The following is a 57,671-nucleotide window of genomic DNA, read 5'->3' on the forward strand; positions in this document are numbered from 1 at the left end:
TCTTAGTATTACTAAACTTTTCTTACTCTTTTTTTAAACTTATTTTTTAACTAATCTTCTATATCCCTTTAGTCTCAATGAATAAGCTATAAATTTTTTTTATATTTTTTTGTTAAATATATTGATTTTTTTGCATATAGTAATTATAATTAGTCTTGTTTGTTTAGTAATCTTAAACTTTATGTTTAGTAACAGTGATATTTTTTAAATAGAAATGGTGGTGTGAAGAATGGAAATTGGCGATAAAATTAGAAGTCTTAGAATTGCTAAAGGGCTTACTCAAGAAGAATTAGCCAATAGATGTGAATTATCTAAAGGTTTTATTTCTCAAGTTGAAAATGATTTAACTTCCCCATCTATTGCTACTTTAGTAGATATTTTAGAAATTTTAGGAACTAATTTAACTGAATTCTTTAGTGAAAATGGTGAAGAACGAATTACTTATAAAAGTGATGATATGTTTGAGACTGAAGATGAAGACTTAAAATATAGTTTAAAATGGTTAGTACCAAGTGCTCAAAAAAATGATATGGAGCCTATTATGCTAACTTTAGAACCTGATGGTCGATACATAGAGGAAGAGCCTCATGAAGGAGAAGAATTTGGATTTGTATTAAATGGAAGCGTAATACTTCATTTAGGCGATAAAAGTTATAAGGTAAAAAAAGGTGAAAGCTTTTATTTTAAGCCTAAACTAAATCACTATCTTTCAAATCCAGGAAAGACAGTTGCAAAATTAATCTGGATAAGTACTCCCCCATCATTTTAATATGCTTTAATTTTAAATTCTAGAAAGAGGTGTTTATTATGAATGATAACATTCTAATGCTAAAAGGTATAAGTAAAAAGTATGAAGATAATGAGGTGCTTAAAACACTTAATCTTAATATAAAGAAAAATGAATTTTTAACTCTATTAGGTCCAAGTGGGTGTGGTAAAACAACTACATTAAAAATAATTGCTGGATTTGAAACAGCAGATAATGGAAAAGTTATATTTGATGATAAAGATATGGCAAGCCTTCCCTCTCATAAAAGACCTGTAAATACTGTATTCCAAAAATACGCTTTATTTCCTCATATGAACGTATATGACAATATAGCTTTTGGATTAAAAATAAAGAAAACACCTAAGGAAGAAATTAAGGAAAAAGTAACTGAAATGCTTAAACTAGTTGCACTTAGTGGCTTTGAAAAAAGAAGTATAGAATCACTAAGTGGCGGTCAACAACAAAGAGTTGCTATAGCAAGGGCTCTAGTTAATGAACCTGAAGTTTTACTTCTTGATGAACCTTTAGGTGCATTAGACTTAAAGCTTAGAAAAGAAATGCAAATTGAGCTAAAAAAAATTCAACAAAGATTAGGTATTACTTTTATATTTGTAACTCATGATCAAGAGGAAGCTCTTACTATGTCAGATACTATAGTTGTTATGAATAAAGGAGTTATTCAACAAATGGGAACTCCTCAAGATATATATAATGAACCAGCAAATGCATTTGTTGCCGACTTCATTGGTGAAAGCAATATAGTAGATGGTATAATGCACGAAGACTTTAAAACAGAGTTTTGTGGAAAAATATTTGAAAGCGTTGATAAAGGCTTCAATAAAAATGAAGCAGTTGATATAGTTGTTAGACCAGAAGATATAAAAATGGTTAAAGCGGATGATGGAATGCTTAAAGCAAAAGTTATATCTGTTATATTTAAAGGAGTTCACTATGAAATAGAAATAGAGGTTGAAAATTGTAATAAAAGATGGATTATCCATAATACTAAAGCTGCTGATATAGGCTCAATTATTGGAATAGATATATATCCAGAAGATATTCATGTAATGAAAAAGGTGACAGAAAATGAATAATAAGAAAAGAAGTTTTGCAGCTTATCCATATGTAGTATGGAGTGCTCTATTTATAGTAATTCCTTTATTAATGATTTTATTTTTCAGCTTAACAATCGATTCTGGGTCAGGTTATCAGTTTTCAACTGAAAATTTCCAAAGACTTATGAATCCACAATATATTAGAATATTTGGTCGTTCACTTTCTCTAGCTCTTATATCAACAGCTGTTTGCTTAATTATAGGTTATCCAGTAGCTTATATTGTTGCAAAAATGCCAGAGAGTAAACGTAATTTAATTATTATGCTATTTATATTACCAATGTGGATGAACTTCTTATTAAGAACATATGCTTGGTTACCTATCTTAGGTAAGAATGGTATAATAAATAACTTCTTAGGAATTTTCGGCGTAGAGCCAATTCAATTCCTTTATACAAATGGAGCTATTTTACTTGGTATGATATATAATTTCTTACCATTTATGATACTACCTATATATACAGTATTATCTAAAATAGATCAAAATTTAGTAAATGCAGCATCAGATCTTGGAGCAAATAGAAAACAAACTTTTATAAGAGTTATACTTCCACTTAGCATTCCTGGAGTAATATCAGGTATAACAATGGTATTTATGCCAGCTGTTTCAACATTCGTTATCTCAAGATTATTAGGTGGCGGAAAAGAAATGCTAATTGGTAATGTTATAGAGCAACAATTTACAACTATGAGTGACTGGCACTTTGGATCAGCACTAGCAATTATATTAATGATCTTAATATTAATATCTATGGCTTTAATGTCAAGATTTGATGGTGATCAAAACGAAGGTGGTGGTCGTTTATGGTAAGCAGATTCGAAAAATTTATAAAAAAATTCTATTTAGCTATAATTTTCATATTTTTATATGCACCAATTGTTACTTTGATGGTATTCTCCTTTAATAATTCAAAGTCAATGGGAAAATGGAATGGATTTACTTTTAAATGGTATGGAGAGCTATTTCATAATGAGTCTTTAATGGAAGCATTATATTATACTATCTTAATTGCAGTTATAGCTTCTGTTATAGCAACTATTGTAGGTACAATTACAGCTATTGGTATTCATAATATGAGAGGAAGAAAAAAATCATTATTATTGAATGTAAATAATTTACCTATAATAAATCCAGATATAGTTACTGGTGTTGCTTTAATGAGTTTATTTATATTCTTAAAATTCGATTTTGGATTTAAGACAATGTTACTAGCTCATATATCTTTTGATATTCCCTATGTAATATTATCTGTACTTCCAAAACTTAGACAACTTCCAGATAATACAATAGAAGCTGCTATGGACCTTGGTGCTACTCCTTGGTATGCAATGAGAAAGGTTATAATACCTCAAATAAAACCTGGAATATTTGCAGGGTTTTTAATGGCATTTACTATGTCAATTGATGATTTTGTAATTAGTTTCTTTACTACAGGACCTGGTGTTACAAACCTTTCAATTGAAATATATTCAATGGCAAGACGTGGTATTAAACCTGAAATTAATGCACTTTCTACATTAATGTTTGTAACAGTATTAATATTGTTATTAATAGTTAATAAAAAGAAAAAAGTAGAGGTGAACTAAATGAAAAAATTTAAACTTTTCAGCGCATTAGCCTTAAGTGCAGTGCTTGTTGTAGGACTATTCACTGGATGCGGAAATAAATCAGATAAATCTACTTCAAAGCAACTTAATATATACAATTGGGGCGATTATATAGATCCTGAATTAGTTACTAAATTTGAGGAAGACACAGGTATTAAAGTTAATTATAATACTTATGATACTAATGAAACTATGTATTCAAAAATTAAGGATGGCTCTAGTAACTATGATTTAATAATCCCATCTGATTATATGATAGAAAAAATGATTAAAGAAAATCTTTTAGATAAGATAGATTATAAGGAAATCCCAAACTATAAATATATCGGAAAAGAATTTAAGCATCTTCCTTACGATCCTAATGATGAATATTCAGTTCCATATATGTGGGGTACTATAGGTATAGTTTATAATCCTGATATAGTAAAGAAACCTGTAGATAGCTGGAATATTCTTTGGGATAAAGATTATAAAGGCCAAATTGTTATGTTTGATTCTGTTAGAGATGCTATGGCAATTGCATTAAAAAAACTTGGATACTCTATTAATTCAACAGATAAAAACCAAATAAATGAAGCAGCTGAAGCTTTAATACAAGAAAAACCTCTAGTTCAGGCTTACATGGTTGATGAAGTTAAAGATGCAATGATAAGTGGTGAAGCTGCTATTGCTCCTGTTTGGTCAGGAGATGCTCAATATATAATGAATGAAAATCCTAAAATTAAATATGTAGTTCCTAAAGAAGGTACTAATAAGTGGTTTGACTCTTTAGCTATTCCTAAAGGAGCAAAACATAAAAAGGAAGCTGAAGAATTTATAAACTTCTTATGTGACCCAGAAAATGCACTTCAAAATGTTGAATATATAGGATATCAAACTCCAAACACTAAAGCTTTCGAGATGTTACCTAAAGAAATACAAGAGCAATATCCAAGTGAAAAAGAACTTAAAAATTCTGAAGTATTTAAAGACTTAGATCATAAGACATTATTAGAATATAATGATGCATGGATTAAAGTTCGTTCTTAATCTTAAAAAGACAATCAAGATTAAATCTTGATTGTCTTTTATTTTATTTAAACCAAAGTTCTATCTCTCTATTAGCACTTTCAACTGAATCTGATGCATGTACGCAATTTTCAGTTGAATTTTTTCCATACAAGGCCCTTATTGTTCCCTCATCTGCTTTCTTAGGATTAGTTGCTCCATTTATTTTTCTAATTCTATCTATCGCATTATCTCCTTCTAATATTAATGCACATAATGGTCCTCTAGTAATATAATCTATTAACTCCTCAAAAAAAGGCTTTCCTATATGTTCTTTATAATGCTTAATTGCAAATTCCTTATTTATAGTAGTCATCTTAAGTTCAATGACCTTTAGATTTGCTTCCTCATACATAGAAATTATTTTTCCTATTATATTTTGTTCCACTCCATCTGGTTTTATAAGAACTAAACTCTTCTCCATATTACCTCCATAAATTTCCTTTTTTACTTTATTCTAAATTATATCTTATTTATTTTCAATATTTCTATTAATATTAGTAATATTTTTCCTATTTATATCTAAATAATTCACCCTATGATATAATTATTTATAATACATTATTGAAAGGATGCTGTTTATGTTTAGAGTAAAAGCCTTAATTAGTGGTCATGTTCAAGGTGTGGGATTTAGGTACTTTGTTCAAATTAATGCCTTAAAATATAACTTAACTGGATGGGTTAAAAACCTATCTAATGGAGATGTATCACTAGAAGCTCAGGGAAATAAAATAGATATTGAAAAGTTTTTAGGCATACTAAAGGATGGAAATCGATTCGCTAAAGTAAAAAATATATCTATACATGAAATTGACTTAGATCCTTTAGAAAAAAAGTTTAAAGTAACTTATTAACATAAAGGTAATATAATATAAAAGAGCTAGTCTAAATCATTATTTAAACTAGCTCTTTATTTATTTTATATCTCTAAGAAATTTATTTGTTTCATCAAATACAACTTTTCTTAAAGCAATTATTGCAATTAAGTTTGGTATAGCCATAAGACCATTTACTATATCAGCAGAAATAAATATTGTATCTAATGATATAAAAGCACCAACAGCTACTAAAGCTATATAAAGTATCTTAAATGGAATTATTGCTTTCTCACCAATTAAGTATTCTATACATTTCTCTCCATAGTAATTCCAGCCTAAAATTGTTGTAAATGCAAAGAATATAAGTCCAACATTAACTATATATTTTCCAATTAAAGCAATAGGAAAACCAACCTCAAAAGCTGCTGTTGTTAAGTTTGCACCATCAAGTGATGAAGTATACATTCCTGTAAGAACTATTACTATACCTGTCATTGTGCAAATTATTATTGTATCAAAGAAAGTACCAGTCATAGATATTAATCCTTGTCTTGCAGGTGAATTCGTTTTTGCAGCAGCCGCTGCTATTGGTGCACTTCCAAGTCCAGCTTCATTTGAAAATACCCCTCTACTTATTCCTCTTTGCATAACCATAATAATAGATACACCAGCTGCTCCTCCAAGAGCTGCCTGTGGATTAAATGCACTATCTACTATTATCTTAACAGCTGTAGGAATAGATTGTATATTAAATACTATAACGATAACTACTCCAATTATATAAAGAGCTGCCATAAATGGAACAATAGCTTCTGATACTTTAGATATTCTTTGTATTCCTCCTAAAGTTACCATTGCAACTAATATAGTAACTATAATTGCAGTTATAATTATCGGTACATTAAATCCTGTCTTTAAAGCTTCTGAAATAGATTTTACTTGTGCAAATGTTCCAATTCCAAATAGTGCAACTAGAACTCCAAATAATGCAAATATTTTGGCAAGCCATTTAACTCCCATACCATTTTGTATATAGTACATTGGCCCACCCTTTACTGCTCCATTTTCATCAAATTCTCTGTACTTTATAGCAAGAACACCTTCTGCATATTTAGTTGCCATTCCAAAAAATGCTGCAACCCACATCCAAAATAATGCTCCAGGTCCACCAGCTTTAATTGCTGTTGCAACACCAACTATATTACCAGTCCCTATGGTAGCTGAAAGAGCTGTACATAAGGCACCAAAGCTTGATACATCCCCTTTTGCTCCATTTTCTTTTTTAAATATAAATTTTAAAGCCTTAGGTAATTTTGTTATTTGTAAAAACCTAAGTTTAAATGTTAAATACACTCCAGTTCCTAATAATAAGATTAGAAGTGGTGGACCCCATACAAAAGAGTCAATACTTGTTAAAATTTTTTCCATAAAAAAATCCTCCTAAATTTAAAAATTCCGGAGGAGATTAAATAAAGCTAAGTTACTTAGCTTCAAAAAATCCCCTGTCCTTTTACCTGAGAGTTTCAGCAGAAAAATAAATTTCACCTGCCTTGCTCCTTCGGTGCTCAAAATATATATTTTGAGGCTCTCCAGAGGCTCGTCCAGTAGCGGTCCTAATACCTGAAAGATTTCCCTCTTCGGTGGATTGATATAAAATCAATCTCTCTCCCACTACCTTCATCCGAACATATTGAATTGTGATTATATTATATATATAAAATTGATGTAAATCAAGTTTTTTGTAATATTATATTCTTCTATTTTATTTTTGTTATTTTCTCTTTAATTATTTTATGTTTATTATTATAAAATTTTTAATACTCTCTCAATATAGATTTATTAATATCTTTTATCATTCTTCTGCCTTTTAAACTTACCCTCTTAAATCCACATCTAGTATAATACTTTACTAAATTTTCGTTATTAGCTATAAGAGATACATACGAGTATCCATACGCTCTAGCTCTCTCTTCGGTATCCTTTAATAATAATTGACTATAATTTTTTCCTCTGTAATTTTTATCTATAATAATATTTGATAAATAATACTCATTTTTCTTGCACTCATCATAAAATATATATTCAATCCATCCACATATAAATTTAACCTTATCTTTTATATTTTCTTGCATTTTTATTAAGTATCTATCCCCTTTAAAAGTTGACTTCTTTAGCCTTTCCCCCCTTATAGCCAAGGTTAGTCCTATTACTTCATCTTTATTTTTAATAACTCTAAAATTCTTATAATAAACTCTACTTCCTTCTATCATCATAATTTTTCTTAATCTATTTATTAAACTATCCCTATTCCCCGTTCCCCACTCTATCTCTGGAAAATCTTCTGTTTCAAATAAAAGATTAGAAATCTTATTTATATATTCTTTCCTTCCATTTTCAATAATTAAGCTATCTTTATACAAAATTCTCATCCCTCTCATTAACTTTTACTATTAATTATAAATAACATACAAGAATAAATAAAACATTTTATGAGAAAAATATTTCTATTAATATTTATAACTTGGAGGAAAATCTTATGAATAACCCTTTTATTAATGAAATATTACAAACTACTACCTCCACATCATCAACTATTATAAAAAAGGAACTTCTTATAGATAGGGATAAATCAACACCAATTACAATTATGTACTCCCAATCAACAGTAGATAAAGATATTATTAATAGAGATATATTAAACCCTATTATGCATAACTTTAATGTCTTGTTCCCAAAAGATATTGATAAATATGAGTTTTTAATTAAAGTTGCATTGCCAGTATGTAATGCAGTAATTGAAACCTCCTTTTCAGAAATTTGTAATTCCTTGCGTTCTGGAAAGACCCTTATAATTTTTGATGGATATAGAAAAAGCATTATAGTAGATACAATATCTTTTACATATAGAAGTGTATCATCACCTACTTTAACGCCAACGCTTTCTTCATCTAAAGAAGACCTTAATGAATCTTTAGACACTAATATATCGATTTTCAAACGTAGATTTAAAGATCATAACTTAGTTATAGATAAAAATGTTGTAGGTAGGCGAAGTAAAACCAATGTCAATATTTTATATGTAAAAGATGTAGCTAATCCTAATGTTGTTGATAATGTAATTGAAAAAATAGCTGCTATAGATGTAGATAATATTCAGTCTCTAGGAGCACTTCAGCAATATATTGAGGAATTTAGTTATAATATAATACCACAAGGCTATTTAACTGACTCAGCAGAGAGTGCTGTAGACAAATTAGCAGAAGGTAAGGTTATTGTTCTTATGGAAGGAAGTCCTTATGCCCTTTGTCTTCCTGCCTTATTTGTTGAATTCTTCCATAGTCTTGATGACTATAGCAATAGATCTATAACTGCATCCTTTGCAAGATTGCTTAGATTTCTTGCCACAATTATTGTAATAACTATGCCTTCTTTATATATTATTTTAACTAAATTTAACCCGGACCTACTTGTTGATAAATTTGTTCAGCCAATAGTTAACTCTAGGCAAGGTATACCCCTTTCACCTTTTTTAGAAATTTTTGTTATGGAACTTATAGTAGAGTTATTACGAGAAGGGGGCACAAGCCTCCCAAGTAAAGTTGGTCAGACACTTAGTATAGTAAGTGGTATTATAATTGGAGATGCTGCTCTTCAATCAAAGATAATATCCCCTTCTGCTCTTTTTATAGTAGGAATAAGTGTGGTTTGTACATTCTTAATTCCTAATTATAGGATGGCATTATCTTTAAGGCTTATTAAATTTCCATTTATGATACTTTCGAATACATTTGGTCTTATAGGTTTTGTTACTGGTATTTATATCCTTTTAACAACTATCTTTAATTTAAATGTATATGGTGTAGATTTTGCTTGCTTTTATTCTGATGATATGAAAGATTCCTTTATTAGAAGTAAACTTCAAACTCTTATAAAAAGGCCTATTTTATTTAAAACAATTGATAAAATTCGTTTAAGTAATACTCCTAAGAAAAAGCGCGGTGAGAATTATAATGAAAAAAAATCTTGAAATAACAACTAATCAATTTGTGTGTATGCTACTATCATATACAATAGTTGCAACAGAACTTAAGTATCCAGCTGTAATGAATAGCTATGCTGCTCAAGATGGCTGGATAGCTACTGCATTATCTGGTCTATATCCAATTATCTTTTTTATTTTATATGGATTTGTTTATAAAGAATATCCTTATAAAAATATTTTTCAAATAAATAGAGAATTGCTTGGAAAAATTATAGGTAATATATTTAATATATTATTTATTATATACTTAATCTGCTATGCTATAACTCATTTAGCTGGTTTTACAATACTACTAGTAAACACAGTAATTTCCTATTATACTAACTCTCAAGTTATACTTATTATTATTATTGCATCATCTCTAGCGACCTTTTATTCTTTTAGATCTCAATTAAAACTTGGACAATTAACCATTTATTTACTTGTATTACTTATTCTATCATTAGGTTTTTCATTAAAAGATGGTAAATTGCTAAATATTATGCCTATTCTTTCAATAAGCTCTGAAAATTTAATTAAAGCTGTTTTTCATGGTATATATGCCTATGCTGGTTTTGAAATAATGCTTCTATATTTACCTTACTTAAAGAATAAAAAAGATTATAAGAAAATAGCCATTTCAACTTGTACATTTTTAATACTTATTCTTACTTGGATAGTATTTATAACTATTTTTTATTTTGGACCTGATACACTTAATTTTTTCAATTTTCCATTACTTAATTTAACTGCTTCTATTAAAGTACCTCTTATAAATAATTTTATATTAATATTTGTTACAATATGGTCAATATACTCCTTAAAAAATTCAACTTTAGCAATTACTAACGTTTTAAATTTACTTCCACCAGCAACAAACTCAAAATTCAAGAAACTTTGGTTAATTATTATAATACCATTTTTCTATTTTACAACAAATTTAATGAGTAATATTATTAATATTGTTTTTTTTGTAAATGTAATTTTTATAAAGCTTATGCTTATACTATTATTTAATATCTTTTTATTATTTATTGTTGTATTAAGGAGGAAATCATATGGAAGAAGAAAAAGAAAAAGTAGTACTACTAAAAACCATTAAAAGATATTCTTTTTTAATTTTATTAATTTTATTTTTAATTATAATATCAAACTTGTATAAAAATAAACAGTTTGCTCAGATTGAAGATATAGATTTCGTTGCAGGTGTAGGATATGATATTAATACTGATATGGATAAAAAAATATATTCCATTCCTGTCTTAGTATACGACTATAGTAAAAGTGGTTCATCCGAGGGAAATTTACTAGAAGCTAAAGGGGTAACTCCAGTTGAATCTAGAGTCAATAGACAATTGCACTCTGGCAAGAAGTTTTCATTAGGTACAGAAAAAGCATATATTTTTTCTAAAAAAGTTTCTCTAGATGGGCTAGAAGTTCCTCTAGATGGTTTAATGAAAAACAATCAAGTTTCTAATTCTGCACTAATAATCACAACATCTAATGATCCAAAAGAAGTACTTTCACTGAAGATTCCTGGCTATCCAACATCACCTGACTATATAGCAGGTTTAGTTAAATCATTAGAAGCATATTCATACTTTTCAACTAAACACTCACTCTTTACTGCATATATTGATAATAGTACAGAAGGCTGTAAGTTTATAGCTCCAAATATGGATATAATAAATGATAAACTTTATTTTACATCTATGTCAGTTTTTGATAAAGGTAAACTTGTTGCTTCTATACCTGTAACTTTAATGAAATATGTAAATACCCTTAGAAATGATAAAGGTTCCGGAATTGCAACATTTTCTCTAGATGATAATAACTTTATTACTTTCAATTTAGTTTTTAAAAAGAAAGTTGATTGTACAAAGAATAAAGATGGAAATTTTAATTTTGATATTAATATAGATGTCAAGGGTACAGTAGCTAATAATAATACTTCACTTAGGGCAACTTCTTCACCATCTGAAAAAAAACAATTAGAAAAAAGATTATCCGACTATATGAAATCTAATCTAACAGATTTCATAGATATTATGAAATCTGAGTATAAAATGGATCTTTTAAATCTCGGACACATAGCTGCTGCTAAATATGGTCGTCATAAGATAACAAATTGGGATGAAGAAATATTAAAATCATCTATTAATATTAATGTAAACTTTAAGATAAACAGATTTGGTCTTGGTAAAATATCCTTTAACTAAAATAAGCTTAATACTATTTTATAAATAGTATTAAGCTCTTATATTTAACAATCTACTCTATTTCGTTTCTCACCTCTATTATATGCTCTTATATTCTCTAATAAATCATTAAATAACCTATTTCTAGCCTCAGCACTTGCCCAAGCTATATGAGGAGTTAAAACTAATCTATCTTTATTCTTAACTGATAATAAAGGATTATCTCCTTGTATGGGTTCTACAGAAAATACATCAAGTGCTGCTCCTGATATTTTTTCCTCATCTATTGCCTTTGCTAAATCTTTATCTACTACAATTGGACCTCTTCCCATATTTACTAGAATGGCTTCCTTTTTCATTTTACATAAATTTTCATAATTAATTAATCCCTTTGTATTATCATTTAGTGGTGCATGTATTGATATTATATCTGATTCTTTTAATAGCTCTTCTAAGTCAACTCTTCTATAATCTGAACTGCTATTTCTTCCTGATGTTGAATAGTAAATTACATTTACACCAAATGCTTCACATACTTTAGCAACGCCTCTTCCTATAGCTCCAAGCCCTATAATTCCCCATGTCTTACCCATAAGATCGTTATATGGTCTATCTAAATTTGTAAACATTCCAGATTTTGAATATTCTCCTGATTTAACAAAGTTATCATAAAAACTTATTTTATTATATAAGTGTAATAATGATGCAAAAGTATGTTGAACTACTGTATTAGTTGAATATCCTGCAACATTTGTAACTGCAATATTATTCTTTTTTGCATACTCAATATCAATGTTATTAAATCCTGTTGCCATCTCACATATTAATTCTAAATTTTTAGCTTCTTTTAGATTGTCCTCATTTAGCACAACTTTATTAGTTAAAACGACATTAGCATCTTTTATTCTTTCTGCCACATCAACTTTATCAGTCATATCATAAACTACACATTCGCCAAACTCTTTTAGCATATCATAATCTATATTTCCCAGTGTTTTTCCGTCTAAAACAACTAAATTTTTCATAACATCACTCCATTCAATATCATTATAATTTATTTTATCATAAAATTTTGTATAATTTCTTACTAATTTATAATAATTATGTGTATTAATTCAAATATTTGACAAAAATAATAATAGATACTAATAATGAAAGGAGTCTTTTATATGAATAGCATAGATTTAGTATGTCTAGCTTGTGAACGCTCTTGTAATCTTGCTATAAATATTGACAATTCTAAGATTACATCAATAACAGGTAATAAGTGCAGAAATGGAATTTCTTATGCAAATAAAGAATGTATAATTCCTTCTAGAGTAGTTACAACAATAATAAAAGTTGTTAATGGAAGCACTAGGACAGTGCCTGTAAAAAGTGAAATTAATGTTCCTAAATCATTAATTTTTAGTATTTTAAAAGAGCTTAAAGATTTAACAGTAACTGCTCCAATTAATACTGGTGATATTATTAAAGAGAATATATGTAATACAGGTGTTAATATAATAGCAACTAAAAGCGTAGCAATCTCCCCTTAAGTTTTAAATATAATAATAACTATATACTATTTTATTATATTTTTTATTTTAAGAATATTTTCATATCTGTAAACGTATAATTTAAATAACAATACCTCTCTAAAAGCATTAGAAGATATACTTCTAATAATTTAAGATTTATCATTAAAAGCCCAGTATAAAAGAGCTACACTTTTATACTGGGCTTTTTATAATTTTAATTAAATGTATAGATCATCTTTTAATTTATCTATTTAAAATATCACTTTATAAAGTTAGCAAGTAAGAAAAGTATCCATAAATGAGCCGGATAAAATATGTAAAATAACCACCTTAAATCTCTTCCTTTTTTTCCGTTATATATATATATAACTGGTATTGTAAATACCATCATCCATAATGGATAAGTTAATAATGCTTGAATATTAAATCCCGGGAAAAATAATGCAGAAAAAACAAAAATAGCAAGATACATATCTCTTCTATTATTGAAGCATTTATAAAATATAAATACAAATGCAGGTCCTATTATTAAAGATTCGCTAGCAATTCCTAATGAAACAGCTACTAATACTTTAACAAATGCCGATTTATAATTTTTTGTTCTAAATTGAACCATTCCATTTAACATAACGAATCCTGCTACCATTGAAATGAATATGTTATTTGGTAATATGTATACCTTTGATTGAAAGGCATGACTTAATCCTAAGCTTGTTAATAGCATTAGGAATATGTATATAGATGCTTTTTTATCTGATATAACCTTATCTTTAACCGATAGATATATTAGTATACCTGATAGTATAATTACTCCTATAAAACTTAAGTAAGATACCAATCCAAAATCACCATAAGATAAATTGCTTCCATTTACTCCTTTTAATAATGCAATAGAAATAATTGCATTCCCTAAAAACATAATTTCTGATGCAACTAATAACCTTTTTAGATAATTAGTTTTTGACGACGTTTTAAAGTATCCTTCAACTAAAAGATAAAAGAATACAGGCATTACTACTCTCCCAACATAATGAAACCAAAATGGTGCACCATCAAAAAAGGTTGCAATATGGTCAAGTAGCATAAAGATAATCATTAATACTTTAAGCTTAAATCTATCCATCTTTTTCTCCTTTGTATTTATTTCACATTAATAAATTATACATCTTTAACCTTTACATTAAAAGCCTTTTGTAATACTATATCTAGTAGACAATTATAAAGAGGTGAAAATATGCATATTTTATCATATAAGGTTACATATAAAGAGGTTGATGATATAATAACCAACCTACAAATAAATGATATATTTAATGTTTTCTATGAAAATCCATTAGAGATAACAACTGATGAATTTGGTTATGGATACATTGAAAAAGAAGATGAAGAAATAATACTTAAAGTTGCTTATGATGAAGATATTAATAATTTTAAAAGCTTTAAAGAAAAAGTATCAAATATAATAGGCAAAAAAGAAGATTCTATTGAAGAAATAAATTACGAATATGAAGACTTCTCTATTCCAGCAATACATATTAATGATGAGTGGGTGCTAGCATCCCCTGATGAAGAAATAGAAGGCAAGAAAAAAATAAACTTTATCTCTCAAGGCGCATTTGGTACTGGACTACATGAAACAACACAAGATTTATTATCAGTAATACTTTCAAAAGATTTTACAGGAAAAAGAGTATTAGATATTGGAACTGGTTCTGGTATATTATCATTAGCTACAGCTATAAAAGATGCTTCTGAAGTGGTAGCCTTAGATATTAGAGATGTTAAAGATGAAGTTTTACTTAATGCATCATTAAACGGCATTGAAAATATTAAAGTTTTAGTAGGAGATGCAATATCTGGTGAGATTACTGTAGATGGTTTATTTGATTGGATATATATAAACATAGGTGGCGCAGAAACTGAAATGTTTATGCCCCTTATTGAAAATAATTTAAAGAAAAATGGATACCTATTAGTATCTGGCTTAGTTGAATGGAGTTTTGATTCCGTAAAAACTATGATAGAATCTTATGGATTTAAAATGGTTGAAAAATATCAGTCAAATGAATGGTGTACTGCTATATTTAATTAATATACTAAAAAGAGGATTACTTTAATTTAATAGTCCTCTTTTTTCTATTAAACTATTCTCATATTCTTCTCAATTACAAAGAATTTTTTATCTATATTAGGCTTTTTATCCTGACCTATAATTCATTTAATATCTCATTATATACAAAATCAAAATTCCATAAACCTCCTTAAATTAAAGCAAATTTTATCATACATATTTATCTATAAAGTTTATGTAATTCCTTTTATATTTCATATAATTGTATTAAAAAGCGCCCTCTCTTACTTTTAAATACCTTTATTATTATACTAATTATATTAGAAAATTTTTCATAATTTCTAATCTATATAAGTTTTTTCTTAATAATTTTCTATAAATCCACACTTTTCTTTCCTGAATTCTATCTGTTATGCTATACTATAATAAATATTAAATAGGGAATATCAACATTTTCTTCTAAAAAGGAGGTCTTTATATGAGAAAAATTTTGATATGTTTTTTTACTGTTTTAGCCTTAACATCTAGTATGGTATTACCAGCTTTTGCAGATAATCTAGATGAAAGTAAGGTCAAATATAACCAAATAAGTGGAGAAATTAAAGATTTAGATAATAAAATAGCAGACTTAGATTCACAAGTTAATGCTCTTAATGCAAAGATACAAAATAATAAAGATAAAATTACTTCAGTTGAAAAAGAAATTGATACTACAAAGCTTAAAATAGTTTCAACTGAAAAGCAAATAGAAGAAGGACAAGCTGTCTTATCCGATAGATTAAGAGCAGTTTATAAGAGTGGTAGCTATTCTATATCTTCTTATATAGCTTTCATATTTGAGTCAAACGGTCTTGGAGATTTACTTGAAAGACTTAATGCTATAAATAAAATAGTAACTGCAGATAATGATATGATAACTGAACTAAAAAGTAATGCATCAGCTTTACAAAATGATATGAAAAGTTTAACTTCAAAAAAAGAAGAAATAGTTAAACTTAATGATGAGAATAACAATAACTTAAAAACTGTCATCGCAAAGCAAGATGACTTAAAAGCATCTAAAGCTAAATTTGATGCTGAAAGATCAAAAGTTGAATCAGTTATTATAGAAAATGAAGAAAAGCTTATTGCTTACCCTATTAATGTTATTGATTCTTCTTCATCATCAATTAGCGATTTACAAAATGCAGTATCAACACTAAAAGAACTATTACCTCAACTTTCTACTTCATCTGTTAAAGACAAGGTTAATTCTTATACATCAAAAGGAAATAGTTTAATTGACAAAAAGAAGGCTGAAGAAAAGGCTAATAATAGTTCAAATAACAATAATAACTCAAACAATACTAAACCTAATAATACTGCAGGTAAAAAAACATTAACTATGGAAGCTACTGCTTATGCTGGACATAATACTACTGCTATGGGTATTAAACCTGTTAGAGATCCTAATGGAATAAGTTCTGTTGCTGTAGATCCTAGTGTTATCCCTCTAGGTAGTAAGGTCTATGTAGATGGATATGGATATGCAATTGCTTCAGATACAGGTGGTGCTATTGTGGGAAATAAAATAGATTTATTTATGAATTCCGAAGCAGAATGTCTCCAATTTGGTAGAAGAACAGTAACAGTAAAAATTATAGCTTACCCAGGAGAATGGTAATCTAAAAAGAGTAACTCAAAATATTTTGAGTTACTCTTTAAAATTTCTAATATAAATTTAAAACTTATTATTTATCACAATATATCATTTATAAAGTTCTATCTCTAATTTTAATTATCAGAAATAAATATAATATATAATATTTTTCTTTTATTTCTGATCAAAAAAACTATTAGCTATTTTAACTTTCAGTTTTATTATGAATTAATTATCTTTATTTATTAATTTAACTTATTTTTTGAAATTATATGATAACAAACTGCTAATAATATTCCACCAACTAAATTGCCTAAAGTGACTATTCCTATATTATATATAAACCCACTAATTGTAATTGACATACCTTGCGGTGATAATATCCCAATAGCTAAAAGTGTCATATTAGCAACACTATGTTCAAATCCAGCTGTTATAAATACAAATAAGCACCAAAATATCATAATAAGCTTTCCTGATTCACTCTTAAGTTTAATTGAACACCATATAGCTAAACATACTAGTATATTACATAGAACTCCCCTCATAAATAATTCTGAAGCCCCCATTGTCATCTTCATAATGCTTGTCTTAGCAATAAACTCTCCTACTGGTCCAGTTGCAAGTCCTGCCATAACAAATGCCCATGCACCAATTACTGAGCCAATTAAATTTCCTATAAAAGTTGCTATCCAAACCTTTATTGTTTCTATAAAAGAAACTGAGCCATCTAATGAAGCAACAGTCATTACAAAATTGTTTCCTGTAAATAATTCTGCTCCTGCAAATATTACTAAACTAAGTGCAACACCAAATGAAGCTCCCATAACTATTTTTGCTGCAGGTGACCCTCCATTTGTTAAAATTCCTCCAATTGAAAATATTAACATAATTCCAAGACCTATATACAGGCCAGCTAAAATACTACTTACCATATATCCTAGCTTATTATTTTTTAATAGATTTACCTTGTTTTTTCCTACATTAGCTACAGCTTTCAATTCATCTTTAAACATATATTTTCTCCCCTTAGATTATGTATTTCCCTTGTTAAATATATAACGATTTTTAACCAATTTCCGTGATAATTATCACATTTTAGAAACATATTATCTTTTTATTTTAAAAAATTATATAATTTTATATATATTTTTATGTAATATATTATTTATATAGTTAATCTATTATATATATTTGTTTATGATTTAATATCTTCTTCCAATAATAAAAAAGATACTCACACGATAGTGAGTATCTTTTTTATTAACAGTATTCTTTATTTACTATATAAAGCTTTCCAAGTATTTTTTCCAACTATCCCATCTATAGATATACCTTTATTTTTTTGTAAATTCTTAATTGCATTAGTAGTCTTTTCCCCAAATGTTCCATCTGCTCCATAAGGTGATAGGCTATACCCTCTATTTAATAATCTTTGTTGAATTAATCTAGTTAAATTTCCCTTAGCTCCACTTTTTACAATAACACATGCTCTTAAAGTATCATCTCCAAAATAACCATCTACCTTTAATCCAGCATTAAATTGTTTATTCAACTCCTCTTGTAATTTTTTCACTTCATTTCCGCTAATACTATTTTCCCATAAATCATTTGTATTATTTGATGGAGGATTTGTATTACCTCCTTGGGATCCACTACCTCCTGAACCTGCATTTATAGTTTTGTTTAGTATCCCTTCTGCTATAGCCTTACCTATCTTATCAGCTCCAAGAGCCTTATATAATTCAACATCTCTTGTAGCTTCAACAAAACAAGTTTCAATAATCATTGATTTCATAGAAGTTGCTCTTAACTCATATAAAGCTGTACTATGCTTTACCCCTCTATTTTTAAATCCTAAGCTTGCTATCTTATTTACTACCCTAATAGCAGATTGAAAACTTTCATTGTAAGTCCATACTTCTGTTCCAATAGCACCATTATAATGATCGTATGCCTTATTAAAATGACAACTTACGAATAAGTCCGCCCCCCAGTTATTAGCTTTATTAACTCCATATGCTAAATCACTATTTATTGTGTTATATGAATCACTTGAAGTAACATCAAGAACATCTGCACCACCTAGTTTTAAATATTTTATAACCGCATTCTTTACTTTTCTATCTTCTGTAGTTTCATCAATTATTCCTCTTGCACCAGGAACACTAAAATTATGTCCCCCTCTTACTGCTATTTTCATTTATATCCATCTCCTTTTATTAGCTTTAGTAACTTTTTTATTTATCTGTCTATTATATAAATACTCAACTTATCCTAATTTTGTAATCTAATTTTGTAAACTTATGACTCTTATTTTTAATTTATTCTATAAAAACTTCTATATTAAAATTTTTTATTTTTCTTACATATAAATTTTGAAAATTGCAGTTGTATTGTTAAGTATGCTCTCCTGGTGATTATGTATTTATTGAAAAAATAATTTATAGATTTAAAGAATTAAATCTATAAATTTGACTTCTATCATCTCTTTAAATTAAAATAATTTCTGAACAAATTCTGATATAGGTAATCTTTTTTTATTTTTATTAACATACTTTGTTAAATTATATATAAAAACAAAAAAGGTTGAATAAGCGAAACTTTTGTTTCTATCTTATTCAACCTTAACATTCAATTCATGCGAGACAAGCCATAAGCGGAGTTCTGTATTAAGCAATCATCTATCTAGGTTTACTATTGCTAGCAAACTCAAGCGACACACCACGAAGCGGAACGGGCCGTTCCAAAATGCTTCTTTCTCGGTCTTGCTCCAAGTGGGGTTTACATAGCCATAATGTCTCCATTATGCTGGTGAGCTCTTACCTCGCCTTTCCATCCTTACCTAAGAAAACTTAGGCGGTATATTTCTGTTGCACTATCCTTCGAGTCGCCTCGACTGGCCGTTAGCCAGCACCCTGCCCTATGGAGCTCCGACTTTCCTCTCCTAGCTCTAAGGCTAGCAGCGATTGCACGTCTTACTCGCAAGATTTATGATATCACATAATTTAAAATAATACAAATAAAAATTTTCCATTTAACAAACAAGTACAAATATTATAATTAATAGAGCCATTATAATTATTCCTGTAAAGCCTACCCCTAAAAATAGCAACGTAAAAAACATTGCTATACATACAGCAATTTTTGCAGGAGTAAACCAAGCTATACAATTAAGTCTTCTAATAAATTGCCACCCTGGCAATCCGCCAAAGATTCCACCTCTTCTTCTTCTACCCATAACACCATCCATAAAATATTATTATTACTTAATGTATGTGTTATTTAATATTTTGTTACTTTTAAAAAAATGTGTACGGATCGTTACTTACTTTAGAATCTATAAATTCTATGTCTTTAAAATTTTCTTTTAATGGTTTCATAGTTTCTAAAAATACTAACCACTCTGTATTAAAATGTCCAGCATCAATTATATTTACTCCTAATTCTTTATAATCTGATGCAAAATGATATGTTGTATCCCCTGTTATTATACAATCAGCACCAAGTTTTACTGCTTCACTTATAAAATCTTGACCGCTTCCATTTATTATAGCTAAAGTCTTAACTGTATTTACACCTTCTACAACTCTTAAGTTTTTCACATTAAGATTTTTCTTTATTAACGATATAATTTCTTTAATATCAGTTTCTTTTTCTAATCTAACTATTCTTCCAAGACCTGCATTATTAAAACCATTTATTCTAGATTCTTCAATTATTTCACATGAAGTAAATCCTAACATCTTAACAATAGTATCATTTATTCCATTCTCTACAGAATCTAAGTTAGTATGACTTGAATATAGTGAAATATCATTTTTTATAAGTTCTATTATTTTACTTCCTAATAAATCGCTTTTTACAATTTTATTAGGTTTTCTAAATATAAGCGGATGATGAGTTATTATCATATCACATCCATTATCTTTAGCCTCTTCTATGACTCTTTTTGTGCAATCTAAGGCTAATAACACCTTACTTACTTCTTGTTCTTCATCTCCAACCATAAGACCTACATTATCAAAATCTTCTTTTAACACTTCTGGTGCTATTTTATTCATAGCACACTTAATATCTTTAACCTTTATACCCATAATTCCTCATCTCCAAATTAATTACAGTAATTTTCTAAATTAGTTAATATAGCTATCTTTTCTTCCAATTCTTTTTTTCTATTTAAAGCACTTTCTGTATCATCTTCTATAAAGCTTAATATTTTTTCGTATTTTTCTTTTTTAGCTTCTATGTATTCTCCCATTAAAGGATGTCTATCTCTTAATAATTTTGGACTAATTTCATAGTAAATAGGATCTAACTCTGTTTCTTCTCCAACCTTAGCTTTAACCTTAAATAATTCATAATACTTATCTTCATCTATACATAAATCTTCAGCAATAACCTCATATCCATTAGTATAAAGGTATTCTCTTAATACCTCTGGATTTTGTGCTGGTTGAAGTACCATAAATTCTAATTCTTTTACCTTATCTTTATCAGCTTCAAGTATATCTCTTATTAAATTTCCACCCATGCCTGCTATAATAGCAACTTGAGCTTCTCCAAGTTTTATAGTTTCTAATCCTCCACCTAATCTTGTATCAATATTTTCATCAACGCCTTCAAATATTGAGTTTAATTTAGCCTTATCAAGTGGATCTTTATTTATATCTGATGCAATAGCATTTTTACATATTCCATTTTTAACTGCATATATAGGAATATATCCATGATCTGTTCCCACATCAACTAAAGTATCACATTCTTCAATATGATCTACTATTAAACTTAATCTTTTACTTAATTCCATAACTCGTCTCCTATTTCCTAACAATGATTTTTAATATAATTTCTCTTTTGTTTTACAAAATTTTATTATAACATATAATATCAAAAATAAAATAGCACCATTTAAGGTGCTATTTTAAGATTAATCTAAATAATCTTTAAGCTTTTTACTTCTTGATGGGTGTCTTAATTTTCTTAGAGCTTTTGCTTCTATTTGTCTAATTCTTTCTCTAGTAACATTAAATTCTTTTCCAACTTCTTCAAGAGTTCTAGCTCTTCCATCATCTAATCCAAATCTTAGTCTTAGTACTTTTTCTTCTCTTGGAGTTAATGTATCTAAAACATTTATAAGTTGTTCTTTAAGCATTGTAAATGCTGCTGCTTCAGCTGGTGCTAATGCATCATCATCTGGAATAAAATCACCTAAATGGCTATCCTCTTCTTCTCCAATTGGAGTTTCAAGTGAAACTGGTTCTTGAGCAATTTTTTGAATTTCTCTGACTTTTTCAACTGGTAAATCCATAACCTTTGAAATTTCTTCTGGGAAAGGATCTCTTCCAAGTTCTTGTAATAATTGTCTTTGAACTCTTATTAACTTATTTATAGTTTCAACCATATGAACAGGGATTCTTATAGTTCTTGCTTGGTCTGCAATAGCTCTTGTAATCGCCTGTCTAATCCACCATGTAGCATATGTTGAGAACTTATATCCTTTTCTGTAGTCAAATTTTTCTACAGCCTTTATAAGACCTAAATTACCTTCTTGTATAAGGTCTAGGAAAAGCATACCTCTTCCAACATATCTTTTTGCTATACTTACAACAAGTCTTAGATTGGCTTCTGCTAATTTCTTTTTAGCATATTGACTTCCTTCTTCTATCTTCTTAGCAAGTTCTATTTCTTCCTCTGATGATAATAGTGGAACTTTACCAATTTCTTTTAAGTACATTCTAACTGGATCATCTATTGCAATACCTTCTGGTACACTTAAGTCTAATTCCTCTTCCTCAGCCTCAGCTTCTTGTGGCTCACCTATAACTTCAATACCCATTGACTCTAAAACCTCATAGATTTTCTCTATTTGTTCTGGAGTTAATTCAATATTATCAATCTCATCCATAATTTCTTTATAAGTTAATGAACCGCTTTTCTTTCCTTTATCTATAAGACTTTTAACTACGGTCATCTTTTGATTTCTATCTTTCTTTTCTTCTTTACCTTTTACCTTTGTTTTTCCTGCCATAATTTTGTGACCTCCTTCCGTCATGACCAAATTAAACCCTCTCTCCCCTTTTTAGTGCATCATTTATTTTATTTAGCTCTAACGCAATTTTTATTGATTCCTCTATTAATCCTTCTTTTTCTAACCTTTTTAATTTTACTTTAAGCTCTTCTGCTTTTTTTCTAAGTTTAAAATCTTTTATTTGCTTTATGTAGTCTAATACTAGCCTTTGTGCATCTTGAGCTTTTAAAACTTGGAATTCTTTTATTTTTACCCATTCTTTAGAAGAATCTACGTCATCGCAACCTGCCTCAACATGTAGATTAATATCATTTAATCCATTTTCTTTAGCCTCTTTAATCAAATTAAAGATTTTTGCATGTGCTTTAGAATTTAAGTCATCTGATGAAATATTTAAAGTTATATCCTCATAACAATCATCATCTAGCATTAATTTTATTAATGATTTTTCAGCTTTTATATAACCAGGCTCTACATATAATTTTGTTCCATATTCTTCCTTTTTATTCATTAAATCATCACTTTTCGTATTCCTTGTAATAGCAATTAAGTCATATAATGACTGTTCTTTAATTCCTGTGTCTTCTGATATACCTTTTACGTAAATATCCTTTTCTACAGGATTCAAATTTGCTAATATTTCTGTAACTCTATTACCATACTCTACAAGTGAAGATTTATCTTTAAAGTTTATTCCTTCCTTTGCTTTGCTAAGTCTATAACCTATTAAGCTATCCGCTTTATTAACTAATTTCAGAAAGGCTTCTTTTCCATTACTCCTTACAAACTCATCTGGATCTTTTCCTTGAGGAATTTGAAGTACTCTAACATCAAACCCAGCCTCTTTTAAAATTTCAAGTCCTCTTAAGGTCGCTGTTTGACCTGCAACATCTGCATCATAGGAAATAATAACCTTATCTGCATATCTTTTAAGCAGTCTTGCTTGATTAACTGTGAGTGCTGTACCTAAAGATGCAACAACATTTGTTATTCCATATTGATGAAGTGAAATTAAATCCATATATCCTTCAACAATAATAAAATATCTTTCATCTATTTTGTTTTTAATAGCAAAATTTAATCCATAAAGATTTGTTCCTTTTTGGAACACTAATGTTTCTGGAGAATTTAAATACTTGGGTTTTGAATCATCTAATACCCTACCACCAAATCCTATAACTTCTCCTTTAATATTAAATACGGGAAACATTACTCTGTTTCTAAACCTATCATATATTGTTCCTTTTTGACTTTTTATTACAAGACCTGCTTCAAGCATTAAAGCTTCATTAAATCCTTTTTTCTTAAGGTACATACGAAGGTTTTGCCATCCATCTTTTGCATAACCTAAACCAAATCTCTTTATGGTTACTTCTTTCATTCCTCTATTTGTAAAATACTCTTTTGCATTTTTATCCCTTTGAAGATTTGAGAAAAAGTATCTTGCAGCCTCTACATTTATCTTATATAAAAGTTCTTTCTTCTTAACTACCTTACTTTCTTCTCCATTTCCAAGGTTTAAAGGAATGTTTGCACGCTCAGCTAAAAGCTTGCAACTTTCTATGAAGTTTAAGTTCTTTTGCTTCATTACAAATGTAAGTACATTGCCAGCTTCTCCACAACCAAAACATTTATAAATCTGCTTATCCTGTGAAACGCTAAAAGAAGGCGATTTTTCTCCATGAAATGGACAAAGTCCCATGTAATTACGCCCTGATCTTTTTAACTTTACTGTTTCTGAAATAACATCAACAATATCATTTTCTTGCTTAATTCTTTCAATAGTTTCTTCTGTAATACGCAAGGAGCTTCTCTCCCTCCTCAGCTTTTTTTATGCAACCTATATTGTATTCGACATTTTTTTTAGTATTCCTTCTTTTATTTATATATAATTGTAGAATATTATATTTTTTTCACTCTTTATTATTTATTCTGCTTAAAGAATAAAATTCCTTCTTTTTATTCAATAATTTTATGTTTCCTAATTTTGTATTTTTTATTCCTTAAATTAGTATATTACTAGTTTAGGAACATAAATTTCATTAAATTTATTAAGACAATAATCATCACTCATACCAGCAATATAATCTGCTACCCCTCTATATATCCCCTCTTCTTCCACTATATCTTTATATAGCTTTGGCATTTTTTCTGGCTTTTTTGTATAAAAATCTATTATTGCCTCCAAAATAAATTTTGCTTTATCTCTCTCTACCTTTAAAATTTCTCCTAGATAAATATTTTTGAACATAAAACCTCTAAGTTCTCTCATAGCTTCATCCTTCTCTTTACTAAGACCTACTTTAAATACTCCTTCATCTAAGTTTTTATTTGATTCAATTATAAAATCTGTAACTAACGTCTCTATTCTTTCTGAATGAGTTTTTCCAAGTACCTTTATTACTTCTTTTGGTAAATCTTCTTCGTTTAATAAATTTGCCCTTATAGAGTCATCAATATCATGATTTATATACGCTATTTTATCTGAATACTTTACAACTCTTCCCTCTAACGTAATTGCATCATAATTTTCATTCTTAGAAAGTCCACTATGCTTTAAAATTCCATCAATGACTTCCTCTGTTAAATTTAATCCCTTACCATCCTTTTCAAGCCTTTTAACAACTCTTACACTTTGTTCATTATGCCTAAACCCTTCTTTAAGGAACTTATTTAAAACTTCTTCTCCATTATGTGCAAATGCAACATGCCCCAAATCGTGACCTAATGATATTGCTTCTATTAGATATTCATTAAGTCCTATTCCTATTCCTATTGTTCTTGCAATTTGAGATACTTCTAATGTATGAGTTAATCTATTTCTATAATGATCCCCGTTTGTTCTAATATAAACTTGTGTCTTATCCTTTAATCTTCTAAAGGCCTTTGAATGTACTATTCTATCTCTATCAACCATATAACACGTTCTAACTGAATCATCATCTTCTTTTCTTTCTCGTCCTCTACTTTCGAATGAGAATTGCGATTCTTGTCTTAATGTCAACCTTTCAAACTTCTCAATTTTCTCTCTTATAACCATATATTTTCACCTCATATCAACTATTCTATAATTATCTCTAAAATCCTCTAATTATTACTTCAATTTATTATTTGCAAAAATTTAAAATTTATTATTTAAAATTATATTATTCTATTTCATACTTATTACTAATAGTATAATAATAAGCAATTATTTGAGGGGAGTATTTATGGATAGAAAAAAAGAACACCAAATTATAGATATTTTTTCTGAAGAAAATATAAAAAAAAATATATTAACTCATTACGGCCTAGAGAATGCTAAAGTTAATATTGTAAAATTCAAAGATACAGATAAACAAAGAGCTGTATATAAAGTATGCTATAAAGGAAAATGTTACTGTCTAAAAAAGGTTTACTTTGACGAAGCTAACCTATTATTTGTATATTCATCATTGGAGTGGCTTTGGCAAAATGGAATAAAAACGCCAAAACTTTTAAATACATCATATGGAAATAAATTTGTTAAATTTAATAACATGTATTTTATCCTTACAATATGGATAGATGGAATGAAATGTGACTTTGATAATCTAGACCATGTTATAATCTCTGCAAAGCAATTAGCTGCTATCCATTCATGCTCAAGAAAGTTTACTCCCATTGAAGGAAGTGAAAAAAGAATAGGATTTTCTGACTATTACATATCAACTTTAAAGCATTTCAACCAAATATTGATATCTTATAATACAGCCTACAAATTATTAGATGATTATTCTATTGAGTTTCTAGAAAAATTTGATGATAATTTAGAGCTTGCTAAATGGTCATTATACCTATCTTCTCATATAGATAATAATGAGCTTTCAAGATCTTTATGTCATGGAGATTATGTAAATAAAAATATAATTTTTGATAAAAGTACTCGCATATGGGTTATTGATTTAGACAAATGTAAGCTTGATTATTCTGCTAGAGATTTAGGATATTTTTTAAGAAGGTTGCTACGAAGAGATCATACTAGATTTGATGTAGAACTTACACTTTCTATTCTAAGGGAATATAATGCTATAGCACCTCTTACACCTTCTGATATACGATATATTTTAGCATATGCATGTTTTCCACAAAAATTTTGGAAAATATCAAGAGACTATTATAAAAATATAAAAAAATGTAATAAGCAAGCATTTGTAACTCTCTTAAAAAAATCAAACGAAAAAACTTACTTTCAGCTTAAATTTATCAAAGAAATTTCAGCAAGAGTAGAACTTGAATATGGATTTAAATTATAAACATTATATATAAATAACTTTTATTTATAATAAAAAACAGTCTAGAATATCTAGACTGTTTTTTATATTAGTTATCTTTTATTTTTAACTTGTGCTTGAGCTGCTGCAAGTCTTGCAAGAGGCACTCTAAATGGTGAACATGAAACATAGTTTAATCCTATATTATGACAGAATTCAACTGATGATGGATCTCCACCATGTTCTCCGCATATACCAAGCTTAATATCTTCTCTTGTAGATCTACCTTTTTCTGCAGCCATCTTTACTAATTGACCTACTCCATTTTGGTCTAGCTTAGCAAATGGATCTTGCTCATAGATTCCTCTTTCATAGTAAGATGATAAGAATTTAGCAGCATCATCTCTTGAGAAACCAAAAGTCATTTGAGTTAAATCATTTGTACCAAATGAGAAGAACTCAGCTTCTTTTGCAATTTCATCTGCAGTAAGTGCAGCTCTTGGAATTTCTATCATTGTACCTACTTTATATTCAATCTTAGTTCCTTTTTCAGCCATTACTTTTTCTGCAGTTTCTACAATAACATCTTTAACATATTTTAATTCTTTAATTTCTCCAACAAGAGGAATCATTATTTCCGGAACTACATTATATCCTCTTTCAATGTTAACAGCTATTGCAGCTTCTATTATTGCTCTTGTTTGCATCTCTGCAATTTCTGGATAAGTTACAGCAAGACGGCATCCTCTATGTCCCATCATTGGATTAAATTCATGTTTGCTATCAACTGCTAATTTAATATCTTCAACATCTACATCAAGTTCTTTAGCAAGTGCTATCTTGTCTTCCTCTGTGTGAGGTAAGAACTCATGTAGTGGTGGGTCTAAAAGTCTTATTGTAGCTGGCATTCCTTTAAGTGCTTCATATATACCTATAAAGTCAGCTTTTTGCATTGGAAGAATTTTATTAAGAGCTTTTCTTCTCTCTTCTTCAGTCTTTGCTATTATCATTTCTCTAACAGCTAATATTCTATCTTCTGCAAAGAACATATGCTCGGTTCTACAAAGACCTATACCTTCAGCTCCAAATTCAACTGCCTGTTTAGCATCTCTTGGAGTATCAGCATTAGTTCTAACCTTTAACTTTCTTATTCCATCTACCCATTCCATAAACGTTGCAAAATGTCCAGTTATTTCAGGAGTAACAGTTTTAATCTTTTCTCCATATATATTTCCTGTTGTTCCATCTATTGAAATAAAGTCATTGCTTGTATAAACATTACCATTAACTTCTAACATTCTAGCATCTTCATTTACTTTAAGCTCTCCACATCCAGCAACACAGCAAGTACCCATTCCTCTAGCAACAACTGCTGCATGAGAAGTCATACCTCCTCTTACGGTTAATATACCTTGAGCTGCTATCATACCTTCTATATCTTCTGGTGAAGTTTCAAGTCTTACTAATACAACTTGTTCACCTTCTGCAGCTCTTTCCTTAGCTTCTTCAGCTGTAAATGCAATTTTACCACATGCAGCACCTGGTGAAGCTGGTAGACCTTTTGCAATTGGATTTGCAGACTTTAAATCTTCATCATAGAAAGCTGGATGAAGTAATGTATCTAATTGCTTAGGCTCAACTTTAAGTATAGCTTCTTCCTTATTAAGCATTCCTTCTTCAACTAAATCAACAGCTATCTTAAGTGCAGCTTGAGCTGTTCTCTTCCCATTTCTAGTTTGAAGGAAATATAATTTACCTTCTTCTATTGTAATCTCCATATCTTGCATATCTTTATAGTGATTTTCTAACGTATTAACAATATCAATAAATTCTTGATATATCTTTGGATTTTGCTCTTCTAATTTTTTTATAGGAAGTGGTGTTCTTATTCCTGCAACAACGTCTTCACCTTGTGCATTCATTAAGTATTCACCATATATTTCTTTATCTCCATTTGCAGGATTTCTTGAGAATACTACTCCTGTTCCTGAAGTTTCTCCCTTATTACCAAATACCATTTCTTGAACATTTACAGCTGTTCCCCATTCACCCGGAATATCATTTAATCTTCTATAAACAATAGCTCTTGGATTATTCCATGATCTAAATACAGCAGTAATTGATTCAATTAACTGTTCTTTTGGATCTTGTGGAAATTCCTCTCCCTTTTCTTTTCTATAAATTTCTTTGTATTGACCAACAAGCTCTTTTAAATCATCAGCATCTAAATCTGTATCGACAGTAACGCCTTTTGCTTCTTTCATCTCATCAATTTTATTTTCAAATAATCTCTTTTCTATACCCATAACAACATCTGAGAACATTTGAATAAATCTTCTATAAGAATCATAAGCGAATCTTGGATTATTAGTAAGACTTGCCATAGCTTCAACAGCTACATCATTTAATCCTAGGTTTAAAATTGTATCCATCATACCAGGCATTGAAACTCTAGCTCCTGATCTTACGGATACAAGCAATGGATTTTCTGTACTTCCAAACTCTTTTCCTGTTATTTTTTCAAGTTCTTTCATAGAATCTTCAATTTCTTGAATTATAGAAGGTGTTATAACCTTTCCATCCTCATAATACTTATTACAAGCTTCTGTTGTAACAGTAAATCCTTGCGGAACTGGAACACCTAAAATAGACATTTCTGCTAAGTTAGCTCCTTTACCCCCTAAAAGGTTTTTCATTGATGCATTTCCCTCTTTAAAAAGGTAAACGTACTTTTTCTCCATCTCAATACTCCTCCGTTCAATACTAATGTTATCTATACTAGCGGAAGCCTATAATTTGCTCCGTAGTTAACCCAATAAAATTTATTTATTTGTTTTGTCCAAGTTTAACAAATAATTTTGTAACGTTAGTCTTTGATACTTTACCCACTATTTTGTATTGTTCCCTGTCATCTACCACAATTTTTTCTACTATTGGAATACTATCAATTTCATGTTCTATTATTTTTGTTGCAATGTCATATGCAGGATCATCTACTGTTCCACATACTATATTTGGCATTCTAGTCATTATAACTCCAACTGGAACTTTATGAATATCTGTACCACCTATAGCAATTTTAAGAAAATCTTTTCTTGATACTGCACCTGTTAAAAAGCCTGAATTCTCAACGAATAAAGTACCCACATCATTTAAAAACAAGTATACGATTGCATCATATACCATCGTTGATTCATTAACTATTGATGGCTTTGACATTATGTCTCCAACTTTAATCTCACTTATATACTCATGAACTAAACTACTTTTTGGTTTATTTGAGTATACATAACCAACCTTCGGTCTCGCATCTAATGTTCCTATCATTGTTAAAATTGCTAAATCTGCTCTAAGTGCAGCTCTAGTTACACCTAACTTTTCAGCCAAACATTCACTAGTTATAGGTTGACCTTCTCTAACTAGCCTAATTATTTCTTCTTGTCTATCTGACAATTTCAAAACGAATCCCTCTTTCTAAAAATAAGGAATATTCAAATTTGTTATATTTTCAAATTATATACTAATTATACCATGTAATTTTTGTTTTACTATATAACATTTCATCAAAATTTCACCAAATATTCTGAATATTCCCTATTTGTTCATTTTATCTTTATCATACAGGTGTTTTTCTTCAAATTTCTTCCATTTATTCCTTATCTTCGAAATTCACTGTATATGTATATACAGTTTCATCATCTGTATGACTGTTTTTTCTATTTGCTTTTATATTTTTAAAATCACTTTTTGTATTATTAAATTTACCTTTAACTATATCTGCAATTTCAAATGCCTTACCTTTAACCTCTACAGCAGCTTTTTCAACGTATTTATTTACTACTTCAACAGATCCATCACATCTTGTTATTTCTATAGTTAATTTTGTAGCAACTGCTGCTATTACTCCAAAGGCTAAAATTGGTGGAATTATAATCGCTATAACAGTTGCTGCAATTCCAGCATTAACAGGAACATCAACTAAAATAGTATCATCCTTTTTAACTTTTATTCTACTTACATTACCCTTTTCTATTGTATCTTTTAACCATGATTTAAGTTCATCTATAGTTTCTCCTCTTTTTGATCCATCATTTGATGAATCTGCTTTAGTATAATCATATTTTGAACTTTCTTCTTCAGCAAATGGAACAACTACATTATTTTCTATATATATTAATGCTTCTAGTACATCACCGTTATTAGATTCTAAAGCTTCCTTTGCAACTTCATAACTAACTCCAGTTCTTTCTCTTATTTGATCCACTTTTTCTAAAGTAATCTCTTTCATAAATTATCACTCCTTTAAGTAATTCAACATTTCTAAGCTTTTAGGCTTTTTCGCATAATTTGATGAAATTATAAATGTCGTTACCCTTTCTACTTCCTTTTTTATATCTTTTGATAAATTAAGTCTAAATATTTTATCCGAACTCATATTTGTTAAAAATTTAAGTGCATTATATGCTCCTTTTGATACATGAAGTCCATGAGTTCTATTACATTCTTCACAAATCCCACCAAAATTTGATAAACTTATGTAGTTTGAGACACCAAGTTTCCTTCTACAGCTTACACATTGATCTAAAAGAAGACCATATCCTGTGGCTTTAAGAAGTTTTAATTCAAAGGCCCTTATGAGAAGTTCATAATCTATAGCATCAGTATCTAAAAGATATAGAGTTGTTATAAATTCTTTATATAACCATCTATTACTTTCTCCATCCATAAGACATATATCAATAAGTTCACAAAGATAGGATGAATATGTAAGTTTATCTAAATTCCCCATAAGACCTTGAAATGAATTAATAATTTTTCCTTCTTGTAAATTGGATAAATTTTTTCCTTTAAAAATCATATAGTCTCCATAGCAAAGAGGAAGAGTTATTGCAAACAATTTACTCTTATTTCTTTTTGCGCCTCTTGCTATAGCTGTGATTTTCCCAAGTTTTTCAGTATATAACCAGACTAATTTATCATTTTCCTTATAATCCTGAGCTTTAATTATTACACCCTGCGTTTTTAATAAGGACAATTTAATCAACCCCCAAAACCTTACTTAAGCTTCTTATATCCTAATTCCTTAAGTAATGTTTGGTTATCTCTCCATTCTTTTCTTACTTTTACCCATATTTTTATATTAACCTTACTTCTTAAGAATCTTTCTAATTCATATCTTGAAGTTTCTCCAATCTTCTTTAGACATTGCCCATTTTTTCCTATTATTATTCCTTTATGAGAGTCTTTTTCGCAAATTAAATCTACTTCTATATGATAAGTTCCATTTTCTTTTTGCTTCATTTGTATTACATCTACAGCAATACCATGTGGAACTTCATCTCTTAATGTTCTAAGTGCTTTTTCTCTAACTATCTCTGATACTACAAACCTTTCTTGTACATCAGTAATCATATCTTCTGGATAGTATTTAGGTCCTTCTGGTAATTCTGCAACCATTAATTCTAATAATTTATCTACATTTTTACCCTTTATAGCTGATATTGGTACTATCTCTTTAAAATCAAACTCTTTTGCAAAGTCTGCTAAAGATTTTGCAACTACATCTTGAGTAAATTCATCAATTTTATTTAAAACTAAGAAAACTGGAGCATTTTTACTTTTTAATGACTCTAAAATAAACTTATCTCCTCTTCCTATTTCTTCACCTGGATTAGTTAAGAAAAGAATTAAATCAACATCCTTTGTTGAATCCTTAGCTGAATTAACCATATATTCTCCTAGCTTGTGCTTAGGCTTGTGAATACCTGGTGTATCTACGAATACCATTTGATAGTCATCTGTAGTTAATATTGTTTGAATATTATTTCTTGTTGTTTGTGGTTTATTTGAAACTATTGAAAGTTTCTCTCCCATTATATAGTTCATTAAAGTAGATTTACCTACATTTGGTCTCCCTACTATTGATATAAATCCTGATTTAAACATTCTTCCTCCTGTTACTCTAGATCCTTCTTTGTAAAAGATCCTGGCAATATTTCATCTAAAGTTTTTTCTATATAATCATTTTCATTTTTTATAATGTAAATTTTCATATCTTTGCTTTCTGCAAATTCTGTAATCACCTGTCTACATATACCACATGGATATGTGTAATTATTAACATCACCAATAAGTGCAAGCTCTTTTAATACTTTATTACCCTTTGATACCCCATTAAATATAGCAGTACGTTCTGCACAATTTGTCGCTCCATATGATGCATTCTCAATATTACATCCAGTATATATATTTCCATCTTCAAAAAGTGCTGCTGCTCCTACCTTAAAATTTGAATATGGACAGTATGCTTTTTCTCTTGCTGAAATTGCCTCTTTTATTAATTTTATGTTTGCCATATAACATCCCTCATTTCTAAATTGTATAAACTATATCTTATTATGTGCTATTTATTATATCACTAATACTTAATTAAAAAAAGTTTTATGTCTAAAGGTTTATAATTTAAAAATGGTAAATATAAGTAATGTTATTAAAATACCAAATAGAGCACCTACAATAACCTCAAAAGTTGAATGAACTTCAGAGTCTACTCTACTCTGTGCTGTTATTATCGCCATAATAAAACTAAGTATAATACATATAGGCTCTTCTGTTATTAAGGATATAGCCGTAGCTAATGAAAAAGCTAGCGCACTATGTCCACTTGGCATTCCTCCCTTTAGTGGTGTACCTTCTCCGAATATTGCCTTTACTATTATTGTTACTATACAAACAATAACTAGTACAATAAATATAGTATATGGCTCAGATCCTTTTATTTTATGAAGTAATATAAGAGATAAATTAGATAATTTATCCCAAAATATAATATACCCAACTACGACTGCATTTATAGCCGTTAAAAGCACTGCTCCCGCCGCTACATTTTTAGAAATTTTAGCAAGGGGATGATAATGTTTAATATTCATGTCAACCACTGCCTCTATTGCAGTATTTAAAAGTTCTGCTCCAATTACCATAGTTATAGTTACAGCAAGTATTAAAAATTCACTTTTTGAAACATCAAAACAAAGACATGCTATTAACACTAGCAAAGTTAACACCATATGTATCTTCATGTTTCTTTGAGTCCTAACAGTATAAATTATTCCATCTATAGCATTATTAAAGCTATCAACAATCTTTTTTAATCTCATAAAAAGTCACCCTTATTTTTTATCTTGTAATATCTAATTTCCCAAGTATTTCTTCTTCTCTTCTTCTCATTATTTTTTTGTCTTCATCCTCCATATGGTCATATCCTAGAAGATGTAATACCGAATGTACTACTAAATAACAAGCTTCTCTTTCGAAGGAGTGATTGTACTCTTTACTTTGTTCTAATGTTCTTTCTAATGATAACACTATATCACCCAAAACTAACTCTTCGCCATCCATAAATGTTGCATCAAAGTTATTACCTTTATACATTTCTTTAAAAACTTTTTTATTATCATAATCTAACATTGGAAATGAAAGCACATCTGTTGCTCTATCTATTCCTCTCGTCTCATTGTTTATACCTCTTATTTCTTCATTATCTACAAAAAGCATAGATATTTCACAATCAATATAGACTTCTTCTTCTTTTAAAGCAAACTCTATAACACTTTCAAGTTTTTTAATAAATTCATCTGTTACTTCTATTTTATCCTGTCTGTTATCTACATAAATCATATAAATTCTCCTTATTAATTTAATTATAAATTAAATTATGGGGAGTATCGCTCTCCCCATAAAAATTAACTATTTTTAATCTTCTTCTCTGTTGGATACTCTATTCTTTGATGATAAATACCATATAGAGCCTTAAGAAAACACTTACGTATCTTCTCTAAATCTTTTAGTGTTAAATCACAATTGTCTAACTGTCCTGAGTAAAGCTTATCCTTAATAATATTATTAACCATTTCTTCTATTTTGCCTTTAGTCGGCTCAGAAATAGATCTAACTGCGGCTTCTACACTATCTGATAGCATTATTATTCCAGCCTCTTTACTGCTTGGAATTGGTCCTGGATATCTAAAGTCCTCTTCTTTTACATCTTCAGGATTTTCCGCATTATTTTTCATAGTATAGTAAAAATATTTAACAAGTGTTGTACCATGATGTTGTTCTATTATATCTTTAATTACATCAGGTAAATTATATTCTTTCGCAAGTTCTACCCCATCTTTAACATGAGATATTATTATTAGTGTACTTAAATTAGGATTTATTTTATTATGAGGATTTTCTTTTCCTATTTGATTTTCACCAAAGAAAAATGGCCTCTTAGTCTTACCTACATCATGGAAATATGCTCCTACTCTTGCTATTACAGGATTTGCATTAATTTCTTCTGCTGCCATTTCTGCAAGATTTGCAACTAACATACTATGGTGATATGTCCCTGGTGCTTCCATTAATAATTTTTTTAGTAATGGATTATTAGGATTTGATAATTCAAGTAATTTTAATGTTGTAACAACATCAAAGCTTGATTCTAAAAATGGTAACACCCCAATAGCTAAAACAGCCGAGAATACAACTCCTACAGCTGCAAGCCCACTAAACATTAATATTTCTTTAAAATTATTTGAAAGTAATACACCAGTTGTAAATGTAAGTAGCGCACTCATTATCATCAGAGATATTGATGAATAAAATATATCATTTCTTTGTTGCATTTTTCTAAGTCCAGTAGAACCTAATATAGCATTTAGAATTCCAAGCATTATAATTTGAGGATTAAAATTGACTAGAGCTCCTATTATAATTACATTTATACTACATACAACAAGGGATAATTTATAATCAACTAATAATGATATAAGTATAGGTGCACAAGCAAGAGGAATTGCAAAAGGTGATAATCCACCTATTACTCTTGCTAAAATAAAACTAAATATATTTATTATATTCATAAGTATAATAAGCTTAGTGTTTTTATAAACTTCTTTATGATTTTTTGATATATATACATATTGTGTAAAGAAAACTACTATTGTAAATAGAGCAAGCACAGCATAAAGGATTAAGAAAGAAGTACCTCCACTTTGGTCTAGAAGTCCTAAATCTTCAAGAACAGCTATCTGCTCTGCTGTAACAGGTTCCCCTTCACTTACTATAGTTTGATTCTTTTTTATAATTACTTTAGGTACATTTTTTTGTACTTCTTTTATAAGTTCATCTGTTTTTTCTTTATCGTAGAAGAAATTCGGTTTTAATTCAGGCAAAATTAACTTTTTAAGAACTTTCTTTACATTAACTGAAGCATTCATTTCATTAATTCTTCTTTCTGTTAAATCAGTTGCCTTTTTTATACTTTGTTCGTTACCATCTTGAATATTCTCTTCATACACTTCTTTTATGATTCCGTTAACTTCAAACTTTATATCATTTAGAGTTTCTTGTGACAAAGCAAGTAATACTTTATAATCACTTTCAGATAAATTACTATTACCTAGCTTTGAAAGTTCTTTTAGCTTCTCTTTTTCATCATCAACTGTGGTATTTAAGTTTATAATTTTATTTAGAACATCATCAATGTTCTTTTCCACCTCATTTTGAATTTCACCTTTAAGAGTATACGGTTTATCAATCTTCTCCGTGGCTTCTTTAATTCTCTCTTGAGTAGCTAATTCATTCACCGTATCTCTAGGTGCTTTTATATCTACCCTTGCAATGTCTCCCTCTTTTAAATCATATTGTTTAGGTGCAATTGCAGTTATAAGTAATATATATGTTATAACAATCGTAATTGTATTTATTAAAAATCTTACATATTTCTCTTTAGGTTTAATTTCAATTTTATTTCTTCTTATCAAGTTTACCACCTTCTTATCAACTAATATATAGCCTCCTGTTATGATGCAATATCTTCTTCAACTGCAAATCTTGCAATAATTTTTATCTTTCCATCGCCAATATATTCTACATCATAATTTCTTCCTACCACTTTAGCTTCATTAGTTAGATCTTTTACAAGAAACTTTTCAAGTTTTTTAACGGATTCTTCTACTATTTCATCTTTATTTAAGTTTATTTCTTTATTTTCCATTTCATAATAAGTAACAGACTGTACTATTCCATCTTTATCTTCTATTTTATCATAGTTCTCAAAGGAATTTGTAGACTTTTTTAAGTAAATTTTCTTTCCACCTATATTTAAATAGATATCCCTATCTTTATTTCCTGTTCTCTCTAATTTTTTACCATTTATTTGAACCTCCAAACTCCTTTCATAGAATACATTAGCTATAACTACTCCTTCTGGATTCACGGCATATTTTTCTTCTCTAAGTCCATCATAAGGATATATTAATATATCACCTTTTTTTACTATATCTCCAGGCTTTACAGCAGCTGTTCCAGATTCAGTATATATTCTCTTTATCTCTCCATCTTTCTTTGCTATTATTTCACCTTCTCTTCCATCAGAAATTTCAGGCGGATTAACCTTTTCCTCAACTTTAAGCTTTAAACTTGATCCTTCCATCCTTGCTCTAACCCAAAGTATTTCTGGACTAAGATCTTCTAATTTCTTTTCAATATCATATACATTTATTTGGCTTTTACTTAATCCTTGTTTAATACCTAATCCACTAAGCATCTTTCTAACTTCGAAAGGAGATACATTCTTTTCTGTCTCTATATCAATAGCCCATATACGAGTTGAAAGTATAAATAACATAGCTAAAAATATCAATCCTCCAATTACAAAAGAGATCCTCTTTTTTAATCTAGAAAATCTTATTATAGCACCTTTTCTCTTTAATATTTTTATCTTTCCATTACACCTTTTAACAATTTTTTTTACATCATCATAATCTTCACCATATATATTCATAGTAAAGGTGGCTGCATCAATTCTTCGTATATTATCTACTCTTATATCATTTTTCCATAGTGCATTTAACATTTGTTCTGTATTTATAAGGGTTACTTCTACTGTTATTATTGTTAATTTTTTTGTTTCAAAGTTCATTATACAAAATCTCCATAATTAATTGATTTAAATTTCCCACTCAAAACTATTGTTTCTGAGGCTATATATAGAATCTCAAAATTCATCCCATCTATTTTTACGATTCCCTTATTTGTTTTAACTTTTATACACTCATTTTCGAAACTCTCTATCCCCTTATGATTTTCAATGGTTATCTCACTATCTCCCAAGACCGTTATCTTAGGTAACCCCATTATTACATCCTTAGGAAGGTCCATTTTTTCTAAAATCTCATTTTTCTTGTTTACTAAACTTTCTCTCACTAAATCCTCTCCCCACAATATTTCTATCATAGTAATTTATGATTTTTATATTGTTTTAATACCAAAAAGAAGGTGAGCTTTAATAACGCTCACCTTCTTTTAATCTAAATATATTTAATCTAAGCATAACAAAAAGGACTCTTACAAGAGTCCTTTTGCTATTTATTATTTAAATAATTTTTCACTATTTGACTTACAAGTTTGCCATCAGCTTTACCAACTGTCTTTGGTCTAACTAACGCCATAACTTTTCCCATGTCTTTTATGCTATTTGCACCCGCTTCTATAGCTGATTCCTTAACGATTTGTAAGATTTCTTCTTCGCTTAATTGCTGAGGAAGGTAATTTAGCAAGATACTGATTTCAGCGTTAGCTTCATCTACTAAATCTTGTCTATTACCTTTTTCAAACTCAAGCACAGCTTCTCTTCTTTGCTTGACTTCTCTCGCTAATATCTCAATTACTTGACTATCATCTACAGGTTTACTATCTGTTTTTTCAACTAGTAAAATTGCAGCTTTAGCAGTACTTAATACATTAGCCTTAAACTTGTCTTTTGCCTTTAAAGCAGTTTTCCAATCTTCTTGAAGTCTCTCTTTAATTGTTGGCATTTTCTATACCTTCTTTCAAAATACTACTTGAACTTTCTCTTTCTAGCAGCTTCTGATTTCTTTTTCTTCTTTACGCTTGGCTTTTCGTAATGTTCTCTCTTTCTAACTTCTGAAAGAACTCCAGCTCTAGCACATTTTCTTTTAAATCTTCTTAACGCACTTTCAAGTGTTTCGTTTTCTCCAACTTTTATTTCTGACATAATTATCCCTCCCTCCGCTAGCTTAAATTATCAATTCAATCAGCTACGGGCTTAATAACACAAGCTATATTATACATTATTCATGTTAATTGTGTCAACAATTTCATGAAAGATTTTTTAGCCTGGTGGCCATTTTAATTCTCTCCCACCTAAAACGTGGAAGTGCATATGATCTACAGTTTGACCGCCTAGAACTCCACAGTTATTTACAACTCTATATCCATCTTCTGAAATACCTAGTTCACTTGTTATTTTATTTATAACTTCAAAGATGTGTGCAACTACATTTGAATTTTCTTTTGTTATGAAGTTAGCACTTTTTATATGTTCTTTAGGTATAACTAAAAAATGAACTGGAGCCTCTGGACTTATATCATAAAAAGCATATACATATTCGTCTTCGTATATCTTATTTGATGGAATTTCCCCATTAACTATTTTACAAAAAATACAGTCTGACATAAACTCACCCCCTTTAACAGAGTAGTTACTTTATTATTTTACCACTTTTCCCTCTGCATAGTCACCCTTTGATGATAAAATTTTCACTTTTATTATATCTCCAATATCATCTTTAGAGGCTCCCTCTACATGAACTTTAATAAAGTTTCTAGTATATCCTTCATATATTCCTTCTTTACCTTTTACTTCTTGCTCAATTAATATACTCATTTCTCTTCCTATTAAGCTTTCAGTAACCTCAGCTTCATTTTTTTCATTAAGCTCTATTAATTTTTTACTTCTTTCTTCTTTTTTAGTTCCGTCAACTTGATCTTTCATATCTGCTGCTTTTGTTCCAGTTCTTGGACTAAACTTAAATATATGCGTTTTAGTTAATTTATTTCTCTTTAAGAATTCATATGTTTCATTAAACTCTTCATCAGTTTCTCCTGGGAATCCAACGATAACATCTGTTGTTATTGACGCATCTTCTAGAGTATCTCTTAATACATTAACTATTCTCTCATATTCTGCAGCTGTATATCTTCTATTCATTCTCTTTAATGTAGCATCACATCCACTTTGTAATGATAAATGGAATTGTGGACAAAGTTTTTTCATATTCTTAATCTTCTCTACAACATCATCTGTGAAAAATGCTGGTTCTATAGAGCCTATTCTAACTCTTTCTATTCCATCAATTTTCTCTATCTCTTCAAGCAATGTAACTAAATTAACATTACCTTCTAAGTCTAATCCATAAGAGGCTGTATGAATTCCTGATAATATTACTTCTTTAAAGCCATGGGCTGCAAGTTGTTTTATTTCTTCAAGAACGCTATTGAAGTCTTTTGAACAAACAGCTCCTCTTGTGTATGGTATTAAACAATATGCACAAAATCTATTACATCCATCTTGTATTTTTAAGAATGCTCTAGTTTTATCTCTATAATCTTCTATCTTTAATTGTTCAAAATTCTTATTTCTAAGTACTCCACCAACTTCTATTTGTGGTTTTTTCTCATCCATAGCTTTATTTACGTAATAAACTACTTCTCCCTTGTTTCTACTTCCAAGAACAACATCTACGCCTTCTATTCCTGAAACTTCTTTAGGAGCGATTTGTGAATAACATCCAACTACTGCAATTATAGCATCTGGATTTAATCTTCTTGCTCTACCTATTATTTGTCTTGATTTTTTATCTCCCATATTCGTAACTGAACATGTATTTACAACATATACATCTGCAATTTCTGTAAATTCTACGACTTCATACCCTTCTCTTACAAACTTTTCAGTCATAGCTTCTGATTCATACATATTTACTCTACATCCTAATGTAGCAAATGCAACTTTCATTAAATTATTCCTCCTAGATCTCCTAACTCATATTGAATTAATGAAGTGGCCACAAAGCCGGCTGTTTCTGTTCTAAGTATTCTTTTACCTAAAGTTATTATGTAAGCTCCAGCATCCTTCAATCTTTCAATTTCACTCTCTTCAAATCCACCTTCTGGCCCTACTATTATACAAACTCTTTTTATATTTTCCTTATCTATATCTTTCATAAGTCCTTTAATTCCATAGTCCTCTTTATTTTCATATGGAACTAAGATTAAGTCAAAGGTATTTATTTCATTTATTAATTCATCAATTCCAATTGGGCTTAAAACTTCTGGAATTACACTTCTTTTACTCTGCTTACAAGCTTCAAGTGCTATTCTATTTAATCTATCTAATTTCTTAAAATCACCCTTAAGTTTTACATCTACCCTTTCAGTTATAAGTGGAATAAACTTACTTACTCCAAGTTCTGTACCCTTTTGAACTATTAAGTCCATCTTTTGAGCTTTCGGCATTCCTTGAAATAATACTATTTCAACATCACTTTCGTTATTTATATCTAGCTTTTCAATTATATCTAATGTAACCTCACTCTTTGTTACTTCATTTATTTTAGCTAAATATTCTACACCAGCGCAGTCATTTAAAACTACCTCTTCACCTTCAGCTAGTCTTAAAACTTTATAAATATGTTTTACATCTTCCCCTACTATTTTCCCTTTATTATCAAATATATAGTTTGATGGGGTAAAAAACTTATGCATTTACTCTTCACCTAACCTTTATTTTGCTTTTGCTATAATACAGTTCCATTCTCCATCTTTGTTAACTTTAATAACTTCAAAGCCTGCTTCTTCTAATTTATCAGTAACCATACTTACTCTTTCATGTATAATACCTGATGTTATGAACATTCCACCGCTTTTCAGTACTCTCTTAACATCATCAATTAGTATGCATATTACTTCAGCAATAATATTTGCAACAACTATATCAGCTTTTCCTTCTATTACTTCAACTAGATTTCCATAAAGTATTTCTATATTATCTAAATCATTATATCCTACATTTTCTTTAGCAGATTCTACTGCAACCGGATCTAAGTCAACACCTACCGCTTTTTTAGCACCAAGCTTAGCTGCTGCTATTGCAAGTATCCCTGATCCTGTACCGACATCAAATACAGTACTATCTTTTTCAACATATTTTTCTAAGGCTTGAATGCACATTTTTGTTGTTTCATGATCGCCTGTTCCAAAGGCCATACCTGGATCTAATTCTACTACTAGTTCCCCTTCGTTTTCTTTGTATTCTTCCCATATTGGTTTAACAACAATATGTTCTCCAACTTTTGAAGGCTTATAGTACTTTTTCCAGTTATTTGCCCAATCTTCTTCATGAGTTTTAGTAACTTCGACTCTTCCTTCTCCAACATTGAATCCCATTTCTTTTATTTCTTGTACTTTTTCTTTTACATATGTAACAACTTCATCTATATTATCTTCCTCTGAGAAATATCCTTTAACTACAGCATACTCCCCCTTATGTTCTAAAACATTTATATCTGCAAAGTCCCAAGTTAATGGTCCTTGTTCTCTTTCTAATATATCATTAGGGTCTTCTACTGAAACTCCCTTGCAGTCTAATATATAAAAAATACCTTCTATAGGTTCAAGTGCCTCACTTGTTGTAATAACTTTTACTTCTATCCATGATCCTTCCATGAAATTCATTCCTTTCTCTTTCATTTATTAATGAACTTAATAAATAATTTTACCCTTTTTAAATGAAATCTGTCAAGAAAAGCTTAAAACCCAGATGAATATATATTCATCTGGGTTTTAGTGAAACTTTAAAATGTATCATTTATAAATCTCTCTTTAATCTTTTTTGTTAATTTAATATTGCTTTTATCTTTTATAATATATAATAATCCTACCCCTTAATTCCACCTATATTAACTCCTTCAGTTAACTTCTTATGGAATATTGAATAAACAATTATTGTTGGTACCATTACTATAACCATACCGGCAAACATTGCACCCCAATCAGTTGCAAACTTATTTACTTCCATTAAATTTTGAAGTCCTACAGGTAATGTTTTCTTTGAATCTTGAGTTATAAACGTCATTGCCATAGCATATTCATTCCAGAATCCCATGAAATTAAATATTAAAACTGTTATTATTCCAGGCTTTGCAAGAGGAACTATAACACTTGTTAATGTTCTTGTATAACCACATCCATCTATCATTGCAGCTTCTTCATAATCTTTAGGTATACTTTGCATAAATCCTATTAATATATAAATTGAAAATGGTAATTGTAAAACTGCATAAACTAAACTTAGTGCTACTCTATTATTTAATAAACTTAAATCACTCATTATTAAGAATAATGGTACTATTATATATACTGATTGTATAAATAATCCCGCCATATATGAATTCTTTAAGAAGTTTGATCCTATAAATTTATATCTAGATAGTACATAAGCTGATGGTACTGCAAGTATCATTAAAAAAGCTAATGCTAGTAATGTTACTATTATTGAATTTATAAAATAATCTCCCATATTTGCTTTAGTAAAAGCATTTGTATAATTTTCAAATTTTAATGTTTCCGGTAGTGCCCATGGTGCAGTAGTAAATTCACTTGGTGATTTTAGTGAAGATAAAACTGTCCAAATTAAAGGAACAATAACAAGCAAGCTTCCGAAAATCAATACTATTCTCAATGTCCAATTTTTAATTTTTTCGCCTTTATTTTTAACTCTCATAGCTATTCTCCTCTCTTTTATGCTTCACTCTTTTTTGTTATTCTATTTAAAATAAGTGCAAGTCCAACTGCCATAATAAATATTACGACCCCTATAGCCATTGCATAACCATAGTTAGAATTAACAAAAGCTTGCTTGTACATGTAAGTTAGCAATACTTCTGAACCACCATCTGGACCTCCTCCAGTCATTACATTTACAAATATAAAACTTAAATTAAATACTCCAGTTATAAAGAATACTAAAGTAACTCTTACAATTTCCCAAATCATCGGTAATGTAACATATCTAAATCTTTGCCAAAAAGTAGCTCCCTCTATATCTGCCACTTCATAAAGTTCTGGTGGAATTCCATCAAGACCTGCCATGTATATTACCATATAATATCCTACAGCTTGCCACACCATTGCCATCGCAAGTGCCCATAATACAGTTTTAGGATCTCCAAGCCAAACTAGCTGAAGAGACTCTAGCCCAAGCATTTCAAAGAAAGAATTTAATATACCAATTGAAGGATCATAAATGTATGTAAATAGGACCCCTATTACAACCATAGATAAAACATTTGGGAAGAAGAAAACTAATCTATAAAAATTCTTTTCTTTAAGTTTTCCTTGTGTTAAAAAGATTGCTAACAATAATGAAAAAACTATTGTTATACTTGGAAATACTAAAAGTAAAAATCCTGTATTTTTTAAAGATTTTATAAAATATTCATCTGTAAAGAGAGTTTTAAAGTTATCAAAGCCTATAAAAGTTGCATTATCTGATAATCCTCCCCAGCTATATAAAGACATACTAAATCCTTTTATTATTGGGTACACCATAAATAAACAAAACAATACTAATGCAGGAATTATGCACCACGCTATAAATACTTTCTTTTTATTATTTTTCACGTATCTCACTTCCAATGCTATATATTTAGTAATGGTTGGGTTTTACCCCAACCATTATCCATTATTTTAATATTTATTATTTTTTTAATGCTTCACGAAGTTTTGCATCTGCTTTTTCAAGCTTATCAGCCCACTCTTTAGCTGTTAACTTCTTATTCATGATTGAAGCCATTGGATTGTACACTTCATCAGCGATATTAACTTCAGTTCCAGTTACTGTCTTAAAATCAACAGTTATTGGTTTAACACCATCTTCAAATATTTTGAAGCACTCATAGTTTGATTGATTTAAGTTTTCTTTAGCAAATTCTAAACCTTTTTTAACTGGTACAACTGCACCTGCTAATTTAGAGTTTGATTTAACATTTTCATCTTTGTATTGGAATGCTAAGAATTTCTTTGCTAAATCCTTGTTCTTAGCAACTTTTGGAATATACATTTGTTCTATCATAGTAGTCGCATATCTAGTATCTCCCTCTTTAAATACAGGAGGAGCCATAAATCCAAATGAGAAACCTTCTTTTGGAATTGTATTTTTCATTTCCTCTTCAAACCAATTTCCATTTGGTATAAATAAAGCTTTTCCATCTAAGAATGCTTGTTGTGCTGCTGTATGGCTCATACCAACTGTTCCTTTTAATAAGTAATCCTCTTTTCCTATCTTTTCAAATGCTTCTAAAGCTTTCTTAGCTCCTTCGCTATTCCAAGCTCCTTCTTCATAATTAAATACTGCTTTTAAGTCTTTTTCTCCACCAGCTGATGCAATCATTGGCCATATCATAGCTTCATTATATGATGGATTTAAGCCTTGGTAAGTGAATAATGCTTTTCCATCAGCTTTAGCCTTATCACCTAGAGCAAAGAATTCATCCCAAGTTTTTGGTGCTTTATATCCTTTGTCTTCAAAGTAAGTTTTGTTATACCACATACCTGTTACATTATAGTAAAGTGGTGCTAAATATACTTTTCCATCTCCATATGGGGCGGTAAGTGAAGTATCTAAGAATCCATCTAAAATTTTATCTTTAAGCTTTCCGCCTCCGTCTGGATCTTCACCTTCAAATACATCTGATATATCTTCTAGTGCATTATCTTTTATTAAAGATGTAGCTAGTCCAGATTTATCAGTTGATCCTAAGTATATAAAATCTGGTGCATCTCCTGATGCTATTCTTGGTCTTATTATTTCACCAATCTTTGGATTGGCTTCAACATTAACTTTAACCCCTGGATTTTCTTCTTCAAACTTTTTACTAATCTCTTTCCAATACTCTGAACCATGTCCGCCTTCAAATACTGCAATATTTAATACTTGTTCTTCTTTCGGTTTTGAATCTGTTTCTGTAGTTTTGTTTCCACAACCTGCAAACATTGATAGACCTACAGTTGTCGCTGCTAAAAGAGTTAGCATCTTAATACTTCTCTTCTTCATTTTTTCTCCCCCTTAAATACTTTTTATATTTACTTTATAATTACCTTACAACTAAATATTACCATTAATCGTTTTCACTTAATATAAACGCTATTTACAATAATATGGAATATTTTTACGTAATTATTTGTAACATTTTTTCTTAAATTCACTAGGATTTATACCATAAAATTTTTTGAATAATTTATTGAAATAAAACTGGTCATCAATCCCTACCATTAAGGAGGCTTCCTTTATCATAATAGATTTATTTGAAAGAAGTTCTAGTGCTCTATTCATCTTTCTTTCGTTAATAAAATAAGTAATATTTTTACCTGTTTCATTCTTAAAAATTCTACTTAAATAACTTTCATTCATATTTATAGTTTTAGATAGCATTTTTAAAGAAATCTTTCTTTCTATGTTTTTATCTATATAATTTATAATATCTTCAATTTCTTTTCTATATGCTCTATTATTTGCATCATTTATCCAATTTTCTATATTTTTAAACTCTTCTCTTAGAAAACTCTTAAGAATAAGTATATCTTTACTACTTTCAATAGCTTTTCTTATATAATTAAATTTATCTACATTTTTGAATCCTTTTTGCAATTCATTTCCTTCTATATTTGCAAGAATAAATATAAATAATTCTTTTACATACTTAGGATTAGCTTCTTCCTTTATTACATAATCAATTATTTTATCTACCAAACAGGAATTATTGCTAAACTCTCTTTCACGTACATTTTTTACAATTTCCATTGGATATTTTATTTTTGTATAATCAATATATTTAAAATTCGGCATTGTTGAACAATCTATAACAGATTCTTCCCCTAAATAAAATCTCCATTGGAATAAATCTACTATCTCATCAAAACAATTTCTAAAACTTTTTTTCCCAACATATTCTTTAGATACTGCAATTGACATAGTTATATTTAAATATTGTTTTATATTCTTTATAATGGTGCTGTTTATATTAATTAAATTATTTTTTTCACTATTATTAAATATAATTATTCCACTATGATTATTTATAAATATTAATTTATAATTTATATCCTTATATATAGTTTCATCTATAATATTTTCTATATTTTTTTTAAGGTTCGTATGCTCTTTTATTTTTTCTTTATAAATTTTATCTATATTATCTACTTTAAAGTAGCTAACATTAAAACCCTTATCTAGTATTTTAAACTCTTTATTATCAATACACTTTAAAAATTCTTTTTCATCAATTTCTTCGTGTTTTGTCATAAGAAGTAAATTCTTTTTTAAGTCTTCAATATCAAAGTTTTCTATACTTTTACATTTTAAATTATTAAACTCTATCTCCTTACTCACTTGATTTATTATACCCTCAATATCTTTACCTTCAATAGTAACCTTTAACAAATAATCAAAGGCTCCTTCTTTCATCGCCATTCTTACTAAGTCATAATCTCCATGATTACTTAAAACAATAACTTTACTTTGTATATTTCGTCTCTTAACCTCTTTTATAAGTTCTATTCCATCTAAATTAGGCATTTTTAAATCAGTTATTATTATATCTGGTATATCTTCATCAATAACTTTTAATGCTTCAATACCATCTTTTTCATATCCAATAACTTCACAATTAAGTTCTTTCCAATTTACTATATTCCTCATAGCTATTCTAATTAACTTTTCATCATCTACGACTAAAACTTTAAGCATTTAATTCCCCTCCATCTTTATTTACCGGTAGCATTATCTTAACTTCTGTTCCCTTATCAATCTCACTTTTTAATTCCACTGTATATTCCTTGCCATAAGTTAATTTAATTCTTTCACATACGTTTTTATATCCAACCCCAGATAATTTCCCCTCTTTTTTTTCTTTATGCTTATGTTGATTAAAACCCTTGCCATTATCTTTTATAAGTATTTCTAGTATATTATTCCTTTCTGATATTATAATATCTATTTTTTGATTATCCTTATCCTCATCAAAGCCATGAAGTATAGAGTTCTCTATTATAGGCTGAAGTATAAACTTAATTATTTTATAATTATAAAATTCCTCTTCTATATGATAATCAACTTCAAAAGAATCTCCATATCTAAGTTTTTGTATTACTATATAACTTTTTATATTATCTATTTCTTCTCTTATAGTTACAAATTCATTTGAGTCCACTATCGTATTTCGCAGTAGCTTTGCTAAAGCTCCAAGCCCATTTGATACTGATGTATCTTCATTCATTACCGCTATCCATTTTAATGTATTTAACGTATTAAATAAGAAATGAGGATTTATCTGAGCTTGTAGCATTTTTATCTCTGATTCGCGTTTTAGTTCTTGCTCGTACTTAATTTCATCTAACAAACTATTTATCTTAGAAATTAATCCATTAAATTGCTTTGATAATCTTCCTATTTCATCATTACTATCATCCTCTAAATTAGCATCTATACATCCACTGATTGCTCTATCCATACCTTTAACTAAATTATTTATAGGATTATATATACTTTTATAAATATAATTAGATAAAATAATTGTTAATGCTATAAAAGTTAACATATATATAAGCAAAGTCACTAGTACTCCCCTTATTCTATCTAGAAAACTTTCATATGGTACTAAATTTACAACCTTCCATCCTACTTTACTTACATCTTTATAATTACCTATATACCTTGAAGAATCTATAATCGTCTTATCTCCATTTAAATCTATAATCTTTTTATAAGGAAATTTTTGTTGTCCAAATAAATATTCGTTTCTTTCATTTAGTACTATTATCGATGCTGAATTATCTAAATTTACATTTAGAAAACTTCCTCCAAAAGCCTTCTCATTTAAAGCTACAAAAATATATCCATTTACAACTTTAGTCAATGGATCTCTAATAGCTCTAGACATTGATATAGCACCTTGTCCATCAATTTGCGTATGAAACCATATAGTTCTTCCTGGAATTTCTTGTGCTATAGCTGAATATTTTAAAACATCTTCTTTTTTAAAATACTTAAATCCTTGAGTGTACAATATAGATAAATCATTTGTAAGTATCTCAACTTCTCCAGCACTTGATAGTAAATGTAGTTTTGAATATAGAAATTCATTCATTCTATTTGCAAAATTATATTCCTCAGTAGAACTCATAATCTTAGATTTATTTAATCCCTCATAAATTAATGGTGATAACAAAACTTCATCTAATTGTTGTTCAAACTTCCCAATATTTAAATTGATATTTTCTTCAACAATATTTAACATCTCATTAGAATAATTATCTATATTTTCTTTAATAATCTTATTGCTTTCTTTATAACCTATAAAAAAAATAACTATCATTGATATTATTGGTATTATTAAAAAACCAAATATCAATCTCTTTTTTATTCCAATAGATCTAATAATATTTCTTTTAAATTTACCCATTCCCCTCCTTAAGCCCCCTTGCCGCATCATATTAATTATTATATCATCTCGGTAAAATTTTTACAAAATTTACTTAATTTAAATATTTATACAAAAAAAGATAGTTATAGGTTTTCCCATAACTATCTTTTAAATTATTTGTATTCAATCCATCTCATTTCCATTGGATTAAGTTTTAATTGCTCCTTAATTTCCCCACCTATGATTAAATCTGTATTCTGTATATATCTAGTATTATTAATTACGACTACTTTTCCTAGTTCCTCAAAGGCTGCACACTCAGTATTTACGTTTGTAACATAATACTTCTTCATTTCATCTTCTCTACCTGCAACAAAATATACTGCTCTTAGAAGTAATCTACAGTTTTGTGGAGTATAAGGAAGACCTGCAAAGTAAACACTTCTTCCCTTTCCAAAAGTATTTACTACAAGATTTGAGTATTCTCTATCTTTAGATAATATCTGATAATTATCACCTTTAGCATATACACCATCCATTCCTTCTCCGAAGTCTAACTCCTCATCTATATCTTCAAGCAAGAAATGCTTATCATTTATATCATTATACTTTCTTGTACTCAATGAAAATCCTATTTCCTTATCTACTCCCATTACATCATCTAATTGGAAGTATCTCCCTTGATATTGACATGCTGTTGGATCTCCAACACCTATGAAGCCTCCTCCATTATATACCCACTCTCTTATTTTACTAACTAGCTTTTCATCCATCCAGTTGTCTCCACCACTCCAAGCAGTATAAGCATCGCCAGCATTTATTATTACTTTTATATCATCTGAAATCCCTCTTTCTTTTATATCATCAAAGCTTATAAACTCTACATCAACTGGCATGCCACTTAAACATTCTATCACTCCAACATAAGAATAAATTTCTCTATACCATAAAGCATGTGCTACCTGATTTGTTTGCCAAGTTCTAAGTTTACCCCATGAATTTAGCACCCCAACTTTTAATGAAGTATATGACTTTGTTCCCTTTATAGTCTCATGAATTTCTCTAAATTCATTACAAATTTTTTCAACTTCATCTACAAATTCTGGGAACTCCTTAGTTAATCCTAAATATCCACCATATCCTATTCTCTCAAGAGGTTTTCTAAGAATTGCCCTCCTAGCTTGAAGCCAATTTTCTTGTCCTTCTTTAACAGGGTCTCCTCCTTCTGTAAATACATCTGGGAAGAAGTACGGAAGAAATCTACCTTCAGTATATTTAACTCCAGGTATATCACTTATCATTCTCATAGTAGCCCCATTACCTACTGATCCAACAACTGCATCAAGCCCTATATTTTCAAAATATTTTCCATAGGGTTCTGTACCTATCCAATTATCTCCTAAGAACATCATTGCCTCTTTGCCCTTTTCATGACACATATCAACCATCTTTTTTGCAAGGGATGCTACCCATTTTGATTGAAAGTCTATATAGTCCTTATATTCCTTTGTTGGAACTCTAAAGGGCGAATTGTAATATCCTTCATCTACAATATCTTCTGATCTTAATTTATAACCTTTATCTTTTTCAAAATCCTCCATAGCCTTTGGACTAACAGATGAACTGTATCCAAACCAATCAACAAACTTTTCTTTTCCTATTTCATTAAAGCATAAAGTAAAATGATGGAAGAATGTTGTAAATCTAACAACGTCTATTTCTGGATTTTCATCAAGCCATTTTTCTAAAAGTTCTAGCATATGCTTTTGGGATTTAGGTTGTCTACAGTCATATGGAACTTCATGTGGCTTATCCCCCCAATCATTTGTTATATGATTGTACATTTGAGTAGGATCCCATATCATATAAACTAAGAAGTTTACTGTATATTTATGCCACATAACAGCCTCTTCTATTAAAACTTTTCCGTTTTCTCTATCAAAAGTCCATTTATTATTATCTAAGACTTCCCCTGTTGTTCTATCTATAACTTCCCACCAAAGTTTTTCATCATGTACTTTATCTATGTCAAATTGTTCCTTAAAATATCCCTTAAGTAAATCTATCTTTATATTATTTGAAGTTGCAACAACCGGTTCTGACATTAAATAAAGTTGTTGTACCTCATCCATATTTTCTCTAATAAAATCTTGATCATTTCTGGTAGTTAGGTATGTACTATAATTTTTTACACCTAATCCTGTTATTTCTTCGCCAAGTTTTGTGCCATCGCAATCTCTTATAGCATCTGCTCCCCACTTTTCTATTATATCTTTTATATAATCATTCATATTTTTATCAGTTGGTATTGTAACTTTTCCTTTTATCATAATTGATCCCCCCTAAAAGTTATTTAATTAAATTTTAATTTATAGAAGTATGTATTAAAATGGTTGTTTTTTTTAGATATATATAATATTTTTACTTTCATCCATCAAATCATAATAGTAATTAAAATATCACCATAAATAAAAAAAGAAGCCCTACTTAGGCTTCCTTAAATTATTATTTTCTAATGTTTAAATCTCTCTTTATAATCTTTTGGAACCTCTCTACCACTTAGTGTATACGCCATAAGGGCAGCTCCATGCCAAGGCTCTATTTCTGGCTCCTTAATTATACAATTTATACTATCTTCATCTAACATAACCTTTAATGGATCTAATATTAAACCTCCTGATTTAAATACTCCTCCAGTGTATGATAATATAAAGCCATCTTTTAAATTTAAAGTAGTTGATAATGATCTTATATGAAGAAACAAATTATATGCTGCTTCTTCAAATATAAAATTACATACCCTGCACCCTTCTTTTGCAGCAATTGATGCTATTCTAGCAAAGGATGCTATTTCAGTTCTTGAAAATTTTAATCTATTAAAAACAATATCCACCACTTCAAAATAATCCTTTATATCTAACTCCCTCTCCATTATATCTAATAATACTGTCTTTTTTTTTCTTCCATCCTTTTGCTTAGTATATTCATTAATAACCCTAAGAGCTATCCAATATGCACTTCCATCATCACCAATTCCTGGTCCCCATCCTCCGCATCTTGCTTCTATTCCTTCTTTATTTCTTCCATAAGCTATACTTCCAGTTCCAGAAACTATATTTATACCATCATTGCATCCAGTTCCTGCTGCCCATCCTGCAACGGCATCATTTCCAACAGTATAATTTATCCCCTTAAAAATATCCCCTACTATATCATCTATAATATTCTTATCACTCTTACTTTCTCCATATCCAGGTACACCTAGAAATACATGTTCAATATCATTCTTGCTTATATTACTTTCTGATATTATAATATCTAAAGCACTTTTAAGTTCATTCCTTAAATTTATAGCTCCTATTTGATGTATGTGGATTGTGCCTCTTTCTACATCTTTAATTATATTAAGGTTCTCATCTACTAAAATATATCTAGTTTTAGTTCCTCCACCATCTACTCCTAAATAATACATAAATCTATCCCTCCAAAACTTTCTTAAAGCATTACCATATTTTTTATTAATTCTATCAATAAATTTTAACTACAGTCAATGAAATTGCTATATGTTAAAAAAATAATAGTACAAGTAACTATAATTATACATATAATTCTTTTTATAAAAATTCTAAATATTATAACTATAAAAAAAGTAAATTATTTAATAATACTAGTAAAAATAATACATAGTGTTTATTTTTATACATCTTTATAATTAAACTATATTGATTGATACTACGTTTTTAATATTTCAAAACACTAGTTAATTTATTAACTACATAAAGGAGAGTTTAATTATGGCAGGATTAGTACTGAAAAATATCGATAAAGTTTATGATAACGGTTTTAAAGCCGTTAACAATTTTAATTTAAATATTGAAGATAAAGAGTTTATAGTATTTGTCGGTCCTTCTGGGTGTGGTAAATCTACGACTCTTAGAATGATCGCAGGTCTTGAAGAAATTAGTGGTGGTGAACTTTATATAGGGGATACCTTAGTTAATGATGTTGCTCCAAAGGATAGGGATATAGCAATGGTATTCCAAAATTATGCGTTGTACCCTCATATGACAGTTTATGAAAATATGTCTTTTGGTCTTAGATTAAAGAAAATGCCTAAAGATGAAATTGATAAAAAAGTTAAAGAAGCTGCTAAAATCTTAGATATTACTCATTTATTAGATAGAAAGCCTAAAGCATTATCTGGAGGACAAAGGCAAAGAGTAGCTATGGGTAGAGCCATCGTTAGACACCCTAAAGTTTTCTTAATGGACGAGCCTCTTTCAAATCTTGATGCAAAGCTTAGAGTTCAAATGAGAATAGAAATTTCAAAACTTTACAATGATCTTGAAACTACTTTTATATATGTAACTCATGATCAAACTGAGGCTATGACACTTGGAACAAGAATTGTTGTAATGAAAGATGGTATAATTCAACAAGTAGATACTCCTAAAGAAATATATGAGAATCCTGTTAATATGTTTGTAGCTAGCTTCATTGGAAGTCCTCAAATGAACTTCTTATATGGATCTATTGATAATAAAAATGATAATTATACTATTAAAATATTTGAAAATAATATCCCTATTCCTAAAGATAAAATTAATTTACTAAATAAGTCTAAAGGAAAAGATATTATTCTAGGAATTAGACCTGAAAATATTTTTATAACTGATAATATTCCTACTGATAAGAACATGGTTAAGTTTACTGGTACTGTTGATATTTTAGAGAATCTAGGTTCTGAAACTTATATTCATTTAAAGAAAGACGACAGACACATTATTATCAAAGCTGCTGGCGCTTTATCTTATAATAATGGAGATAAAATAACTTTTGCTTTTGATATTAACAAAATCCATGTATTTGATAAGGAGTCACAAGATACGATATTTTAAATTTTAAAATATAGACTTATTTTATCCCCGAAATATTTTTTATACGAAAAAGACATAGAATTAATTCTATGTCTTTTTCGCATAAAAAAAGACTGCTAAAAGCAGTCTTTAAGATTTATTTAAATAAATCTCTAAATCCTTTTTTGTGATGTTCTTCAGCCCCATCAACCTTTTCTCCTGATGCTTCCATAAACATCATTAAAGCTTCTTTTTGCTTTTCATTAAGCTTCTTTGGAATATCAACTATAACTTTAACGTATTGATCTCCTCTTCCACTACTATTAACTCTTGGTACACCTTTTCCTTTTAATCTAAATAAAGTTCCTGATTGAGTTCCTGATGGTACTGTATATTTAACATTACCATCAACTGTTTCAACAGTTATTTCTGTTCCAAGAGTAGCTTTTGCCATTGATATATGTGTATCTACATATATATCATTACCTTTTCTTGTGAATTTATTAGAAGGTGCAACTACTATCTTTATATAAAGATCTCCAGCTGGTCCACCATTGCTACCATGTTCACCTTGTCCTCTAAGTGGCATAACATTTCCAGTATCAACCCCTGCTGGTATATTAACTTTAATCTTTCTAGTCTTTCTAACCTTACCTTTTCCTTTACATGTTGTACATGGTTCTTCAATTATCTTACCAGTTCCATGACATTTATCACAAGTTGTTGTACTTACAAAACTTCCAAGCGGAGTTTGTCTTTGTACTCTTATTTGTCCTGAACCATGACATGATGGACATGTCTTAGGAGTTGTTCCAGGTTTAGCACCCGTTCCATTACAAGTTTCACAATTTTCGCTTCTTGTAACTGATATTTCTTTTTCTACTCCTTTTATTGCCTCTTCAAAAGTTAATCTTACTGTGTATTCTATATCAGCGCCTCTTCTTGGTCCATTATTTCTTGATGAACCACCACCACCGCCTCCAAAGAATGAGTCAAATATGTCTCCGAATCCTCCCATATCTGTGAAGTCGAATCCACCAAATCCACCAGCTCCTGCTCCAAATCCACTTCCATCAAAATCTGCTGTTCCAAATTGATCATACTTAGCTTTTTTCTCTGGATCTGAAAGTACTTGATAAGCCTCATTAATTTCTTTAAATTTCTTTTCAGCTTCAGCATTTCCTTGATTTTTATCAGGATGGTATTTTATAGCTAGCTTCCTAAAGGCTTTTTTAATCTCTGAATCACTTGCACCCTTTTCTAAACCAAGGATTTCGTAATAGTCTTTTTGTGCCATCTATTTTCACCACCATATTTTTTTAAATTTCATAAACTTTACAAAAGGGAAGACGACACTTGCCTTCCCTCCCTGTATTATATAAGAGATTATAGTATATTTACAACTATTTATCGTCTTCTACTTTAAAATCTGCATCTACAACATTATCATCATGTGGTGCTTCATTAGTTCCTTGTGCTCCACCCATGTTGTTTGGATCGAATCCTTCAGCTCCTGGTTGTTGTGCTCCAGCTTCTTGGTATATCTTTGATGATATTGCATAGAATTCTTGAGTTAATTCTTCAATAGCTTTCTTGATACCTTCTATATCATCGCCATCTTTGATCTTCTTAACTTCTTCTAACTTAGCTTGAACTTTTGCTTTATCATCAGCTGAAACCTTATCTCCAAGTTCTTCTAATGTCTTTTCAGTTTGATATACAACTTGATCAGCATTATTCTTAACTTCTATTGATTCTTTTCTCTTCTTATCTTCTTCAGCGAACTTTTCAGCTTCTTTTACTGCATTTTCTACTTCGTCATCACTTAAGTTTGTTGAAGCAGTAATTGTAATGTTAGCTTCTTTTCCAGTTCCTTTATCCATAGCTGATACTTTAACTATACCATTAGCATCTATATCAAATGTAACTTCGATTTGAGGGATTCCTCTTGGTGCTGGTGCTATTCCTGATAATGTGAATCTTCCTAATGTCTTGTTATCAGCAGCCATTTGTCTTTCACCTTGAACTACGTGAATTTCAACTGATGTTTGACCATCTGCAGCTGTTGAGAATGTTTGGCTCTTCTTAGCTGGGATTGTTGTATTTCTTTCTATAAGTGGAGTAGCAACTCCTCCTAAAGTTTCAATTCCAAGTGTTAATGGTGTAACATCTAATAATAATACATCTTTAACTTCTCCAGTTAATACACCTGCTTGAATAGCTGCACCAATTGCAACACATTCATCTGGATTTATTCCCTTTGAAGGCTCTTTTCCTGTAAAGTTTTTAACTGCTTCTTGAACAGCTGGTATTCTTGTTGATCCACCAACTAATAATATCTTATCTATATCATTTACTGAAATTCCAGCATCAGCAATTGCTTTCTTCATTGGTTCAATTGATCTTTGAACTAAGTCATGAGTTAATTCGTTGAATTTAGCTCTAGTTAAGTTCATATCTATATGTTTTGGACCAGTTGCATCAGCTGTGATGAATGGTAAGTTAATATTTGTTTGTGTTGATGATGATAATTCAATCTTAGCTTTTTCAGCAGCTTCTTTTAATCTTTGAAGTGCCATTTTATCTTGTCTTAAGTCGATTCCATTTTCAGCTTTGAATGTGTCTGCAATGTAATCCATGATCTTATTATCGAAGTCATCTCCACCAAGCTTTGTATCTCCGTTTGTTGATAATACTTCAAATACTCCATCACCAAGTTCTAAGATAGATACATCGAAAGTACCGCCACCTAAATCATATACTAATACTTTTTCTTCGTGATCTGCTTTTTCTAATCCATATGCTAAAGCTGCAGCTGTTGGTTCGTTTATTATTCTAAGTACTTCAAGTCCTGCTATTTTACCAGCATCTTTTGTTGCTTGTCTTTCAGCATCATTGAAGTAAGCTGGTACAGTTATAACTGCTTGAGTAACTTTTTCTCCTAAATAACTTTCAGCATCAGCTTTTAATTTTTGAAGTATCATTGCTGATATTTCTTGTGGTGTATATTCTTTATCGTCAACCTTAACTTTATAATCAGTTCCCATGTGTCTCTTTATTGAGATTATTGTTTTATCTGGATTAGTAATTGCCTGTCTTTTTGCAACTTGACCAACTAATCTTTCTCCATTTGCTTGGAATGAAACAACTGATGGAGTTGTTCTTGAACCTTCTGAGTTAGTTATAACAACTGGTTCTCCACCTTCCATAACTGCTACACATGAATTTGTAGTTCCTAAATCAATTCCTATTATTTTTGACATAATTATTCCTCCTTAACGCAAGACCTAGCTTGCTATTAATTTATATTTTATTTATGTTATTTTTATTTTAATTAGCTACTTTAACAACTGAATGTCTTATAACTTTATCTCCTCTTTTGTAACCTTTCATAAATACTTCAGCAACTGAATTA

Annotated in this window: 54 protein-coding genes, 1 other RNA gene and 2 riboswitches (1 of these 57 running past the window's edge); of the genes, 14 read left to right on the forward strand and 41 right to left on the reverse strand. The window is 29.2% G+C overall.

Annotation, left to right across the window (positions count from 1 at the left end; translation table 11 throughout):
* Window positions 1–229 precede the first annotated feature (229 nt).
* From K5V21_RS11510 to K5V21_RS11530, 5 genes are read left to right on the forward strand one after another with little or no spacing between them, the layout of a single operon-like run.
* Window positions 230–769, forward strand: a complete 540-nt coding sequence (locus tag K5V21_RS11510) for a helix-turn-helix domain-containing protein (protein ID WP_204593807.1) — start codon at window positions 230–232, stop codon at window positions 767–769.
* A gap of 35 nt (window positions 770–804) precedes the next feature.
* Complete coding sequence (gene potA / locus K5V21_RS11515) at window positions 805–1,863, forward strand: spermidine/putrescine ABC transporter ATP-binding protein (RefSeq protein WP_407927722.1); 1,059 nt, start codon at window positions 805–807, stop codon at window positions 1,861–1,863.
* Window positions 1,856–2,695, forward strand: a complete 840-nt coding sequence (locus tag K5V21_RS11520) for an ABC transporter permease (RefSeq protein WP_221861376.1) — start codon at window positions 1,856–1,858, stop codon at window positions 2,693–2,695. Before potA ends, K5V21_RS11520 begins: the two co-directional genes overlap by 8 nt.
* Window positions 2,689–3,471 (forward strand): ABC transporter permease, encoded by a 783-nt coding sequence (locus K5V21_RS11525; RefSeq protein WP_221861377.1) that lies wholly within the window; start codon window positions 2,689–2,691, stop codon window positions 3,469–3,471. The genes K5V21_RS11520 and K5V21_RS11525 overlap by 7 nt, the downstream gene beginning before the upstream one ends.
* Window positions 3,472–4,521 (forward strand): ABC transporter substrate-binding protein, encoded by a 1,050-nt coding sequence (locus K5V21_RS11530; protein WP_221861378.1) that lies wholly within the window; start codon window positions 3,472–3,474, stop codon window positions 4,519–4,521.
* Window positions 4,522–4,564: 43 nt separating this feature from the next.
* Here K5V21_RS11530 and ndk read toward each other — a convergent pair whose 3' ends face one another.
* Entirely contained in the window at window positions 4,565–4,963 is a 399-nt protein-coding gene (gene ndk / locus K5V21_RS11535) for a nucleoside-diphosphate kinase (protein WP_221861379.1), read from the reverse strand.
* A gap of 157 nt (window positions 4,964–5,120) precedes the next feature.
* On the opposite strand from ndk, the gene K5V21_RS11540 reads away from it, so the two are divergent.
* Window positions 5,121–5,393 carry an acylphosphatase gene (locus K5V21_RS11540; protein WP_221861380.1) on the forward strand — a complete coding sequence of 91 codons (273 nt, stop codon included), beginning with the start codon at window positions 5,121–5,123 and terminating at the stop codon, window positions 5,391–5,393.
* A gap of 60 nt (window positions 5,394–5,453) precedes the next feature.
* On the opposite strand, the gene K5V21_RS11545 is transcribed toward K5V21_RS11540, so the two are convergent.
* Window positions 5,454–6,785: an alanine/glycine:cation symporter family protein gene (locus tag K5V21_RS11545; RefSeq protein ID WP_221861381.1), complete on the reverse strand. Its 1,332-nt coding sequence runs from the start codon at window positions 6,783–6,785 to the stop codon at window positions 5,454–5,456.
* A gap of 71 nt (window positions 6,786–6,856) precedes the next feature.
* A riboswitch (glycine riboswitch) is annotated at window positions 6,857–6,953 on the reverse strand.
* 2 nt (window positions 6,954–6,955) lie between these two features.
* Window positions 6,956–7,038: riboswitch (glycine riboswitch) on the reverse strand.
* Between the two features lie 133 nt (window positions 7,039–7,171).
* The gene (locus K5V21_RS11550; protein ID WP_221861382.1) at window positions 7,172–7,777 is read right to left on the reverse strand and encodes a GNAT family N-acetyltransferase; all 606 of its coding nucleotides are present in this window, start codon (window positions 7,775–7,777) and stop codon (window positions 7,172–7,174) included.
* A gap of 116 nt (window positions 7,778–7,893) precedes the next feature.
* On the opposite strand from K5V21_RS11550, the gene K5V21_RS11555 reads away from it, so the two are divergent.
* Genes K5V21_RS11555 through K5V21_RS11565 form a run of 3 tightly spaced genes read left to right on the forward strand, consistent with a single transcriptional unit; the run spans window position 7,894 to window position 11,597 of the window.
* Window positions 7,894–9,384: a spore germination protein gene (locus K5V21_RS11555; RefSeq protein WP_221861383.1), complete on the forward strand. Its 1,491-nt coding sequence runs from the start codon at window positions 7,894–7,896 to the stop codon at window positions 9,382–9,384.
* Window positions 9,368–10,480 carry a GerAB/ArcD/ProY family transporter gene (locus tag K5V21_RS11560; RefSeq protein WP_221861384.1) on the forward strand — a complete coding sequence of 371 codons (1,113 nt, stop codon included), beginning with the start codon at window positions 9,368–9,370 and terminating at the stop codon, window positions 10,478–10,480. Before K5V21_RS11555 ends, K5V21_RS11560 begins: the two co-directional genes overlap by 17 nt.
* Entirely contained in the window at window positions 10,437–11,597 is a 1,161-nt protein-coding gene (locus tag K5V21_RS11565; protein WP_221861385.1) for a Ger(x)C family spore germination C-terminal domain-containing protein, read from the forward strand. The genes K5V21_RS11560 and K5V21_RS11565 overlap by 44 nt, the downstream gene beginning before the upstream one ends.
* A 44-nt stretch (window positions 11,598–11,641) precedes the next feature.
* Here K5V21_RS11565 and K5V21_RS11570 read toward each other — a convergent pair whose 3' ends face one another.
* Window positions 11,642–12,601, reverse strand: a complete 960-nt coding sequence (locus K5V21_RS11570) for a D-2-hydroxyacid dehydrogenase (protein ID WP_221861386.1) — start codon at window positions 12,599–12,601, stop codon at window positions 11,642–11,644.
* A gap of 144 nt (window positions 12,602–12,745) precedes the next feature.
* Between K5V21_RS11570 and K5V21_RS11575 the strand changes: the two genes are divergently transcribed.
* Window positions 12,746–13,114 carry a DUF1667 domain-containing protein gene (locus tag K5V21_RS11575; RefSeq protein WP_204593794.1) on the forward strand — a complete coding sequence of 123 codons (369 nt, stop codon included), beginning with the start codon at window positions 12,746–12,748 and terminating at the stop codon, window positions 13,112–13,114.
* Window positions 13,115–13,355: 241 nt separating this feature from the next.
* On the opposite strand, the gene K5V21_RS11580 is transcribed toward K5V21_RS11575, so the two are convergent.
* Complete coding sequence (locus K5V21_RS11580; RefSeq protein WP_221861387.1) at window positions 13,356–14,219, reverse strand: TraX family protein; 864 nt, start codon at window positions 14,217–14,219, stop codon at window positions 13,356–13,358.
* Between the two features lie 111 nt (window positions 14,220–14,330).
* Between K5V21_RS11580 and K5V21_RS11585 the strand changes: the two genes are divergently transcribed.
* Both K5V21_RS11585 and K5V21_RS11590 read left to right on the forward strand, forming a co-directional pair.
* On the forward strand, window positions 14,331–15,188 hold the full coding sequence (locus K5V21_RS11585) for a 50S ribosomal protein L11 methyltransferase (RefSeq protein WP_221861388.1): 858 nt from the start codon (window positions 14,331–14,333) through the stop codon (window positions 15,186–15,188).
* Between the two features lie 457 nt (window positions 15,189–15,645).
* The gene (locus K5V21_RS11590) at window positions 15,646–16,830 is read left to right on the forward strand and encodes a 3D domain-containing protein (protein ID WP_221861389.1); all 1,185 of its coding nucleotides are present in this window, start codon (window positions 15,646–15,648) and stop codon (window positions 16,828–16,830) included.
* 221 nt (window positions 16,831–17,051) lie between these two features.
* On the opposite strand, the gene K5V21_RS11595 is transcribed toward K5V21_RS11590, so the two are convergent.
* The 9 genes from K5V21_RS11595 to K5V21_RS11635 all read right to left on the reverse strand — a co-directional run bounded on the left by K5V21_RS11595 (window position 17,052) and on the right by K5V21_RS11635 (window position 25,877).
* Window positions 17,052–17,822, reverse strand: coding sequence for a formate/nitrite transporter family protein (locus K5V21_RS11595; RefSeq protein WP_221861390.1), 771 nt, complete (start codon window positions 17,820–17,822; stop codon window positions 17,052–17,054).
* A gap of 260 nt (window positions 17,823–18,082) precedes the next feature.
* Window positions 18,083–19,009: an N-acetylmuramoyl-L-alanine amidase gene (locus tag K5V21_RS19380; protein ID WP_245000707.1), complete on the reverse strand. Its 927-nt coding sequence runs from the start codon at window positions 19,007–19,009 to the stop codon at window positions 18,083–18,085.
* Between the two features lie 437 nt (window positions 19,010–19,446).
* Window positions 19,447–19,791: RNase P RNA component class A (gene rnpB / locus K5V21_RS11605), an RNA gene on the reverse strand.
* A gap of 52 nt (window positions 19,792–19,843) precedes the next feature.
* Window positions 19,844–20,047, reverse strand: coding sequence for a hypothetical protein (locus tag K5V21_RS11610; RefSeq protein WP_204593789.1), 204 nt, complete (start codon window positions 20,045–20,047; stop codon window positions 19,844–19,846).
* Between the two features lie 61 nt (window positions 20,048–20,108).
* On the reverse strand, window positions 20,109–20,903 hold the full coding sequence (locus tag K5V21_RS11615; protein WP_221861391.1) for a Nif3-like dinuclear metal center hexameric protein: 795 nt from the start codon (window positions 20,901–20,903) through the stop codon (window positions 20,109–20,111).
* Between the two features lie 17 nt (window positions 20,904–20,920).
* Window positions 20,921–21,616 carry a tRNA (adenine(22)-N(1))-methyltransferase gene (locus tag K5V21_RS11620; protein ID WP_221861392.1) on the reverse strand — a complete coding sequence of 232 codons (696 nt, stop codon included), beginning with the start codon at window positions 21,614–21,616 and terminating at the stop codon, window positions 20,921–20,923.
* A 120-nt stretch (window positions 21,617–21,736) separates the two neighbouring features.
* Window positions 21,737–22,861 (reverse strand): RNA polymerase sigma factor RpoD, encoded by a 1,125-nt coding sequence (gene rpoD, locus K5V21_RS11625; RefSeq protein WP_204593834.1) that lies wholly within the window; start codon window positions 22,859–22,861, stop codon window positions 21,737–21,739.
* Window positions 22,862–22,868: 7 nt separating this feature from the next.
* Entirely contained in the window at window positions 22,869–24,641 is a 1,773-nt protein-coding gene (gene dnaG / locus K5V21_RS11630) for a DNA primase (protein ID WP_221861393.1), read from the reverse strand.
* 204 nt (window positions 24,642–24,845) lie between these two features.
* Window positions 24,846–25,877, reverse strand: a complete 1,032-nt coding sequence (locus K5V21_RS11635; protein WP_221861394.1) for a deoxyguanosinetriphosphate triphosphohydrolase — start codon at window positions 25,875–25,877, stop codon at window positions 24,846–24,848.
* Window positions 25,878–26,046: 169 nt separating this feature from the next.
* Between K5V21_RS11635 and K5V21_RS11640 the strand changes: the two genes are divergently transcribed.
* The gene (locus K5V21_RS11640; protein ID WP_221861395.1) at window positions 26,047–27,111 is read left to right on the forward strand and encodes a CotS family spore coat protein; all 1,065 of its coding nucleotides are present in this window, start codon (window positions 26,047–26,049) and stop codon (window positions 27,109–27,111) included.
* 71 nt (window positions 27,112–27,182) lie between these two features.
* Here K5V21_RS11640 and ppdK read toward each other — a convergent pair whose 3' ends face one another.
* The 24 genes from ppdK to K5V21_RS11760 all read right to left on the reverse strand — a co-directional run bounded on the left by ppdK (window position 27,183) and on the right by K5V21_RS11760 (window position 52,872).
* A complete protein-coding gene (ppdK, locus tag K5V21_RS11645; protein WP_221861396.1) occupies window positions 27,183–29,810 on the reverse strand; it encodes a pyruvate, phosphate dikinase in 2,628 nt (875 codons plus the stop codon).
* A gap of 85 nt (window positions 29,811–29,895) precedes the next feature.
* Window positions 29,896–30,528: a helix-turn-helix transcriptional regulator gene (locus tag K5V21_RS11650; protein WP_204593783.1), complete on the reverse strand. Its 633-nt coding sequence runs from the start codon at window positions 30,526–30,528 to the stop codon at window positions 29,896–29,898.
* Between the two features lie 190 nt (window positions 30,529–30,718).
* Window positions 30,719–31,357 (reverse strand): DUF4342 domain-containing protein, encoded by a 639-nt coding sequence (locus K5V21_RS11655; protein WP_221861397.1) that lies wholly within the window; start codon window positions 31,355–31,357, stop codon window positions 30,719–30,721.
* Window positions 31,358–31,363: 6 nt separating this feature from the next.
* On the reverse strand, window positions 31,364–32,113 hold the full coding sequence (recO, locus tag K5V21_RS11660) for a DNA repair protein RecO (RefSeq protein WP_221861398.1): 750 nt from the start codon (window positions 32,111–32,113) through the stop codon (window positions 31,364–31,366).
* A gap of 11 nt (window positions 32,114–32,124) precedes the next feature.
* Window positions 32,125–33,015, reverse strand: a complete 891-nt coding sequence (gene era, locus K5V21_RS11665) for a GTPase Era (RefSeq protein ID WP_204593780.1) — start codon at window positions 33,013–33,015, stop codon at window positions 32,125–32,127.
* Window positions 33,016–33,026: 11 nt separating this feature from the next.
* Window positions 33,027–33,425: a cytidine deaminase gene (locus K5V21_RS11670; protein ID WP_204593779.1), complete on the reverse strand. Its 399-nt coding sequence runs from the start codon at window positions 33,423–33,425 to the stop codon at window positions 33,027–33,029.
* Between the two features lie 99 nt (window positions 33,426–33,524).
* Entirely contained in the window at window positions 33,525–34,226 is a 702-nt protein-coding gene (locus K5V21_RS11675) for a diacylglycerol kinase (protein ID WP_204593778.1), read from the reverse strand.
* Between the two features lie 19 nt (window positions 34,227–34,245).
* Complete coding sequence (gene ybeY, locus K5V21_RS11680; RefSeq protein WP_221861399.1) at window positions 34,246–34,746, reverse strand: rRNA maturation RNase YbeY; 501 nt, start codon at window positions 34,744–34,746, stop codon at window positions 34,246–34,248.
* A gap of 65 nt (window positions 34,747–34,811) precedes the next feature.
* On the reverse strand, window positions 34,812–36,878 hold the full coding sequence (locus K5V21_RS11685) for an HD family phosphohydrolase (protein WP_204593776.1): 2,067 nt from the start codon (window positions 36,876–36,878) through the stop codon (window positions 34,812–34,814).
* Between the two features lie 38 nt (window positions 36,879–36,916).
* Window positions 36,917–38,038, reverse strand: a complete 1,122-nt coding sequence (yqfD, locus tag K5V21_RS11690) for a sporulation protein YqfD (protein ID WP_221861400.1) — start codon at window positions 38,036–38,038, stop codon at window positions 36,917–36,919.
* A complete protein-coding gene (gene yqfC, locus K5V21_RS11695) occupies window positions 38,038–38,322 on the reverse strand; it encodes a sporulation protein YqfC (RefSeq protein ID WP_307494979.1) in 285 nt (94 codons plus the stop codon). Before yqfC ends, yqfD begins: the two co-directional genes overlap by 1 nt.
* Before the next feature lie 158 nt (window positions 38,323–38,480).
* Entirely contained in the window at window positions 38,481–38,933 is a 453-nt protein-coding gene (locus tag K5V21_RS11700) for a GatB/YqeY domain-containing protein (RefSeq protein ID WP_204593773.1), read from the reverse strand.
* A gap of 23 nt (window positions 38,934–38,956) precedes the next feature.
* Window positions 38,957–39,133 (reverse strand): 30S ribosomal protein S21, encoded by a 177-nt coding sequence (rpsU, locus tag K5V21_RS11705; RefSeq protein ID WP_008429643.1) that lies wholly within the window; start codon window positions 39,131–39,133, stop codon window positions 38,957–38,959.
* Between the two features lie 117 nt (window positions 39,134–39,250).
* Window positions 39,251–39,595, reverse strand: a complete 345-nt coding sequence (locus K5V21_RS11710) for a histidine triad nucleotide-binding protein (protein ID WP_221861401.1) — start codon at window positions 39,593–39,595, stop codon at window positions 39,251–39,253.
* Between the two features lie 33 nt (window positions 39,596–39,628).
* Window positions 39,629–40,936 (reverse strand): tRNA (N(6)-L-threonylcarbamoyladenosine(37)-C(2))-methylthiotransferase MtaB, encoded by a 1,308-nt coding sequence (mtaB, locus tag K5V21_RS11715; protein ID WP_221861402.1) that lies wholly within the window; start codon window positions 40,934–40,936, stop codon window positions 39,629–39,631.
* Window positions 40,936–41,685 carry a 16S rRNA (uracil(1498)-N(3))-methyltransferase gene (locus K5V21_RS11720; RefSeq protein ID WP_221861403.1) on the reverse strand — a complete coding sequence of 250 codons (750 nt, stop codon included), beginning with the start codon at window positions 41,683–41,685 and terminating at the stop codon, window positions 40,936–40,938. The genes mtaB and K5V21_RS11720 overlap by 1 nt, the downstream gene beginning before the upstream one ends.
* An 18-nt stretch (window positions 41,686–41,703) precedes the next feature.
* A complete protein-coding gene (prmA, locus tag K5V21_RS11725; protein ID WP_221861539.1) occupies window positions 41,704–42,645 on the reverse strand; it encodes a 50S ribosomal protein L11 methyltransferase in 942 nt (313 codons plus the stop codon).
* A 211-nt stretch (window positions 42,646–42,856) separates the two neighbouring features.
* Complete coding sequence (locus K5V21_RS11730; protein WP_221861404.1) at window positions 42,857–43,702, reverse strand: carbohydrate ABC transporter permease; 846 nt, start codon at window positions 43,700–43,702, stop codon at window positions 42,857–42,859.
* Between the two features lie 17 nt (window positions 43,703–43,719).
* The gene (locus tag K5V21_RS11735) at window positions 43,720–44,601 is read right to left on the reverse strand and encodes a carbohydrate ABC transporter permease (protein ID WP_221861405.1); all 882 of its coding nucleotides are present in this window, start codon (window positions 44,599–44,601) and stop codon (window positions 43,720–43,722) included.
* A 76-nt stretch (window positions 44,602–44,677) separates the two neighbouring features.
* The gene (locus tag K5V21_RS11740) at window positions 44,678–46,033 is read right to left on the reverse strand and encodes a carbohydrate ABC transporter substrate-binding protein (protein WP_221861406.1); all 1,356 of its coding nucleotides are present in this window, start codon (window positions 46,031–46,033) and stop codon (window positions 44,678–44,680) included.
* A gap of 123 nt (window positions 46,034–46,156) precedes the next feature.
* Window positions 46,157–47,725, reverse strand: a complete 1,569-nt coding sequence (locus K5V21_RS11745) for a response regulator transcription factor (RefSeq protein WP_221861407.1) — start codon at window positions 47,723–47,725, stop codon at window positions 46,157–46,159.
* The gene (locus tag K5V21_RS11750; protein ID WP_221861408.1) at window positions 47,718–49,439 is read right to left on the reverse strand and encodes a cache domain-containing sensor histidine kinase; all 1,722 of its coding nucleotides are present in this window, start codon (window positions 49,437–49,439) and stop codon (window positions 47,718–47,720) included. The genes K5V21_RS11745 and K5V21_RS11750 overlap by 8 nt, the downstream gene beginning before the upstream one ends.
* A 134-nt stretch (window positions 49,440–49,573) precedes the next feature.
* Window positions 49,574–51,730, reverse strand: a complete 2,157-nt coding sequence (gene gnpA / locus K5V21_RS11755; protein ID WP_221861409.1) for a 1,3-beta-galactosyl-N-acetylhexosamine phosphorylase — start codon at window positions 51,728–51,730, stop codon at window positions 49,574–49,576.
* A 182-nt stretch (window positions 51,731–51,912) separates the two neighbouring features.
* A complete protein-coding gene (locus K5V21_RS11760) occupies window positions 51,913–52,872 on the reverse strand; it encodes a BadF/BadG/BcrA/BcrD ATPase family protein (RefSeq protein WP_221861410.1) in 960 nt (319 codons plus the stop codon).
* A gap of 322 nt (window positions 52,873–53,194) precedes the next feature.
* Here K5V21_RS11760 and K5V21_RS11765 point away from each other — a divergent pair, with 322 nt between their 5' ends.
* On the forward strand, window positions 53,195–54,298 hold the full coding sequence (locus K5V21_RS11765; protein ID WP_221861411.1) for an ABC transporter ATP-binding protein: 1,104 nt from the start codon (window positions 53,195–53,197) through the stop codon (window positions 54,296–54,298).
* Window positions 54,299–54,413: 115 nt separating this feature from the next.
* Here K5V21_RS11765 and dnaJ read toward each other — a convergent pair whose 3' ends face one another.
* The 3 genes from dnaJ to grpE form a co-directional block, all read right to left on the reverse strand.
* On the reverse strand, window positions 54,414–55,553 hold the full coding sequence (dnaJ, locus tag K5V21_RS11770) for a molecular chaperone DnaJ (protein WP_221861412.1): 1,140 nt from the start codon (window positions 55,551–55,553) through the stop codon (window positions 54,414–54,416).
* Window positions 55,554–55,659: 106 nt separating this feature from the next.
* Window positions 55,660–57,519: a molecular chaperone DnaK gene (gene dnaK, locus K5V21_RS11775; protein WP_221861413.1), complete on the reverse strand. Its 1,860-nt coding sequence runs from the start codon at window positions 57,517–57,519 to the stop codon at window positions 55,660–55,662.
* Between the two features lie 67 nt (window positions 57,520–57,586).
* Window positions 57,587–57,671, reverse strand: the 3' portion of a protein-coding gene (gene grpE, locus K5V21_RS11780) for a nucleotide exchange factor GrpE (RefSeq protein WP_407927724.1). 530 nt of this gene lie beyond the right edge of the window; 85 of the gene's 615 nt are visible here — the last part of the coding sequence; its start codon lies beyond the right edge, outside the window; the stop codon is at window positions 57,587–57,589.

Origin of the sequence: Clostridium sardiniense (assembly GCF_019753795.1) — a bacterium.
Lineage (GTDB): Bacteria > Bacillota > Clostridia > Clostridiales > Clostridiaceae > Clostridium > Clostridium sardiniense.

Bases quoted from the DNA above. Each gene is read 5' to 3' on its own strand.
- dnaJ (WP_221861412.1), bottom strand. From the start codon at position 55,553: ATGGCACAAAAAGACTATTACGAAATCCTTGGTTTAGAAAAGGGTGCA.
- K5V21_RS11760 (WP_221861410.1), bottom strand. From the start codon at position 52,872: ATGTATTATTTAGGAGTAGATGGTGGAGGAACTAAAACTAGATATATT.
- ybeY (WP_221861399.1), bottom strand. From the start codon at position 34,746: ATGATTTATGTAGATAACAGACAGGATAAAATAGAAGTAACAGATGAA.
- ndk (WP_221861379.1), bottom strand. From the start codon at position 4,963: ATGGAGAAGAGTTTAGTTCTTATAAAACCAGATGGAGTGGAACAAAAT.
- K5V21_RS11710 (WP_221861401.1), bottom strand. From the start codon at position 39,595: ATGTCAGACTGTATTTTTTGTAAAATAGTTAATGGGGAAATTCCATCA.
- K5V21_RS11530 (WP_221861378.1), top strand. From the start codon at position 3,472: ATGAAAAAATTTAAACTTTTCAGCGCATTAGCCTTAAGTGCAGTGCTT.
- K5V21_RS11540 (WP_221861380.1), top strand. From the start codon at position 5,121: ATGTTTAGAGTAAAAGCCTTAATTAGTGGTCATGTTCAAGGTGTGGGA.
- K5V21_RS11595 (WP_221861390.1), bottom strand. From the start codon at position 17,822: ATGTTTAAAGATGAATTGAAAGCTGTAGCTAATGTAGGAAAAAACAAG.
- K5V21_RS11575 (WP_204593794.1), top strand. From the start codon at position 12,746: ATGAATAGCATAGATTTAGTATGTCTAGCTTGTGAACGCTCTTGTAAT.
- K5V21_RS11615 (WP_221861391.1), bottom strand. From the start codon at position 20,903: ATGGGTATAAAGGTTAAAGATATTAAGTGTGCTATGAATAAAATAGCA.
- K5V21_RS11730 (WP_221861404.1), bottom strand. From the start codon at position 43,702: ATGAGAGTTAAAAATAAAGGCGAAAAAATTAAAAATTGGACATTGAGA.
- yqfD (WP_221861400.1), bottom strand. From the start codon at position 38,038: ATGAACTTTGAAACAAAAAAATTAACAATAATAACAGTAGAAGTAACC.
- K5V21_RS11720 (WP_221861403.1), bottom strand. From the start codon at position 41,685: ATGCATAAGTTTTTTACCCCATCAAACTATATATTTGATAATAAAGGG.
- K5V21_RS11750 (WP_221861408.1), bottom strand. From the start codon at position 49,439: ATGGGTAAATTTAAAAGAAATATTATTAGATCTATTGGAATAAAAAAG.
- gnpA (WP_221861409.1), bottom strand. From the start codon at position 51,730: ATGATAAAAGGAAAAGTTACAATACCAACTGATAAAAATATGAATGAT.
- K5V21_RS11545 (WP_221861381.1), bottom strand. From the start codon at position 6,785: ATGGAAAAAATTTTAACAAGTATTGACTCTTTTGTATGGGGTCCACCA.
- K5V21_RS11585 (WP_221861388.1), top strand. From the start codon at position 14,331: ATGCATATTTTATCATATAAGGTTACATATAAAGAGGTTGATGATATA.
- K5V21_RS19380 (WP_245000707.1), bottom strand. From the start codon at position 19,009: ATGAAAATAGCAGTAAGAGGGGGACATAATTTTAGTGTTCCTGGTGCA.
- K5V21_RS11590 (WP_221861389.1), top strand. From the start codon at position 15,646: ATGAGAAAAATTTTGATATGTTTTTTTACTGTTTTAGCCTTAACATCT.
- K5V21_RS11510 (WP_204593807.1), top strand. From the start codon at position 230: ATGGAAATTGGCGATAAAATTAGAAGTCTTAGAATTGCTAAAGGGCTT.
- rpsU (WP_008429643.1), bottom strand. From the start codon at position 39,133: ATGTCAGAAATAAAAGTTGGAGAAAACGAAACACTTGAAAGTGCGTTA.
- K5V21_RS11745 (WP_221861407.1), bottom strand. From the start codon at position 47,725: ATGCTTAAAGTTTTAGTCGTAGATGATGAAAAGTTAATTAGAATAGCT.
- rpoD (WP_204593834.1), bottom strand. From the start codon at position 22,861: ATGACGGAAGGAGGTCACAAAATTATGGCAGGAAAAACAAAGGTAAAA.
- K5V21_RS11525 (WP_221861377.1), top strand. From the start codon at position 2,689: ATGGTAAGCAGATTCGAAAAATTTATAAAAAAATTCTATTTAGCTATA.
- K5V21_RS11580 (WP_221861387.1), bottom strand. From the start codon at position 14,219: ATGGATAGATTTAAGCTTAAAGTATTAATGATTATCTTTATGCTACTT.
- K5V21_RS11635 (WP_221861394.1), bottom strand. From the start codon at position 25,877: ATGGTTATAAGAGAGAAAATTGAGAAGTTTGAAAGGTTGACATTAAGA.
- K5V21_RS11555 (WP_221861383.1), top strand. From the start codon at position 7,894: ATGAATAACCCTTTTATTAATGAAATATTACAAACTACTACCTCCACA.
- K5V21_RS11560 (WP_221861384.1), top strand. From the start codon at position 9,368: ATGAAAAAAAATCTTGAAATAACAACTAATCAATTTGTGTGTATGCTA.
- K5V21_RS11520 (WP_221861376.1), top strand. From the start codon at position 1,856: ATGAATAATAAGAAAAGAAGTTTTGCAGCTTATCCATATGTAGTATGG.
- K5V21_RS11570 (WP_221861386.1), bottom strand. From the start codon at position 12,601: ATGAAAAATTTAGTTGTTTTAGACGGAAAAACACTGGGAAATATAGAT.
- K5V21_RS11610 (WP_204593789.1), bottom strand. From the start codon at position 20,047: ATGGGTAGAAGAAGAAGAGGTGGAATCTTTGGCGGATTGCCAGGGTGG.
- K5V21_RS11565 (WP_221861385.1), top strand. From the start codon at position 10,437: ATGGAAGAAGAAAAAGAAAAAGTAGTACTACTAAAAACCATTAAAAGA.
- era (WP_204593780.1), bottom strand. From the start codon at position 33,015: ATGTTTAAATCAGGATTTATATCAATAGTAGGGAGACCAAATGTAGGT.
- K5V21_RS11700 (WP_204593773.1), bottom strand. From the start codon at position 38,933: ATGCCAACAATTAAAGAGAGACTTCAAGAAGATTGGAAAACTGCTTTA.
- K5V21_RS11670 (WP_204593779.1), bottom strand. From the start codon at position 33,425: ATGGCAAACATAAAATTAATAAAAGAGGCAATTTCAGCAAGAGAAAAA.
- K5V21_RS11640 (WP_221861395.1), top strand. From the start codon at position 26,047: ATGGATAGAAAAAAAGAACACCAAATTATAGATATTTTTTCTGAAGAA.
- K5V21_RS11740 (WP_221861406.1), bottom strand. From the start codon at position 46,033: ATGAAGAAGAGAAGTATTAAGATGCTAACTCTTTTAGCAGCGACAACT.
- mtaB (WP_221861402.1), bottom strand. From the start codon at position 40,936: ATGAAAGTTGCATTTGCTACATTAGGATGTAGAGTAAATATGTATGAA.
- dnaK (WP_221861413.1), bottom strand. From the start codon at position 57,519: ATGTCAAAAATAATAGGAATTGATTTAGGAACTACAAATTCATGTGTA.
- K5V21_RS11620 (WP_221861392.1), bottom strand. From the start codon at position 21,616: ATGGAATTAAGTAAAAGATTAAGTTTAATAGTAGATCATATTGAAGAA.
- K5V21_RS11675 (WP_204593778.1), bottom strand. From the start codon at position 34,226: ATGAGATTAAAAAAGATTGTTGATAGCTTTAATAATGCTATAGATGGA.
- K5V21_RS11765 (WP_221861411.1), top strand. From the start codon at position 53,195: ATGGCAGGATTAGTACTGAAAAATATCGATAAAGTTTATGATAACGGT.
- prmA (WP_221861539.1), bottom strand. From the start codon at position 42,645: ATGGAAGGATCATGGATAGAAGTAAAAGTTATTACAACAAGTGAGGCA.
- ppdK (WP_221861396.1), bottom strand. From the start codon at position 29,810: ATGGAGAAAAAGTACGTTTACCTTTTTAAAGAGGGAAATGCATCAATG.
- K5V21_RS11655 (WP_221861397.1), bottom strand. From the start codon at position 31,357: ATGAAAGAGATTACTTTAGAAAAAGTGGATCAAATAAGAGAAAGAACT.